The following is a 56,871-nucleotide window of genomic DNA, read 5'->3' on the forward strand; positions in this document are numbered from 1 at the left end:
CCACCCCCACCTGCACCGCCTCGTAGGTTCCTCTGCCGTTCGGAGCGTCCCCCGGCGTAGCCCGCCATGTGGGGGACGCTCCGACCACGCGCACGCCGCACGCGTTCGGGCTGCCCGCCCCAAAGCGGATGGAAGTGTTGTTGCCACCGCAGGAGCATTCGGTGGCGGGTGTGGCGGGCCTACCGGCGCGGAGCGGGGCTGGTGCTGCCGCGCAACGAGATGGGCGGGGTGAACAGCAGGTTCCGGGGCGGCGCGTCGGGTGTCGCGATCCGTTCGAGGAGCAGGTCGACGGCGTGTGTGCCCATCTCTGTCGGCACGTCGGCGGCGGTCAGCGGCGGGCGGAAGTCCTCGGCCCAGTGGCGGGCCAGTACGCCGGTGATGGAGAGGTCTCCGGGTACGGCGATGCGGGCTTGTTCGAGGGCGCGTTGGATGCCCGGCAGGGCCGCTTCGTTGATGGTGACGATCGCGGTGATGTCCGGGTGTTCGTCGCGGAGTTGTCGCAGGCACGCCTCGCCTGCCGTGGCGTCGTCGGCGCAACAGAGGTCGACTCCGGTCAGGCCGCGCTGAGCGATGGCTTCGGTGAAGCCGCCCAGCGCGCGCTGAGCCGGGCCGTAACCGGAGGCGACCAGTTCGGCGGAGCGGTTGATCAGGGCGATGCGGCGGTGACCGAGATCGGCCAGGTGGTGCACGCAGCGGGCGATCAGGGTGGCGTAGTCGACGTCCACCCAGCAGGTGCCGTCGGGGTTGGCGGTGTGGCCGATGGTGACGAATGGTACGCCGGTCTGCTGTAGTCGCGTGACACGTTCGTCTTCGAGGCGGATCTCCATGAGGATGACGCCGTCCACCCGGCGGCCGGAGACGATCCGTTCGAAGGACCGGTCGTGGTCGCCGCCGGAGGGAGACAGCAGTACGTCGAGGTCGGATCGGGCGGCTGCCTCGACCACGCTGGCCACGAAGCCGAGTTGCATGTCGGTCAGACGGAGGCTGGCTGGCGGTATGACCAGGCCGAGGGTGCGGGTACGGCCCTCCTTCAGGGCGCGGGCCGCGGCGTTGGGGCGGTAGTCCAGCTCGTCGATGACGGCCTGGATGCGCCGCCGGGTCTCCTCGGAGACCACCCGCTTGCCGCTGAGCGCGTACGAGACGGTGCTGCGGGACACCCCGGCCCGCCGGGCGATCTCCCCGATGTTCATGTCGCACTCCTCACCAATCGCTTCGCTGCCGTCGGTGCCGGTAGCAGCTTCGCGCAGGGTCCGGCGCGGCCCGTCCTCGGGTCGCTGTTCACAGCGAACCGATTCGACCAGGCTATCGCACGCGCCAACTGCCGTCAATCGGACAACCAGGGTTACGACGGGGTTTCAGTCGAGGGTACGGAAGGTGGAAACACCTCTTGACCCGGGTCCGGAGCAGGCCTATGTTCTGTCGAACCGATTCGGCGAACCGATTCGATGATCAACCATTCGACGGTAGGCCTGCTGCCCCTGTCCCGACGGCGCAGCCTCCCGACAACCACGACAAGGGGATAGATCGTGACATCGTCTGGTACGAGTCAGCGCGCCCTCGGGGTAGCGCTGGCAGCTCTGGTCGCGGTCGGCGGCGCCGCCGGGTGTTCGTCGTCGAGCGACGGCACGGCCGGCGCGGCCGGCGGGACGTACACCATCTGGGACCCGTACCCGCAGTTCGACGGCAGCTCGGACTGGGTCAAGCTGCTCACCAAGTGCGGCACCGACGCCGGGGTGACGGTGACCCGGACCGGCTACGACACCACCGACCTGACCAACAAGGCACTGCTCGCGGCACAGCAGGGCAACTCGCCCGACGTGCTCATCGTGGACAACCCGGTGGTGTCCACGCTCGCCGAGGCCGGGGTCCTGAGCGCGACCGAGGAGACCAAACTCGACACGTCCGCGATGGAGCCGAACCTGCTCGGCGCCGGCCAGATCGACGGCAAGACCTACGGCGTGCCGATCGGCGCCAACACGCTCGCCCTCTACTACAACAAGAAGGTGCTGGACGCCGCCGGTGTGGACCCGGCGTCGATCACGGACTGGGCCGCGCTGAACGCCGCCCTGACGAAGGTGGCCGCCGCCGGCAAGAAGGGGATCACCTTCTCCGCCATCGGCACCGAGGAGGGTAGCTTCCAGTTCCTGCCCTGGTTCTGGGGCTCCGGAGCGCAGCTGACCGCCCTGGACTCCCCCCAGGGTGTCGCGGCGGTGTCGCTGTGGACCGACTGGCTGAAGCAGGGACACGCCCCGAACTCGGTGATCAACAACACCCAGACGACGAGCTGGCAGGAGTTCGCCAGCGGTGACTACGCCTTCGCCGAGAACGGCACCTGGCAGCTCGCCAACGCGAAGAAGCTCGGCTTCGAGTACGGCATCATCGCCATCCCGGCCAGGGACGGCGGCACCGCGCCCGCGCCGACCGGCGGCGAGTTCGTCACCCTGCCGGTGCAGAAGAAGACCGACCGGTACGCCGCCTCGCAGAAGATCGTCAACTGCCTGACCAGCAACGACAACCTGCTGGCCACGGACACCACGCTGTCGTACATCGCGCCCACCGCGGTCGTGCAGACCACCCAGGTGGCCCAGAACCCGGAGTTGAAGGTGTGGGTCGACGCGGTCAAGGCAGCCAAGGGGCGCACCGGCGACAACCTCGGCACGAAGTACCCGAAGATCTCCGAGCAGCTGTGGAAGGCCGTGCAGGCGGCGCTGAGCGGGTCGAAGACCCCGCAGGCCGCGATGACCGAAGCGCAGTCGGCGGCGAAGTAGCGAACGCCACGATGAACACCGCGACACAGACGGCGCCCCGTGACAGGGGGGCATCCACGCCCACCCCGTCACGGGCCCGCCCGGGCCACCGACGCGCCGGAGGCGGCACGGGACGGTGGGCGGCCTGGGCCTTCCTGCTCCCGCTGGCGGCCTACCTGCTCGCCTTCTACGCGTACCCGCTCTACCGCAACCTGGACCTGAGCCTGCGCGACTACACGGTGCGCTCGTTCGTGCAGGGCGACGCGCCCTTCATCGGCCTGACGAACTTCCGCCAGGTGGTCGGCGACCCGACGTTCGTGCCGGCGTTGACGCACACGGTCGTGTTCACCGCCGCCTCGCTGGTGTGCCAGTTCGGCATCGGCATGGCGCTGGCGGTCTTCTTCCACCAGCACTTCCGCCTGTCCGCCACACTCCGGGCGCTCTTCCTCGTACCGTGGCTCCTGCCGTTGATCGTTTCGGCGTCCACCTGGTCCTGGATGCTCAACAGCGAGGCGGGCGTGGTGAACGCGCTCCTGCGGTCGTTGGGCTTCGGGTCGGTCAACTGGCTCACCTCGCCGGACTGGTCCCTCGTCTCCGTGATCATCGCCAACGTGTGGATCGGCATCCCGTTCAACCTGGTGCTGCTCTACAGCGGCCTACAGGGCATACCGCCACAGATCTACGAGGCCGCGGCGCTGGACGGGACCACCGGCTGGCAACGGTTCTGGCGCCTGACGTTCCCCCTGCTGCGCCCGGTGTCCGCGATCACCCTGCTGCTCGGCCTGGTGTACACGCTCAAGGTCTTCGACATCATCTGGATCATGACCAAGGGTGGCCCGGCCGACTCCTCCACCACCCTCGCCACCTGGTCGTACCAGCTCGGGTTCGGCAGCCTGCTGCCGCAGTTCGGACCGGGCGCCGCCGTGGGCAACCTGCTCATCGTGGCGGCGGTGGCGTTCGGGCTCGTCTACATCCGCGTACAGCGCCGGCAGGGAGGCACGGCATGAGGCGGACAACCCCCTGGTGGAAGACCGGACTCGGTCTGGTGCTGACCGCCCTGATGCTGTTCCCGGTCTACTGGATGGTCAACGTCTCGTTCACCCCGGACGAGGACATGCGCAAGAGCCCACCCGACTGGTTCCCGGTCCACGGCACGCTGGACGGATACCGCGCCGTCCTCGGCCAGCAGTTGCCCTACCTGGGAACCAGCCTGCTCGTCGGGCTCGGGACGGTCGCCCTCACGCTGGCCATCGCCGCCCCGGCCGGCTACTCCCTGGCCAAGCTGCGACCCGCCGGCGCCGGCGTGGTGAACTTCGTGCTCCTCGTCGCCCAGATGATCCCCGGGATCATCATGGCGATGGGCTTCTACGCCATCTACCTCAACCTGGGCATGCTCAACACCCTGCCCGGGCTGGTCGTCGCCGACGCGACCATCGCCGTGCCGTTCGGAGTGCTCATCTACCAGGCGTTCATGTCCGCGATCCCCGAGGAGATGACGCAGGCGGCCACGGTGGACGGCGCCGGGCCGCTGCGCTCGTTCTGGTCCATCATCCTGCCCGTCAGCCGCAACGCCAGCATCACCGTCGGGCTGTTCGCGTTCCTGTGGGCGTGGTCGGACTTCGTCTTCGCGTCCACGCTCAACGGCGGCGGTAGTCTCCGGCCGATCACCCTCGGCATCTATCAGTACATCGGCAACAACAACCAACAGTGGAACGCGATCATGGCGACCGCCGTCGTCGCGTCGGTCCCCGCGGCCGTGCTGCTGGTCGTCGCGCAGCGCTACATCGCCACCGGCGTCACCAGCGGCGCGGTGAAGGACTGAACCCACCGAAACCAGCGAAAGCGAGCATCACCATGCCCGTCGCCCCACCCGGTCCGCAGTTCTCGGTACGGGACATCCCGTTCAGCCACCGCGGATCCTGGTTCGACTTCTCCCCGGTCATCGCGGAGAAGACCTACGCGGACGACGTACACCTCGTGTCGCACCAGACCGGGCTGCACCCGGTGCTACGGCTCGTCCCGCACATCGGCGGCAACCGCGTGGAGGCCAGCCTCACGGCGGTGCCGTCCCGGCTGACGTGGACCCACGCCGCCGGCCGGATCGAGCTCGCCTACGAGTCCGCCGACACCGTACGGGTTCGCGGCGCCGGGCTGGGTCTGCGCGTCGTCGCCGCCGCGCCCGTGCTGACCCCGTTCTCCGGGGCGTACTTCCTGCGCGACCCGGTCGACGGCTCGTACCTGTTCACCCTCTACGAGACCGGCCGACGCTACCGGATCACGGTGCTCTCCGGTCCGGCCGTCACCGTCGACGGGGCGCAGGATCTCGGCACGGCCGATCGGGGAATCAGCCTCGCCGACAGCGGCGCGTGGGAGGTGGCGATCGAGGAGTACGACAACGCCCGGCCGCCGTACCGCGTGACGCTGGCCTTCGACCGGGTCGCCGAGGCGGCGGCCACCGATTTCGCCGAGTTCGTAGGGTCGGTGGCACCCTGGCGCACCGACCACACACCCGCCGCCGAGCTGGCCGCCTACGTGCTGTGGTCGGCCACCGTACGTCCCGCCGGGTTCGTCACCCGGTCGGCCGTGCTCATGTCCAAGCACTGGATGGACAAGGTGTGGAGCTGGGATCACTGCTTCAACGCGCTCGCCCTCGCGTCCGGGCTGCCTGACCTGGCATGGGACCAGTTCCACCTGCCGTTCGAGCACCAGGACACCTCCGGCGCCCTGCCCGATTCCGTCACGCACTCCGAGGTGCTCTACAACTTCGTCAAACCACCCATCCACGGTTGGGCTCTGCGCCGGCTCCGCCAGCGCATCCCCGTCCTGACCCACGACGAGCTGCTCGAGGCGTACCGGCGGCTGGAGTGCTGGACCCGCTTCTGGCTGACCGCCCGCCGGGTCCCCGGACAGGCGCTGGCGCACTACCAGCACGGCAACGACAGCGGCTGGGACAACGCCACGACGTTCGACCCGCAACGGGTGGTCGAGTCGGCCGATCTGGCCTCTTTCCTCGTACTCCAGATGCGTGAGCTGGCCGACCTGGCCCGCCACCTGGGATGCGCCGACCAGGCCTCCTCCTGGGCCAAGGAGGCCGACCAGATGCGGGCGGCGCTGCTGGAGCTGTGGACCGGGCAGGAGTTCGTCACCCGAGCCGCCGGCAGCCGGCGCGCCTGGACCAGCGCGAGCCTGCTGGACCTGATGCCCATCGTGCTCGCCGACGAACTACCCGACCCCATCCGGCAGGTCCTGGCAGACCGGATCAAGTCGCACCTGACTCCGCACGGCCTGGCCACCGAACTGCCAACCTCGCCCCACTACCAGGCCGACGGCTACTGGCGCGGCCCCATCTGGGCCCCCGCGACGGTCCTCATCGAGGACGGCCTGCGCCGCAGCGGCTTCACCGGGCTGGCCGACGAGGTCAGCAACCGGTTCCGGGCCCTGTGTGAACAGTCCGGCTTCGCCGAGAACTTCGACGCCCTCACCGGCGCCGGGCTGCGCGACCGCGCCTACACCTGGACGGCCAGCGGCTACCTCATCCTCGCCGCCGCCTACGAGCACCGGCGCCCAGGGGCAGGCGCCGGTGTCCAACCTCCTCGCCCAGAGGGAACAACGCCATGATCAGACGACTGGCGGCTGCGGCATCCGTCGTGGCGTCCGGTGCCCGCGACCTCGGTGGCTCGCCTGCCACGCCAACGGCTTCTGGCACCTGACCAATCCGGTCCCGCTCGGCGCCCGCCGGAAGACGGTCCGCTTCTCCGCCGAGAAACCGCCCGGCTTCGGGGGCGCCAGCTACGTCAGGGTCCGCCACACCGAGCCGCTGCGTTCGGGCGTCCCCAGGTGGTCTCACCACCTGGGGACGCCCTCGTCCGTACTCGGACCGAGGCCAACCAGCGCCCGCAGTGCCAAGACCTCTCGTCATAACCAGTGGTTATGCGCGCATGTCTTGGTCGGATGACCGACCGCACCGGCACGATGACCACACCCGACCCCGACCTGGAGGAGCTCCCTGTGTCCGAGCGCTCCGTCTCCCGCGCCCATCTGCTGCGAGCCACCGGCCTCGGCGTTGCCGGCGCCACCATCTCGGCCGCCACCGGCAGCGCCGCGACCGCGGCACCGAGCCGTGGTGAACATCCGAACGTCCGGCTCATCCGCGCGTACTACGAGGCGTACGGTGCCGGCGACCTCAGTGCGCTGCGCCGCTTCCTCGCCCCCGATGTCCGGTGGACGATTCCCGGCCACCACCCACTGGCCGGCGTCAAGGTCGGCGTCACGCAGGTGTTGGCCTTCTTCGCCCAGCTCGCCCGCGCCGGTTTCCGCGCCGACCCCATCTGCCTGGCCGCCGACGGAGACTGGGTGGTCGATCTGCACCGCGGCTGGAGCACCCAGCCGGCGGGCCTGGACATCACCTGGGCACTCGCCTTCCGCATCGCCACCGGCCGCATCGCCGAAGCGATCAACTGCCCCGGCGACCAGCACGCCGCCGACGCCTTCTTCTGGCGCGTGTATCCGCTCGCGCCGATCCCCGACCGCTTGGCGGACAGGTGAACCGTGGGCCCGGTCTCACGGCAGGTCATGTGACCCGGCTGTGATAGCCATGGGCCATGGACGCGCATCTGCGGGAGCTGCGCTACTTCGTGGCGGTCGCCGAGGAACTGCACTTCACCCGGGCCGCCGAGCGGCTGTTCGTCTCCCAGCCGGCCCTGTCCAAGCAGATCCGGGCCCTGGAGACAACACTCGGGTTCCGCCTGTTCCGTCGCGGGACTCGCGGCGTACGGCTGACACCGGCGGGCGAGGCGTTCCTACCGGCCGCCCGCGCGGCGATCGCCGCGTTCGCCCGCGGGTTCGAAGCCGCCCGGGCCCTGGCGGACCGACGCGTCTTCACGGTGGGCATGCAGACCGCAGTCGGACGCAACCTGCAACGGCCGGCCCTGCAACGGTTCCGCGAGCTGACCGAGAACTGGACAGTGTCGATGCGGCTGGTCGGCTGGCATGATCCCACCGCCGGGCTGGGCGACGGCAGCAGCGACGTCGCGTTCGTGTGGCTGCCGGTGCCGGGTGACGGACTGCGTACCCGGGTCCTGGCCCGCGAGCGCCGGTGGGTGGCCCTGCCCTCCGGCCACCGGCTGGCCGAGCATACCGAGGTCGCCTTCGCCGACCTGCTCGTCGAGCCCTTCATCGCGCTTCCGCACGCCGCCGGGCCGCTGCGCGACTTCTGGCTCGCGGCGGACGCCCGCGACGGCCGGAAGCCGGTGATCGGCAGTGAGGCCACCTCGCCCGACGAGGTGTTCGAGGCGGTCGCGTCCGGACTGGGCGTCGCGCTGCTCGCCGAGGGCAACGTCGGCCTCTACCGGCGGCCCGGCGTCGCCTGCCGGCCGGTGACCGGGCTGGCACCGGCCGAACTGGCCGTCGCCTGGCGAACCGACGACCACCGGGAGGTCCTCACCACCTTTCTCCACGGCCTGCTGACGCGACCGGCCGATGACGGAGACGGGCCGGACCCGAGCGCCGTCTGCCAGGACGACTCGGCCTCCGTCGTCGACCCGCCGCCCGACAGCGTGGACGGGCCGACTCGGCGTGCTCGGCACTGAGGTCCGGGCGCGACGACCTCAGATGAGTGGCGGACGAGTCGCGTGGTCGGGCGGCGCGGACCGGCTGGGCGTCGCGAGCTACCCCACGGGAAAGCAGACCTGAACACGCAGCACCGCACATGGGCCAGGCCCCGGTCGACAACGCCCTGGCCAGGATGGACTGTTGCTAAGCGCCCGCGGAGACGACGAACGACCCCGCGGACTATGGTGGACCGATGGCGTCGGTCAAGCAGTTCCAGGTCACCTTCGACTGCGCAGAACCTGAGCGCGTCGCTCGTTTCTGGTGCGAGGTGTTGGGGTACGTCGTACCGCCGCCACCGGAGGGGTTTGCTACCTGGGACGAGTTCGATCGCGCGCTGCCGCCCGAGCACCGGGGTTCAGCGTTCGCCTGCGTTGATCCCTCGGGTGTGGGTCCACGGCTGTTCTTCCAGCGCGTACCCGAAGGCAAGGTCGTCAAGAATCGGCTGCATCTTGACGTGCGGGTCGGCGCCGGGCTCGTGGGTGAGGAGCGGCTGGCCGTGCTTGAGGCCGAATGCGCACGACTGGTCGCGCTCGGCGCGGTACGCGTGCGGCTACTGCCTGCCGATGGCCACAACGAGTCGTGCCTGGTGATGCAGGACGTCGAGGGCAACGAGTTCTGTCTCGACTGAGTGGCCAGCTCGACCCTCACCCGGATCAACACCTTCGCGAGCCCGAGTCGCGGCCGACTATCCGCCCCCGCCCGGTCACCGACCCTCAGCGTGCCGAATACCTGACAAGTCTGATTGACGACAGTCGATGCCTCTTCACCCTGCGCACCACCTCTGACAGTGTGCAATCGCCAAGAACTGAGCGGACAGGGCGGGCCGAGGACGATGACGAAGCGTTGGTTGGTCACCGGGTGTTCGAGCGGACTCGGTCAGGCTCTCGCGGCCCGGCTCGCCGCCGAGGGCGAACAGGTGGTGGCGACAGCCCGGCGGCCGGAGACCCTGGACGGGTTGGTGGCGCGGCATCCAGACAACGTGGTGGCCGCCGCCCTCGACGTACGGGATCCGGAGCAGTGCGCGGCAGCCGTCGAGCGGGCGGTGGACGCCTTCGGCGGCGTCGACGTCCTGGTCAACAACGCGGCCTACGGACAGTTCGGCACCTTCGAGGAGGTCTCCGACGCGGAGCTCGCCGCGCAGTTCGACACCAATGTCTTCGGGCCGTGGCGGCTCACCCGCGCGGTGCTGCCGCTGTGGCGGGCGCAGCACTGCGGGCACGCCGTCTTCGTCAGCTCGGTCGCCGGCATGGTTCCCTTCCCGGGGCTCGCCGCGTACACCGCGAGCAAGTTCGCGGTGGAGGGGGCGGCCGAGTCGCTGGCCGCCGAGGCCGGGCACCTCGGGGTGAAGGTGACCATCTTGCAGCCGGGCGGCTTCGCCACCGGCTACAGCGCCAACATGGTGCTGCCGGAGCGCCGGATCGCGGACTACACGCCGGTCAGCGACGGCATGCTCGGCGCGGTGCGCGGCATGAACACCAAGGCGGAAATCAACTCCCCCGAACTCTTCGCCGACGTGGTCTGGCGGCTCGGTCAGATGGACCCGCCGCCGCTGCGGCTGCCGATCGGAGCTGACTCGGAGGCGTTCCTGAAACCCGTCTACGACGCCCGGCGCGGTGAGTTCGACCAGGTGATCAAGGCAGGTCATCACATCGTGGCGTAAGCAGGCGCGCAAAGGCTCTTCGCCCGCCCTTGACGCTCGCGGTGGTCTCGGTGAGCCGGTCGCGGTCGACCGCCCCGTCCAGGATGGCGTGGGACAGCCGTCGGCAGCGACGCGGTTCCTCGCGGCGGTGCAAGTCCCGGTAAATCCATCGACAGCGGGCACCGAAGCGGCTACCTTGCGGGCTTCACGTCTTCCTTGGAGGTGCGTTTCATGCCCGCGTCCGGTGCATCAGCTCGGTCCGACCACCTGACCACCCGCATCGAAGACGCGAGGAACACCAAAAGTGGATCTTCCACGTAGCTTTACGATCCGTGAACGAACCCACCGCATCCACAACCCGTTCACCGACGAGAAGTTCGCGACGTTGGCGGAGGCGATCCGCCTTCGTCCAGGTATGACGGTGCTTGACCTGGCCTGCGGCAGTGGGGAGATGCTGTGCCAATGGAGCCGTGACCGTGGCATCACCGGCACCGGTGTGGACATCAGCACCGTCTTCATCAGCAGGGCGAAGGCCCGCGCGACGGAGCTGGGTGTCGACGAACGAGTGACATTCCTGCACGGAGACGCCGCCGACCACGTTGCCTCAGCACCAGTCGATGTCGCCGCCTGTGTCGGCGCCACCTGGATAGGTGGCGGTGTACGGGGAACGATGGCCCTGCTCGAAAGCAGCCTGCGCCCAGGCGGGTTGTTGCTCATCGGCGAGCCCTTCTGGCGCGAGGACCCGCCCGACCAGGCGGCCGTCGAGGGCTCCGCCGCGTCGGCGAGGAGCGATTATCATGACCTGCCAGGACTCGTCGAGCTGTTCGCCGGGCTCGGCTGGGACCTGGTCGAGATGGTGCTGGCCGACGAGGACAGCTGGGATCGGTACGTCGCCGCGCAATGGTTGGCGGTCCGCACGTGGCTCGACGCCAACCCGGATGACGAATTGGCCGAACGGTTGCGAGCCGAGCTGAGCACCGCTCCGTCGAGGTACGTCCGCTACCAGCGGCGCTACCTCGGGTGGGGCGTCTTCGCCCTGATGCGGCGCTGATCGCCGAGTGTCAGATCGCAGAGCACGACCTGACGCCACCCGGTCTCGTCACGCAGGTGAACACGGCGTTGCGTGCCGGCGAGGACTACGACAGGATCACACCCTCACGGAAGGGATTCGCCCATGACAGTCTCTCCTGGGCATCGGCGGCGACGGGCGTCCATCCTCGCCGCCTCGACCGTTGCGGTGCTGGCCCTTGCGTCCGTCGGGCCGCTGGCGCCGTCCGCCGTGGCGGTGTCCACGTACGGGTCGGGGTCCGCAGCGGCGCCGGCATCCAGGTTGTCCGAGCTGCGCCTGGATGACCCGTCGATCAACTGGCGAGAGCTCGTGGTCGACGGCGGTGATGTCGAGCGCCGACCGGCCGGCGCGGCGTACAACGTTTTTGGCGGGTTTGGATCGGTTTCCTGCAACAACACGTCGAACCTGCTGCTGGACTACAAGGAGGAGAACCCGCGGGCCTACTGGAAGATCATGCGGATGCTCTTCGACCCGGTCGACGGCGCGGGGCTCACGCATATCAAGGTCGAGCTGGGCGCGGACAGCAACAGCTCGTCCGGAGCCGAGCCGGCGACGAAGCGCAGCGCCGCCGAGCCGGCGAACGTGCTGCGTGGCGCCGGGTTCCACTTCATCGCTGACGCGCTGAGGATCAACCCCGACATCGAGATCGAGGCGCTGCGGTGGGGTGAGCCTTCGTGGACCGGCAACGACTGGGTCAAGCGGTACCAGTGGTACAAGGAGACGATCGACGCCGCCCACGACACGTTCGGCGTCGAGTTCGACTGGATCAGCCCGGCGCAGAACGAGGTCCGCCAGGCCGCCTACCAGGTGTCCGAACTCAACTGGACGATCCAGTTCGCCAAGTGGCTCCAGCGTGACGCCGCCGCGCCGGACGCGCGCTACGACTACTCGCAGATCAAGATCGTCGCGCTCGACTCCTACCGGGACGGCAACAACGTCGCCGGGCGGATCCTCGCCAACCCGGAAGCACTGGCGAACATCGACGCCCTCGGCTTTCACTACGACATCGTGGGTGGCCCGAATGTCACCCGACTGAACAAGGAGTACGGCCTGCCGATCCTGTACTCCGAGGGTGTCGCCCCGATGATCGACCCGCAGTACCGCCTCGCCGCCGATCCGGCCAGGGGTGGCGTCGGGGGCACCGTGTCCGCCGCCGACATCGCCGACCGGTTCATCAACGCCTACCGGTGGAGCGGGGCCGGAAACGACCCGGCACACATGACGACGTTCCTCTTCCAGCCCGCCGTCAGCGCCATGTACGAAGGCACCCAGTACTCCCCCAAGCACCTCATCCGGGCCTCCGACCCGTGGTCGGGGTACTGGGAGGGTGACGTCGGACTCGTCACCGTGCGCCACTTCCACCAGTTCATCGACCGTGGCTGGGAGTACATCGAAGGCGCCACCGGTGGCGACGGCACCAAGGGCGACGGCGGCACCAACGTCGACACCTCCACCCGTACCGTCCTCACGGCGCGCACGCCTGCGGGCCGCGAGGGCTCTCCGCAGTGGACACAGGTACACGCCAACAACACCCGGACGGATCGATACTTCGAGGTCAAGGTGGCGGACCTCGGCAAGCGGGGCCGCCCGCTGTTCGCCTGGCAGACGCGCGGCCCGGACGCCGGCGAGCCGTACGACGCCAACTACTTCCAGAACATCGGCTACTACGCCCCCGTGCGCGGCGAGGTCATCGACGGCGTCGAGCACGACGTGTACCGCGTTCGGGTGCCGGCGTACTCGATCCTCACCCTGTCCACGCTGCCGCGTGGCGTCCACGGCACGACGACGGAGTACCGGCCGGGCGACTTCGCACCGCAGGCGCGCGACGAGATCCTGAAGCTGCCCTACCGCGACAACTTCGAGTACGACGACTACCCGACCACCATGGTCGGCGGCCGCCGGATGACCTACCTCGAGCGCCGCGCCGGCACCCCGCGGTACACGGCCGACCAGGACGGCGCGTTCGAGGTGGTCGCGACCGGCGACCGCCGGCATCGCCACGTGTTGCAGCAGCAGAACCACGCCGACAACCGGGGCTACCTGTGGAACGTGTGGGGCGACGGCCGGCAGAACGTGCCGTCGACGGCCGCGCCGTCGACCGTCCTCGGCGACCACCGGTGGGCCAACTACACGGCAACGGTTGATTTCCGGCTCGACCTCGTCGACCGGGACACGACGCTGGCGAACTTCGCCGGTCTGGGCGTGCGGCAGGTCTACGCCCGCGGCGGCGACCAGGCTACCTATGCCGTCCGTGTCCACGAGGACGGCCGCTGGGAGTTGCGCAAGCTCGACAGCGTCGTCGCGTCGGGCGTCGTGGCCGAGTTCGACGCCCGAGCGTGGCATACGCTTGCCGTCGAGGCTCGCGAGAACGTCATCACCGCGACACTCGATGGCGTCCGGCTCGCCTCGCACGTCGACACCTCCGTCAACCCGGTGCTGGCTGGCCGGGTGGCGCTGGTGAGCGGGTACTACAACACCCGGTACGACAACCTCGCGGTCACGCCGGTCAAGGGCCACGCCTGGAAGTCCGAGAAGGTCGATGACGCCGACGCCCGCATCGCCTACCCTGACGGATTCTCCTTCCAGCAGGCCGGGTTTGCGCACTTCAACCGCACCCAACATGTGCTGGTGGCCGGCCAGTCACTGGCGCTCGACTTCACCGGCACCGGGCTGAACCTGTTCGGGGCCACCGGCTCGGCGACGTTGGAGGTCCGCATCGACAACCAGGCGCCCCGCACTGAGCAGGTCGGGACCGTCGGCACGAGGCAGACCTCGTACTGGCTGCGCGGCCTGCCGCAACGCCACCACAGAGTCACGGTGCGCGTCGTCAGCGGTACGTTCACGCTTGACGGCATCGACGTCGTGGGGCGCGGAGCACGCGTGCGCTAGCCCGGAAAGTGTCGGAGATTGATACCAGGCGAGGCCTCCGGTAAATGGTTCAGCGAACCAGCAGAACCTGAAACCGGAGGCCTCGTGCCCGTCCCAGAGGCGGTTCGCGTCCTCCATGATCCAATGGCACCGGCCATGGTCATGTGCCACAGAGTGGCCTGTGTGCGCTCCACCGTCAGTCGACGATCGCCGAATCGAGGTGAACTCGCCCATCACCGGCAGGAGCCGTCGGGGCGGCAACCCGTCAGCCAGCGGGCTTCTGGTTCACCGCACCAGGCGGCGCCGGACCGTCGGCCACCGTGCTTGGGTTCTCCTGTTCCCGAACTCCCGTCTCCTGCGCCGGGCGGTGCGGGCGAGCCGGTCGCGGAGCCCCTCGGCATCGGGATGGCCGAGGTCGTCGAGGATGCGCAGCGCCCGCTGCCAGGTGCGCACGGCACCCGCCCGATCGCCCAACGAGCATCGGCTGTCACCGAGCCGGGTCAGGGTCTCCGCCTCGTCGTACCGCTCACCGATCTGCACGAACAGGTTCAGCGCCCGGTGGTAACAACGGACCGCCCGACGATGGCGGCCGAGACGGTCGTGGATGAAACCGAGGCTGTCCCAGGTGTTGGCCTCGCCGTGCCGGTCGTCGGTCCGGCGCAGCAGCACCAGCGCCTGCCGGCAGTGCTCGAGCGCCGGCCCGTACTGGCCGAGTTGGGCATACGCCCAGCCGACCCCGTTCTGCGCGCTGGCCTCTCCTGACAGGTGACCGGCGGCCCGATACAGATCCGCGGCCCGTTGCGCGTGGTACAGGACGTCGGTGTGTCTCCCGAGCCGATCCAGCATCGCGCCGAACGCCCGATGGGTTCGTGCCTGCCCGGTGTAGTCGTCAAGTTCGCCGAAGAGCCTCAGCGCCGCGCGGTAGTGCTCCTCCGCCGCCTCCGGCTCACCGACCCGGGCCAGCACGCGGGCGAGGTCGCGGTGGGCGCTCGCCTGCCCGGAAGGGTCGTTCGCCCGCTGCGCCGCGACCAGGGCGGTCTGCTGAGAGTGGACCAGGTCGCACCAGTGGCCCCGGCGTTGCAGGAAGTCCACCAGGGTACGGGCCAGCCGCCAGGCGTGCCCCTCGAACCCCGCGCGCTCCGCACGGGTGACCACCTCCAAGAGGACGCGGTGCTCGGTGGTGAACCAGGCCAGCGCGTCGCTGTGGTCGGAGATCCTCTCGGGTAGCACCCCGTGTTCGGCAGCGGCCAGCGGAATCGGATCCCAGCCGGGCTGCAACAGCAGTGCGGCGGCGTGCGCCGTGTGCAGGTAGTGGTCGAGGCCGCGCCGAATCGCCGTTCGCTGGGCCTCGGGTGAGTCGTTGCTCTCGGTCAGTTCGGCCGCGTACCCGCGCAGCAGGTCGTGCGCGCCGAACCTGCCTGGCGCGTGTTCGGTGACCAGGTGCGCGTTGGCCAGCTCAGCCAGCAGCCGGTGCACCTGATCGCGGGGCAGCCCGGCGAGGCTGGCGGCGGCGGGTATCCCGATGTCCGGCCCTGGATGGCAGCCGAGCAGCCGGAACAGGCGCGCGGCCGGCGGCGTGAGACTCTGGTACGACCAGGAGAAGACCGCCTGCACGTCGGTACCGGCGTCGCCGCTGTCGAACGTGCCCGGTAGGCGCTGCGTCTCCCGCAGTTCGGCGGCGAGGGTGGCGAGGGGAAACCCGGGATGAGCCATGCCTCGGGCGGCGACCACGGCCAACGCGAGCGGCAACCGGGCGCACCGCTCGATCATCTCGTCCACGGCCCACCGTTCGACGGTCAACCGGTCGGCTCCCAGACGTCGGGCCAGCAGCTGCCGCGCCTCCTCGACGCTGAGCAGGTCCACGGTGATCGGCCGGGCCCCCTCGGCGGCGACCAGGCCGGCGAGGCGGTTGCGGCTGGTCACCAGCGCCAGGCAGCCCGGGCTGCCGGGCAGCAGGTGGCGGACCTGGTCGGCGTCACGGGCGTTGTCCAGCACCACCAGCATCCGGCGGCCGGCGAGCAGGCTCCGGTACAGCCCCACCTGCGCGGGCAGGTGGGTGGGGATGCGTTCGGGTGGTACGTCGAGGGCCTCGAGGAACCCCCGTACCGCCTCGGCGGGCGTCATCATCGAACCGGTGGGGTCGAATCCCCGCAGGTTGACGTAGAGCTGGCCGTCCGGGTACCGCTCGGCCACCCGGTGCGCCCAGTACACCGCCAGGGTTGTCTTGCCGACCCCGGCGGTGCCCGACAACACGATGCTCGTCGGGGCTGGCCCACCCGGGCCGTTCGTACCGGCGAAGGGCAACCCGTTGTCGCCGCCGCACTCGGCGTCGAGCTGGGCGAGTTGCGCGGCGCGGCCGACGAAGCTCGCCAGGGCCGGCGGTAGCTGGTGCGGCACGGAGGCCCACGCCCGGACGGCACCTGCCGCCGGGGTGTTCGCCTGAGCCGGCGCCACCTCGGCTCCGCCGTGCCCGTCGGCCGGACCGGTGTGCCGTCGGCCCTCCTCGACCCGGTCACGCGCGGTGGCCAGCGCCCCCTGCTCGACCCCGGTGGCGCCGAGCAACCCGGTGAGGATGTCGAAGCGTTCGGTCGGGGGCAGGATGTTTCCCGCGAAGTACTCTCCGATGACACCCCGCGACCAGCCGGTCTTCGCCGCCAACTGCCGGTACGTCAACGGGGTGTCGCCCTGCTGCCGGGCGTGGCGGCGCCGTAGCTGGCGCAGCAGAACCGCCAGATCATGCACCGTCCGCACCTCGGCGGCCTCGCGGACCACCACGAGCGTGGAACGGGATGCCTCGGACGCCCAAGCCGGTCGGGTGTCGCGACGTACCCGTTGTTCGGACATGCGGCCTCCGCGTGCCGGCCGCCCGGCGGCTCGGGCGCTGACACCGGGGAGGGTAGTTCAAGCTCCCGGGCACGAACAGCACGCGACTGATATCCGTCAATCCACACCAGACTCTGGTAATCGCTTGCCCCGCTGAGAGGAGAAGGGGATCATGACTTCCCGCCGAGGCGATCCAGCGTCCTGGCAGCGCGATCGGGTAGCCACACCGCGACGCCGTCGCCGAGGGCGGATCGCCCCCGGCGGCGCCGTCGCCGCTTCCATGTCAGCCGACGTTACAGGTCAGCCCGTTGAGGCCGAAGCCACAGGGTGGCCGACGGTCGAGCCGAGTGTCGGCCGGCACGAGTACCAAGCTGCCCAGGCAGACCGCTGCCACGAGCAGCAGGCGGCTGATCACCGGGGATCGTCTCACGGGTCCCGCCTTCCGACGGGAGGCTCTACCCGGACGCGCCGGCGGCGATCACCCCACGTCCAGCGGCGTCCAGCCCGGTCCAGAATTCGCCGGATCCGGTCCGAACGGGTGCCACTGTCCATGGGCGGGCCTCAGCCCGTCCCATCGAGAAAGGAACACCTGATGATTCACCGGCACGTGACAATTCGCAGGCCCGCGGTGGTACGGCGCACCCGGAAGAAAGGCCCCACGCCAAAGACCCTCCGACCCGGGCGGCGCAGGATCGCGACCCTCGCCGCGCTGCTGGCCGCCACGCTGGTCGGCGCCGTGCTGACCGCTGCACCGGCACAGGCGGCCGTGCCCTCCGGCACCGATTGGTCGGGCTCGTGGAACCACTACGCCACCAACGCCTTGGAGGTCACCGGAACGCTGCCGGGGTAGAGCTGACCGGGATCGCCAGCGACACGCTCGGCACCCGGGCACTTCCCGGCTCGATCGTGGACACCGCCAACGACGACCGGTGTGCCCGGGTACTCGAGCTCACACCAGGCCTACGTCGCCGACAAGCAGGTTTGCGGCCGGAAACGGTACGGCCTTCATGGCAACCAACCTGACCGGAGGCCTGCTGGTGATCATCCAGCGGGTGACTCCCGGCACCACCACCGCCGACAAGGGCCACTACGGTGCCGGGGTGACGCTCACCGGTCAGGGTTCACACAGCCGGTCTGACCGGCGGACGTCAGTGAGCACACTGCGTGGCCGATCTCCGGAGCGCCGAGCCGCCGGGGTTCGGAGGCGCGCGTGGTCGTCACTGCTTTCGTGCCGGGGCGTCCGGCGAGTAGTTCCTGCTACTCGCCGGACGCCCCGGTCACGAACGGGCTCAGGGTTGGAAGGCCGCCGCGTTCTCGCGTACCCAGTCGGTGAACGTCCGCGCCGGGCGCCCGGTGACCTGTTCGACGGTCGGCAACACGGTGTAGCCGACCTCGGGCGGGTTGGTGCGCATGGTCAGGAAGAACTCGATGTCCTGGTCGGAGTGCCCTTCTCCGCGCCACCGGGCGACCGCCTCGTCGGTGGTCAGCTCGAGGTACCGGATCTCGCGGCCGAGCACCTGGCCGAGCCGCTCGACGCGCTCCGGCACGGTCAGCGCCTGCGGGCCGGTGAGCCAGTAGTCCTGCCCGGCGTGTCCGTCAGCGGTGAGCGCGACGGCCGCGACCGCGGCGATGTCGGCCTCGTGGATCAGCGCGCTCTTCGCGTCCGGGAACGCCTCGTGGACGGCCCCCTCGGCGCGGATGCTCCCGGCCCACTCCAGGGTGTTGGACATGAACTCGACAGGTGACAGGTGGGTCCACTCCATCCCGCTGGCCTCTACGGCCTCCTCCAGAGGGCCCTTGGTGGTGTCGCCGCGAAGGACCGTGACCTTGCGTACGCCCGCCTGCCGCGCCAGGTCGACGATTCGGTCAGCCTCCTTGAGCGGGGCGTAGTTGTCGCCGAACGTGATGAGGTGGGCCGCGGTGACGCCGGCGAACGCGTCCACCAGGCTGTCGGGGTCGGTGAGGTTGCCGGCGGTCACGTCGACACCGTCGGGCAGGTCGGCCTCCGTCGGGCGGCGGGTCAGGGCGCGGACGGGATGTCCGGCGGCCGCCAGCTGCGCGACGAGGTGGCGGCCCACGGTACCGGTAGCTCCGGTCACGAGAATCGTCATACCGACGACGCTAGGGGGATTCGCGGTCAGATCCTGTCCGCGATCCCTGACATGCTGGTCAGCGTGTTGGACGTGTCGGCGCGGCTGCTGCGACTGCTGGCCCTGCTGCAGTCCCGGCGAGACTGGTCGGGCGCCGCGCTGGCGGAGCGCCTCGGGGTGAGCCCTCGCACCGTGCGCCGTGACGTCGACAAACTGCGACTTCTCGGGTACCCGGTCGAGGCGATCGGCGGCGTCGGCGGCGGTTACCGGCTGGCGTCCGGCGCGGCGCTGCCGCCGCTGCTGCTCGATGACGACGAGGCGGTGGCCGTGGCGGTCAGTTTGAGGACGGCGGCGGCGCTGGCCGTCACGGGCATCGAGGAAACGTCGGTCCGCGCGCTGGCGAAAGTCGACCAGGTGCTGCCGGCACGCCTACGTCATCGGGTGAACGCCTTCGGCGCGGCGGTGGTGACACTGCCGGCCTACGGGCCGACAGTGGATCCCGCGACCCTCACCGCGGTGGCGGCGGCGGTACGCGATCGTGAACGGCTGCGCTTCGACTACGTCTCCCGGGACGGTTCGACGTCCCGGCGCGACGTCGAGCCGTACCGACTCATTCACAGCGGACGCCGCTGGTACCTCTACGGCTGGGACGTCGAGGCGGCGGACTGGCGGACGTTCCGCGCCGACCGACTGTCGCCGCGTACGCCGGCCGGGCCCCGGTTCCGGCCACGACCGCTGCCGGCCGACGACGTCGCCGCCCATGTCGCCCTCGGCATGACGTCACGGCAGTACCGGTACCAGGCGGTACTGACCATGTACGCGCCGGCGGGCGTGGTCGCCGGGGAAGTGCCGCCCACCCTCGGTGTGCTCGAGCCGATCGACGAGCACACCTGCACGTTGCGGATCGGGTCGGACAGCCTCGACCAGCTCGCGGTGTGGGTGGCCACGTTCGGCTTCGAGTTCGCTGTGCGTGAGCCGGCGGAGCTACGCGATCGCGTCGACACGCTCGCCGCGCGCCTCGGCCGGGCCGCCTCCCGGTGATCGAGACACTTCTCCAGCACATCGTGATCATTGAGTAGACCCCGGTCGGCGAGCAGGTGCCTGCCGGGCCACGGTGTCAGGACAGTTACACAGCGTCTATCGATGCGATCTGTGTCGATGTCAACACAGGAGCGAGGAAGATGTGGGAATAGTGGGGGCGCCACAGTCAACGGCCAGGCCACAGCAGATCGTGCCGCCCGCCTGGCCGCGCCGGACCAGCGTCCCCGGACCAGGCGGGCGTACCGGCACGGGCGTGCGCAGTGACCTACCGTGACATGGCAACCGGATGTCGCTGATCAGGTCGGCCGGCGGCACGCCCTCCAACCGGAAGCCGCTGCCCGGAGCGCGGCACATCAGCAACTGCGAGACACGGCAGGTCAGGGGCCGGTGGGCGTCCGTGCTGCCGATCGGGCTCGGGGTGGTGCCGGCGACGTGGTCAGTCTGCTGGTGCGGGGCTGGCGACACCGGTCCGGTACGCCACGACGACGGCTTGTACTCGGTCGCGCAGACCGAGTTTGGCGAGGATGCGGGCGACGTGCGACTTCACGGTGGCCTCGGACAGGTGCAGGCGGTCGGCGAGTTCGGCGTTGCTGAGCCCTTCGGCGAGCAGGCGCAGCACTTCGAGTTCGCGGGCGGTCAGTGTGCTCAGGTCGCGGTGGATCGCGGGTGTGTCGGTGTCGCGACGGGCGAACCGTTCGACGAGGCGGCGGGTGATGGCGGGTGCGAGCAGCGCGTCGCCGGCCCGGACCAGCCGTACCGCGGCGACCAGGTGCTCCGGGCTGACGTCCTTGAGCAGGAAGCCGCTGGCACCGGCGGACAACGCCGCGTACACGTAGTGGTCGAGGTCGAACGTCGTGAGCATGATCACGCGTGGTTGGTCAGCGGCGCCGCCGGCCAGGATGCGTCGGGTGGCCTCCAGGCCGTCGAGTTCCGGCATCCGGATGTCCATGAGCACCACGTCGGGGCGGGTGCGTCGGACCGCGTCGACCGCTTCGGCGCCGTCGGTCGCCTCCGCCACCACGTTGATGCCCTCGGCCATGAGGATCATCCGGAAGCCGGCTCGGACCAACGCCTGATCGTCAGCGATCACCACACGCGGCGGCTCGGTCACAGGGCCTCCCAGGGAATGTGCGCGCGGACACGATAGCCGCCTCTGGGCCGCGACCCGGCATGCAGGCTTCCACCGTAGACGGCGAGGCGTTCCCGTAGCCCGATCAGCCCGCGCCCGTTGCCGGTCGCGGCCGGCGCGCGCGGTGTGCCGCCGGTGTCGGCGACCTCAACATGAAGACAGTCGGTGCCGTACTCGACAACCACCGTCGCGGAGGCACCCCCCGCGTGCTTCACGGTGTTCGTCAACGCCTCCTGCACCACCCGGTAGGCCGCCAGCTCGACGCCGCCCGGCATCGCACGCGGTTGCCCCACCACGGTCAGCTCGACCGGCACGCCGCCGGCCCGCACCCCCGCGACCAGCGCGTCCAGCCGATCCAGTCCCGGTTGGGGCACGAGTTGGACCGGGTCGGCCGGATTGTCGGTGTTCATTGTGAGGAGCCCCATGACGTGGCGCAGCTCGGACATCGCGGCCCGACCGCCGGCCTCGACCGCGAGCAGCGCCTGGCGGGCCTGCTCCGGGTCGGCTGCCATGACCGTACGGGCCGCGCCGGCCTGGATGACCATCATGCTGACGTTGTGCGTGACGACATCGTGCAGTTCCCGCGCGATGCGGGCGCGTTCCTGCTCGGCCGCGCGGCGGGTCGCCTCGTCCCGTTCGCGTTCCAGCGCGGCCGTCCGCGCCCGTTCCTCGTCGGCCCGATGCCGCCACCGACGCAGCCCGTCGGTCGCGATGGCGATCGGGATCAGGACCAGGAACGCAACCGCATCGGTCGAGACCGTCGGCAGCAGCATCGACGACTGGACCTGGCTGTACAGCACCGCCGCCGCCAACTGACTGCCCAGTGCGGGCATCCGGTACGGGCTGTACACGGCCGCGCTGTACGCGGCGATCACACAGGTGTAGAACGACACCCGCATGATGGCGCGATCGTCCGTCACCATGGCCGCCACCACGGCCGTGCCCATCACGGCCCAGAGCATCGCCAGCGGAAACCGCCGGCGGGCCACCAGCGGGGCGACGATGAGCACCATCACCACCGCCCAGGCGACACCGTGGTGATCGAGCGGCCCAACCGGATCCGACGGTTCCAGGCGGACCGGCAGCCCCGGCGGTTCCGGCGGCTCCGGCAGGCTCGGGTCGGGCCGGGTCGGCTTGGGAAAGACGCCGTAACTGCCCTGGATCGCGATGACGCTGATACCCAGCGCGAGCAGCACGTCGAATACCTGGCTACGCCGCGACGGTCGGGGCAGCGGCCCGGACGGGCGCGGCAGTTGACGGCCCCAGGCCCACAGTTGGTCGGTGATCCCCACCGGGCCCATTCTCGCCGGCCCGCGGCGGGCGGCGGTATCGGTCCGGAGAACCAGCGGACTCCACCGCTCGCCTAGTCCTCAGGGATGAGACCGGGCGCCCTCATCCCCGCGCGCCAACAAGGATGCCTCCTCGGGCCGAAGCGCCTGACGCGGCCGCGCACCTAGCGTCGATCTTCGCAGGGAGACATCGAACCGAGGGAGACGACCATGGCCATGCCCGTGATCGAGTTGCGCGACGTCAGCCGCAGGTACGACGGAGGGCCGCCCGCGCTGTGCGACACGTCGCTGAGCATCTCGCCGGGCGAGGCGGTCGCGATCCTCGGGCCGTCCGGGAGCGGCAAGTCCACCTTGCTCAACCTGATCGCCGGACTGGACCGGCCGAGCAGCGGCACCGTGACCGTGGCCGGCGTACGCGTCGACAAGCTGACCGAAGCCGGCTCGGCCCGCTACCGCCGGGACAAGATCGGCATGGTGTTCCAGTTCTTCAACCTGCTCGACGACCTGACCGTCATCGACAACGTCGTCCTGCCCGCGCAGCTGTCCGGCATGGCGCGCGACGCCGCTCACCGCCGCGCCGCGGAGCTGCTCGGCGCGCTCGGCGTTGCCCGCCACGCCGCCGCGTACCCTGGCCGGCTCTCCGGCGGCGAGCGGCAACGCGTCGCGGTGGCCAGGGCGTTGATCAACCGCCCGACGCTGTTGCTGGCCGACGAACCAACCGGCGCGTTGGACACCGCCTCCGGCGACGACGTCAAACGGCTACTCAACGACCTGCACGCCGACGGTCAGACCATCGTCCTGGTCACCCACGACCTGGCCCTGGCGGAGTCCTGCGCGACCCGCGTGGTCCGGCTCGTGGACGGCCAGGTCGTCGCGGATGGCAGGACTGTCACGGCGGGACGGGCCCGATGAGCGCGACGGGCCGCGTCGTGCGCTCGGGCGTTGGCCGCCGCCGGGTGCAGACGATCGTGATCGGGCTGGCCACGATGATCGCGGTGACCGCGTCGGTGCTGGGCGGGTCGCTGGTCGTGGCCTCCAGCGGGCCGTTCGACCGGGCGTTCGCCCAGCAACACGGCGCGCACCTGACCGCGCAGTTCGACGCCGCCAAGACCACGCCCGCGCGGCTGTCGGCATCCACGAAAGCCGCCGGTGTCACCGGGGCGGCCGGTCCGTTCCCGACCGTGTCCGCCGCGCCACGCGACGCCGCCGACCGGGAACTGGCTCCGATGACGGTCGTCGGTCGAACCACCCCGGACGGTGGGGTCGACGACGTGCCCCTGAGCCAGGGACGCTGGGTGACCGGCCCCGGCCAGATCGTGCTCTCGGCGGACTACCCGGCCGGGCCGTCGCCGCTGGGCGTCATGCTGCGCTTCACCGGGTTGCCGGAAAGCCCGACGCTGACGGTGGTCGGCGTGGCCAGGTCGGTCAGCCGGACCGCCGACGCCTGGGTGTCGCCGTCGGACGTCGCCAGGCTGACCGCGCCCGGCGCGGCCGGCGGATACCAGATGCTCTACCGCTTCGCCGAGGCAGGCACCGCCGCTCAGCTCGCCCGCAACCGCGCCACGGTGACCGCGGTGGCTGGCACGGAGGCGCTGACCGGGTCACAGTCGTGGCTGATTGTCAAGGAGGCCAACGACCGCAACACGGCGCTGTTCCTGCCGTTCCTGGTCGCGTTCGGCGTCCTCGGCGTGGTCATGTCGGTACTCATCGTCGGCAACGTGATCGCCAGCGCGGTCGGCGCGGGTACGCGGCGGATCGGCATCCTCAAGGCCGTCGGCTTCACTCCCGCCCAGGTCGTACGGGCATACGTGGCGCAGGCGCTGATCCCGGCGGCGTTCGGCATCGCGGCCGGCGTCGTGGCCGGGAACCTTCTGGCCATCCCGGTGCTGGCCGACGCCGACCAACTCTACGGCACCACCACCGCTGGCATGGCCTGGTGGGTCGACGCGGTCGTGGTCGCCGTCGCGATCGCCCTGGTGGCGCTGACCGCGTGGGCGGCGGCGTGGCGGGCAGGCCGGCTCCGGACGGTCGACGCGCTCGCCGTCGGACGCACGCCCCGTCCCGGCCGTGGCCGGTGGACGGCCCGGCTCTCCGCCCGGCTCCCGCTGCCCCGGCCGTTGACGCTCGGGCTGGCCCACCCGTTCACCCGCCCCACCCGCGCGACCGCGATGCTCGCGGCGATCGTGTTCGGCGCCACCACGGTCACCTTCGCCGTCGGCGTGGCCGCCTCACTCAATCAGGTACAGGTCGCCAAGGACCACGCCGCCGCCGACGTGGTCGTCGACACCTTCACCCCGTCTCGCGGACCCGGGCCGGCCCCGGACGCGCCGAGGCCGCTCACCGCGGAGCAGACCGCCGCCATCACCGCGGCGATCAAGGCTCAACCCGGCACGGCCCGGCTCTACAGCGTCGCCACGACGGAGGTGGCCGTGGCCGGGACGGCAGGCGCCGCACGCCTGTACGCCTTCAACGGCGACGCCTCCTGGGGCGGTTATGAGATGGTCGCCGGCCGCTGGTTCACCCGACCGGGCGAGGCGGCGGTGCCGGGCACGTTCCTGACCGCGACCGGCACCCGGATCGGCGACACCGTCACGTTGACCGATCACGGCAAGGCGGTGGCGGTCCGGATCGTCGGCGAGGTCTTCCACCCCACCAACAACCTGCTGGTGTTCACCGACGCCGCGACATTCGCCGCGACGAAGCCGACCCTGGTCGCCGCGAGCTTTCACATCGGGCTCACCGACGGCACCGACGTGACCGGCTACGTCACCGGTTTGAACAGCGTGCTGGCGTCGTCCGGTTTCACCGCGCAGCCCGGGCAGTCCGGGGACAGCAGCGACACGATCGTGTTGCTCAACGCGCTGGCCGCCCTGCTCACGCTGATGCTGGTCGTCGTCGCCGGGATGGGCGTACTGAACATGGTTGTGCTCGACACCCGCGAACGCGTCCGCGACCTCGGCATCCACAAGGCACTGGGCATGACACCCCGGCAGACCATCACGATGGTCATCGCCTCGGTCATCGTCACCGGCCTGACCGGCGGCGCCATCGGCGCTTCCGCGGGCGTGGCCCTGCACCGGGTAGTCGTACCCGCGATGGGACACAACGCCGGCGTCACCCTGCCCGTCTCCGTCACCGACGTCTACCAGCCGGCAAACCTGGCGATCCTGGGCCTCGGCGGCCTGCTGATCGCCATCCTCGGCGCGCTGTTGCCAGCCGGCTGGGCCGCCCGTACCCGCACCGCTGTCGCGCTGCGTACCGAATGAGTCTCCTGGGAGGAAACCTCTGATGAAACGGCTGTTCGTCACCGCGACCGTGGTGGGTGTGACCGCGACCGTGGTGCCGCTGACGTCCGTGGCGGTCGCGACCACCGGGCCAACCCGGAGCGCGGGCACCCCGGCAGCGCTGTTCCTGCCGACACCAACCGGCGCCCAGGCGGTCGGCACCACGTCGCTGTACCTCGAAGACACCTCCCGCCCCGACCCGTGGGTGCCCGAGGCGAAAGCCAGAGAACTAGTGGTCTCGTTGTGGTACCCGGCCAAGTCCACGGGCAAGCAGCGAGCACGGTACATGACGCCGATCGAGTCGGAGCTCCTGCTGAAGGACGGCGGCATCACCACCGTGCCGTACGACACGTTGAGCACGACGAGAACCAACGCGTTCACCGACACCCAACCGGCCGGCCGGAGACATTCCCTGCCACTGGTGGTGCTCTCGCCCGGCTTCTCCAAACCCCGCACCACGCTCACCGCGCTGGCCGAGGATCTGGCCAGCCACGGCTACATCGTGGCCGGCGTCGAGCACACGTACGAGAGCGTCGCCACGAGCTTCCCCGACGGCCGGGTGACCACGTGTGTCGCCTGCGAGGTCCCCGACCGGACCGAAACGTTCTGGACGAAGGTGGACCAGGGCCGCGCGGCCGACGTCTCCTTCGTCCTCGACGAGCTGACCCGGCCGCACTCGAGGTGGAGGGGCTCCTCGCTGATCGATCCATCCCGGATCGCGATGGCCGGACACTCGGCCGGGGGCGCGAGCGCCCTGGCAGCGATGGCGGCAGACTCCCGGTTGCGCGCCGGAATCAACATCGACGGCCTCACCAACAACCCCATCCCGGACACGGTGCTGTCCCGGCCGTTCCTGTTCGTGGGCCGTCAGAACAACTTCACCCCGGGAATGCCATCGGCGGTGTCGTGGGAACGCGATTGGCAGCACCTGACCGGGTGGAAGCGCTGGCTCGTGGTGACCGGCGCGGTGCACGCGTCCTTCACGGACGTGGCCATCCTCGCCGAACAGATCGGCCTGGACACCGGAGCCGACGTACCCGCGATCCGCTCGACGGAAATCACCCGCGCCTACACCCGAGCGTTCTTCCACCGGCACCTGCGCGCCAAGCACCAACCGTTGCTGGACGGGCCGTCGACACGCTATCCCGAGGTGAGGTTCTGCGCCGTGGAGACACGCGCGTGCGCCTAGCGTGACCTCGAACCTCACGGGCGGGCACCGACCGCAGGATCGACAAGGCTGCCTGTGGTTGGTGCGCGTGACCTACCCTCCGGCCGACGAGCTTCCGGCCCCGGCAGGAGCCCCGGGCTCTGCCCGTCCGGCTCGGCTCCTCGCATGCCCCGCCCTCTCGTCAAGCCAACCTTGACGAGAGGGCGGCGGCGCGAGGACGAACTCGCGGGTGACCCACGGGGCGGCTCCGGCGGGAAAGTGTCCGGGGTGGGCGATAGCGTGACCACCATGAGGGTCCTCGACCGCCGTGCTCTCAACCGCGCCTTTCTGGCCCGCCAACTCCTGTTGCAGCGGCACGACATGCCGGTCGTCGACGCACTCGAGCACCTGGTGGGGTTGCAGGCGCAGGAGCCCCTGGAGCCGTACGTCGGGTTGTGGAGCCGGCTGGCCGGCTTCCAACCGTCGGCGCTGGCCGAGCTGCTGCTGAGCCGCCGGGCAGTCCGCACACTGCTGATGCGCCGCACCCTCCACCTGGTGACCGCACGTGACTGCCTCGCGCTGCGGCCCGTGCACCACGCCATGCTGGTCTCACGTATGTGGTCGACGCTGCGCCGGGTGTTGCCCGGCGTCGATCTCGACGAGCTGTCGAAACTGGGCCGGCCGCTGTTCGAGGAGCGGCCGCGCATGCTGGCCGAGGCGGCCCGCGCGATCGCCGACCGCTGGCCGGGAGTGGAGCCGCGCTCGCTGGGCGACGCGCTCAGCACGCTCGTGCCGCTCGTGCAGGTGCCACCCCGCGGTGTCTGGGGCGAGCGCGGCGCCGCGTACAACACCACGATCGAGGCGTGGCTGGGCCGCCCGCTGGAGCCGGAATCACCGGCCATCGTCGACAGGCTGGTCCTGCGCTACCTCGCCGCCTACGGCCCGGCGGCCAGCGCCGACGTCCGCGCCTGGTCGGGGCTGAGCGGGCTGCGGGAGTCCGTCCAACGGTTGCGACCACGGTTGCGGACGTTCCGCGACGAGCGCGGCCGCGAACTGCTCGACGTGCCTGACGGCGCGCTGCCCGACCCGGAGACCCCGGCGCCGCCGCGCTTTTTGCCAGCGTTCGACAACGCGGTGCTCGGCTACGACGACCGCAGCCGCGTCATCGACACCGAGCATCGCGGGCTGAGCGTAGCGGGTGCCCGTTTCCTGCTGGTCGACGGCCGGGTGGCAGGCACCTGGGCGGTCACCGTCGACGACGGCGCGGCGACGTTGCGGATCACACCGCTGCGCGCGCTCACGACGGGCGAGCGCGACGCTGTCGTCGCCGAGGGCGACAGCCTGCTGACCATGTTTCAGCCCGAGCCACGACGCGCCAACAGCGTCTCGATCGCGGACACCTGACGCAGGTGTGAACGCCGGCATCCCGGCGGTCCCTTCGAGCGCTACCGCCTCCAGAAGTCCGAGCTGACGCAGGTACCGCCGGCAGGTACCGCACCGACATGATCCGCGGCGACACCTCTGCGCCGGTCCTACCCGCCGCGCCGGGGCCGCTCGATCGCGTCGACAGTCGACAAGCACTACGTCTGCGCGGCACGGCCGGCATGGGGCCCTGGGTGAGCCCTACCGGCCGCTCAACAGGCGGTGTCCTGCTTCGGCAGTTGCCCGTGCACCAGATACGCGGTGACCTCACCGGTCAGGCAGGCGTTGGCCTGGCCGCTGAGCAGCGGCACGTGTGTTCGCCTGTCCACGGTGACCAGCCGGGAGCCGGCGATGGCCCGGGCGGTCGCGATCGAGTTGGCCAGCGGCACCGAGGCGTCGCGCAGTGCGGCGACGACGAGCGCCGCCGGCGCCCGGTTGGTGGCAAGGGGCGGGGTGTTGTCCCGGCTGACCGACCAGAAGGCGCACGGGTTGAGGTTGGCGATCGACGGGCCGAAAACCGGATAGCGGGTGCCGAGGCGGGCCAGGTCGCGGCGGTAGGTCGCCAGATCACGCGGCCACGCGTTGTCGCCGCAGCGGAAGGCCATGTTGACCGCGGTGTGGTTGTCCGCCGGCACGCCCGGGGTTCCGGGCAGGGCGGCGGGTCGCGGGTCGAGCGGGATCGGCGGCGGGATGCCGGCGAGGATGGCGGCCAGGTCGAGCGCGACCACCGGCCACAGGTGCTCGAAGAACGTCGCGATGACCGCCAGGGAGCCGAGTTCGCCGGCGGTCCAGGCGTGGTCTCCGGCCACGATCGGCTCGACCGCCGCCTCGGCGAAGGCCTGCCGGAGGGTTTCCGCCACCTCGGCCGGCGTGGCGCCGAGCCCGTACGCCGCGCTGTTCGTGGCGATGTACCCGGTGAAGGCCGCGTAGTTCTCCTCGAAGGCCGGGAGCCGGTCCAGCTCTGCGCGACGCCAGACGAGGTCGTAGTCGACCGGGCTGTCCAGCACGAACCGGTCCACCCGGTGCGGGAGGAGTGTGCCGTACGCGACGCCGAGCAACGCGGCGTACGAGCCGCCGAGGAAGGACAGCCTCCGCTCGCCGAGGCCTGCCCGGATGGCGTCCATGTCGCGGGCGGCCTGTGCGGTCGTGGCGAACGGCAGCGCCCAGCCGGCGTGCCGGGCGCAGGCGCGGGCGTACGCGCGGGCCTCGGCCGCGGTGTCCTTCAGGGACTGATAGGTCGCGGTGCGCACCCAGTAGCCGCCTGGCTCCTCCTCCGGCTGGCCACAGGTGATCGGAGTGCTGCGCTCGACGAATCGCATGTCGAACCCGACGATGTCGTACCGGGCGAGCACCGCGGGATCGAGGATGGCGGCGAGGCTCAGCGGCTCGGGGACGCCGGCGCCGCCCGGCCCGCCGCCCGTGGTGACCAGCACGCCGCGGCGAAGCGCCGGGTCGGTCGCGGGAAGCCGGGAGATCATGATGTCGATCGTCGGGCCGGCCGGCCGCGCATGGTCGAGCGGCACCTGGACGGTGGCGCACCGCAGGCGGGTGTCACCGACACCTGGGCAGGCCCGCCACGCTAGGGCCGCCCCGCTGGCCACCCCGGCCGGGGCGACGGCCACGGCAAGACAAGCGACAGTGACAGCCGCCACCGCGCGCATCCACGCCCCGATCATCCATCCACATGTGTCTACGCATCGCACAATAGGGCGCTCGTCCCGACGTATGCAACGTCGAGACGAGGAAGTGACGCGAGGATGGCGCGACTTCGGGGCGCAGGTCACCGACGCGCTCGGCCGACGGGCGGTGCTACGCGCAGTCGAGAACGGGATGAGCCTGGTACGGCCGGCGCGGCAGGGCACAGCGTTGGCCGTGGACCATCAGGGCCGGATCCTGGGCCAGATCGCGATCTGGTACCGGCTCGACCCGCCCCCACCGAACACACGCTCGCGGTGTCGGTGCCGGTCCGCGCAGGACGCCGTACGCGCTGTCCTTCGGCGACGTGCTGGGGTGGCTGTCCATCGCCGGGCTCCTCGGGGCGACGACGACCGTCGTCCTCCGCCGGCGGACAGCCAGGACCGTCGCCCCGGGCCCCGCCGGCCGGTGACGAGCCGACGCGCCCCCACGCCGCGACCGGCGCGGCGAGGCCCACCTGATCCGCGATCCTGTGTTTCCGGGCCCACCCGCTGCCCAGCGGGTGGGCTTCGGTCGCGTTGCGGCGGTACGGCACCGGCCGTTCCGCGCCGGCGACCGACGATCCTCGGTCGTCGGAACAGGGCCTGTCAGGGGGCGTGAATGACCCGAACGTCGAGCGCCCGGATCGTGGGGTCGTCCGGGCTCGTGTCGGTGACTATCCCGGCGACCTCGCCCAACGGCAGCACGGTGAACCGGGATGCCGCGCCGACCTTCTCGGAACTGGCCAGCACGTAGGTGTCGGCGGCCTGGTGCGCCAGGGCACGCTTCATCGCGGCCTCGTCGGCGTCGCCGGTGGTGAGTCCGGCTTCGGGGTGAACTCCGGTCACACCGAGTAGGAACAGGTCGGCGCGCAGGCCACGCGCGGCTTCGACGGCGGCGGCGCCACACGCCACCATCGAGTGTTTGAACAGCCGTCCGCCGATGAGGTAGACGTCCACGTCACGGTGATCGACCAGCGCGCTGGCCACGGTAGGGCTGTGCGTCACGACGGTGGCCCGCAAATCGACCGGCAGCGCGCGGACGACGGCCAACGCGGTGGTGCCACCGTCGATGATCGTGGTGCTGTCCGGTTCGACCAGTGTCGCCGCGACAGCCGCCACCCGCTGCTTGCCGGATACCGCGACCTTCTGACGTGCCGCGTAGTCGGCGATCGCGGGTGAGGCGGGCAGCGCACCGCCGTACACGCGCTGGCACAGGCCCGCGGCCGCCAGTTCGCGAAGGTCGCGGCGGATGCTGTCGTCGGATATGCCGAGTTCGGCGGCCAGGGTTTTGGCGACGATCCGGCCGTCCGTACGCAGGCGCTCCAACAGCAGGTCACGGCGTTGCGCGGCAAGCATGCACGTTCCTCCTTGTTCTTTCCCAGTATTGCACAGTATGGTTCGACGCATGTTGATTCTCATCGCGGGTCCCTACCGCTCGGGCACCGGTGACGACCCGGAACTGATGGCGCGCAACCTGGCCCGACTCGAGGAGGCGTCGTGGCCGATCTTCCGCAGCGGGCACGTCCCGATGATCGGGGAATGGGTCGCCCTGCCGGTGCTGCGCGGCGCGGGCGGCACCGGACCAACCGACCCGGTCGCCGAACAAATCATGTACCCCACCGCGGAGCGCCTGCTGAGGTACTGCGATGCGGTGCTGCGGTTGCCCGGCGAGTCCACCGGCGCTGACCAGGACGTCCGGATCGCCCAGGAACGCGGCCTGCCCGTCTACCGCCGAATCGAGGACATCCCCGGCTACCAGCCCGCCTGACACTCCACAACGTCACGTGGCTTCGACGTTCGGCGCACATGAGGACGGCCACCGCGTGGATCGATGGTTGTGAGGACAACCGAAGATCGTGCGGTGGCCGCGTGCCACGGCGTGATGCGGTCGGGTCGCGGGTGTCATCCCCTCACGACGGTCGAGGGCGCGCTTCGGACACCAGGTCCGAGGCGGGCTGGTCGTGGCGACCCGGAGCAGGGGCCGTGGGGGGCAGCACCTCTGCTCCGGGTCGGTCACGGAGACGGCGTGCGGTCAGTAAACCTCTACGCCGTACCAGGCGAGAGCGGGGTTCACCCGCTGGTGGTAGGAGACGCACCCGCTCGAACGAGACCCGGAGTGGATGCCGAGGGCCGCGGTGTTGCGCCACACCGGGCCGCCGCTGTCGCCGCTCTCCGAGCAGATGTCGGTGCGGAACAGCCCGTGAACGGCCCCGTCGGGATAGTTCACCGTCATGTCCAACTCGTGCACCGTTCCACACTGGACGCCAGTCTTGTAGCCGCCGCGACACACGGCCTCGCCCAGCTCGGGATCGCGGGAGTGGGTGATGTCCTGGGCGCCGCTGGCGATGTAGACGTTGCCGGGCTTGCTGACGCTGGCGTTGTTGTGCCTGATCAGCCCGTAGTCGGTGCCGGGGAAGCGTCCACCGGCGTCGTAGCCGAAGTACTCGTTGGCGCCGTTGTACCAGTCGGAGACGCCGGGGTCGTGTGTCGTGCAGTGCCCGGCGGTGAGCAGGAACTTCTGCGAGTTGTCGCTCTTCTTCTGGACGTTGAACCCGGCCGAGCACTGGTAGCCGTGCTCCGAGCGGATGTACTTGCCGCCGTTCACGGTGCCGTTGAGCACGAGCTCGCCGGGCACCCGGGTGAGCACCGCCGCGTCGCCGTACGGCGCGAGCACCGCCCGCATCTCGGCGAAGTCGGCGTCGGAGACCGTGCTGTCCGCCGTCACGTTGATCCGGTTGTCGTCGACCTCCGTGCCCCACGTGGTGCCGCGCGTGTCGATCCGGGCGTTCAGCGCGTCGGTCACCGCGGTCAACTCCTCGGTGCTGTACCGCACGCGCTTGGCCAGCCCGCCCGCTGCCGTGACTGCTCGCTCGCCCTCGGCGTCGGTGACGGTCACGACCATGCGCCCGGTCCGCTGGTCGAAGTAGGCGCCCGCGGTACGCTCCGGGCCTAGCTCGCCGGCGAGCCGCTCGGCCCGGACGCTGCCGATCCCGGCGCGCACCGGGATTCCGTGGAGCTCGGGCCCCACCTGACTGGTGCCGTCCGGCGCGGGTGCGGCGTGCGCGGCGGTCGGACCCACCATCACGGTGACGAGGGCGGTGGTGACCGCCGCGGCCAGCAGGGCGCGACGTGACGTCGGTCTACAGTGCGTCATCGATTGTTCAACCTCTCCAACGGGGCCGGTTGGTGGTAAGGCTGGCAGCCACCGATGAAATCGCGCTGATCGCGCGCTGACACGAGCCGCCACTGGTGGGTTCGGTCGGTGGCGAGCGCGTCGCCCGGCGGCGTACGGCGGAAGATCACGGATCGGCCGGCGGGTGCCCGGTCGTGCGGACCCGCCTCGCGGAGCACGGGCAGATGGTTGCCGACCGCCCCGAGCGCGATGCCCGGGGTGTGTGCCGTCTGGCTGGTGCTGGCCAGCTCGGCGAGCGCGATCAGTAACCGGTACGGGACTGGCCGAGCAGCTTGCCTGACCAACGCCTCCGGTGGCGTCCGGGGCTAACGGCGCCCACGCCGGCTAGCGTGGTTCCGTGACGGCGGCCAGCCGGGTACGGATCGCGGTCCTGGCCCGTTCGTAGCACTCGGCGGCGGAACGGATCGTGACCAGTTGGAGCTCTACCTTCGAGCCGAGGTAGCCGCACAGGCCGCTCTCGCTCACGCCGAGGTCGGCGGCCAGCCGGCCGATCGACAGGCGTTCCAACCCGTCCTGTGACGCGACGTGCGCGGCCTGCGATCATGGCTGACCGGGAGGCGCGACCGGCTTCGATGGCGGACGTCGAGGCGGTGGCCGAGTTGCGGGCGTGGTGCTGCGGGCGGATCTGGAGCGGCTCGGGCGCTACGACCAGCAGCGGGTGCGGCAGCGACTGCGGGACCGGTTCGCGCCGGAGCACACCTGGGTGATAGAGGCGGCCCGCGGGCTCGCCGGCTGCGTGTCGCTGCGGCCGGCCGAGGACGCCCCCCACTGGCCGGAGCACTTCCACCTCGCCCCGCGTCTGCAGGGCAGCGGCATCGGCACGGCGGTGCTGCGCGGGCTGCTGGAGCAGTGCGACCGCGATGGCACCCTGGTCCGGCTGAGCGTGCTGCGGGGCAGCCCGGCCCGGCGGTTGTACGAGCGCCACGGATTCACGCTCGACACCGAGGATCTGGTGGACGTGTTCATGGTGCGTGAGCCGGGATCGACCGTGCGCGACAACCCGATTCCGGGTCTCAATGCTCGATGAGGAACCGCAGCACGGGGCGGGCGGCGTCGACCGGGTCGGCACCGGGTGGCAGGCGCAGCGCGCCGGCTATCCAGAGGCTCGCGAAGCCGTGTGCGATCGACCAGGCGGCGAGTGTGGCGTGCTCGGGGACCGCCGTGGTGGGGATCAGGGCTTTGGCCCCCTTGCGGAGCACGTCGCCGGCGCGGGTCTCGGCCTGGCGGACGACCTCGTCGTCGGCGCGGTACAGGCTGGGCTGGAACATCACTGCGAAGTGGACCGGGTGACCGACGGCGAATTCCACATAGGCGAGGCCGGCGGCGAGGAAATCCGGCTCGGCGGCTTCGAGGGCGTCGGCCAGCAGCGTGAAGCCCTCGGCGGCGATGGCGGTCAGGACGCCCGCCTTGTCGCCGAAGTGGTGGGCCGGCGCCGCATGGGAGACCCCCGCGCGCCGGGCCAACTCACGCAGACTCCACCCGTCCAGACCGGACTCGCCAATCGCCGCGACGGCCGCCGCGAGGATCGTCCGGCGTAGGTCTCCGTGGTGGTATCCGGTCTTGCTCACGTTGGCACACGATCCTTCGCTTTGGTGGCATGCGCCACGACACCAACTTGCCATTGACAAGATGCTACGGCGTGGCTAGCGTCGACTATAACTTGACAGTAACTAGATTCGAGGTCGGACATGACACTCCTCGTCCTCCTTGCCGCGCTGGCGGTGCTGCGAGGGCTCGGCGCGCTGGGCGTACGGCGGTTCGCGACCTGGCCCACCACCGCGGGATACGCACTGGCGGCAATGCTGTTCATGACCGCGAGCGCGCACTTCGTCCCGGCCGGCGTCACCGTCATGCCGACCCATGACGACCTGGTTGCCATGGTGCCGCCCGTGGTGCCGTCTCCGTCCACGATGGTCTACCTCACCGGCGTACTGGAGATCCTCGGCGCCCTCGGGCTGATCATCGGCCGGACCCGCCGTGCCGCCGGCTACGGTCTGGCCCTGCTGTTCGTCGCCATGCTGCCGGCGAACATCCACGCCGCCACGGCCGAGATCCCGTTCGCGGGCGAACCAGCCTCGCCGCTCTGGCAGCGCATCCCAGAGCAGGCCCTCTACATCGCCGTGGCGCTCTGGGCCACCCGCGACGCCCAGCCGCCGCCTCGCCCGCGTGGGCTTGGGATGGCCGCCTCGGCCCGCGGATAGCCTGCGCCCGCCCACGTCATGGCCGTCGGCGGCCACCTCGTCGACGCCGTACCGGACGAGGTGCCCCGATGATCCACGGATGCTCGTGGCCGTACGACCCGGCTGACCCGCACCGCAGCGGCTTCGACCGCCAGGTCGCGCCGGAACAGCTCATCACGGCGTTGCCCGTCGACCGGCGGGAGGCGTTCGTCGCCACCCATCTGCTGGGGCTGGCCTACGCCGAGGTCTTCCTGCTCGCCGGGTACGCCATCGTGGTGGCCAGGTCTCGGGGCACCGGGCCCGGCTGGCCGGGCCGGCCTGGACGATGGCCGCTGGCCGCTGACGGCTGACGGAGAGGGCGCCGCACCCGGCCTGCGGCTGCTGCCGCCCTGGTCGTCGCACTGTCGCCGGGACACAGCCGCCTGACTTCGCCGGTGTGTGACGGGGGTAACCACACCGGCGGGAACCCCCGGCCTCACTGTCCCGACCAACGGTACGACACCGACTTCTTCGAGGGGATTCGTCATGCCCAGCACCAGAACTCGCCGGCTCGCTCGCCCGGCGGCCCTGCTCAGCGCCGCCGTCCTGGCCTTCGCCGCCGCTGGCTGCGGGGCGCCGGACGCCTCGACCGCCATCCCCACCACGTCGCCGACCATCTCGACGTCGGCCGGCACGGCGGTGGGGGTGATCGGCATCCGCGACCCGTGGGTGAAGGCCGCGGACAAGGGCATGACGGCCGCGTTCGGCACGCTGGTCAACGACGGGGACACCGATGTCACGCTGACCGGTGCCAGCACCGAGGTGTCGCCAATGGAGCTGCACGAGATGACCACGCAGGACGGGAAGATGGTCATGCAGGCCAAGCAGGGCGGCATTGTAATCAAGGCCAAGAGCGAGCACGTCCTGCAGCCCGGCGGTGACCACCTGATGCTGATGGATCTCAGGCAGCCGGTGACGGCCGGTGACGAGCTCACCTTCACCCTCACCTTCGCTGACGGGCGCACCCAGTCGTTCACCGCCGTGGCGAAGCCGTTCACCGGTGCCCAGGAGAGCTACGCCCCCGGGCACGGCATGCCGGGCATGTCCGCGAGCCCGAGCCCGGCGCCGTGACCGAAGCCATCCCCCGCCCGGTGAGCAGGCGCGGCCTTCTCACCGGCGGGGTCCTGGCCACCGGAGGCGCGCTGGCCGGGGCCGCCGCCGTCACCGCCGCCCGCGCCGACCGCCCGGCGGTACGCCCGCCCGAGGCGACCCTGGCGGCGGAAGTCGGCACGGCGGTCGAGCCGTTCTACGGGCCCCGCCAGGCCGGTGTCGCCACGGAGCCTCAGGCGCACGCGGCCTTTGTCGCCCTCACCCTCAAGCCGGGCACCGACCGGGCCGCGCTCGGGCGGATGCTGCGGCTGCTCACCGACGACGCCGCCCGCCTCACCCAGGGGCGCCCCGCCCTGGCCGACACCGAACCGGAACTCGGCCTCCTACCCGCCCGGCTCACCGTCACCTTCGGCTTCGGCCCCGGCCTCTACCGCGCCGCCGACCTCGACGACCGGCGACCGGCGTCAGTGGCGGACGTGCCGCCCTTCCGCATCGACCGGCTCCAGCCCCGCTGGTCCGGCGGGGACCTGCTGCTGCAGATCTGCGCCGACGACCCGCTCACCGTCGCCCACACCCAGCGCGTCCTGGTCAAGGACAGCCGCCCCTTCGCCACCGTGCGGTGGGTGCAGCAGGGCTTCCGGCGCGCCGCCGGCGCCGAACCGGGACGCACCCAGCGCAACCTGTTCGGCCAACTCGACGGCACCGCCAATCCGAAGCCGGGCGGCCCGCTGGAGACGGCGGTGTGGGTGCCGGACGGACCGGACTGGCTGCGCGACAGCACCACCCTCGTCGTCCGCCGCGTCTCGATGAACCTCGAGACCTGGGACCTGCTCGGACGCACCGACCGGGAACTGGCGGTGGGCCGCCGCCTCGACACCGGCGCCCCACTCACGGGCACCGACGAACACGACGAGCCCGACTTCGCCGCACTAGGCCCTGACGGACTCACCGTCATTCCGGACTTCTCGCACGTCACCCGCGCCCACGTCACCGACGACCGACTCAGACTCCTCCGCCGCCCCTACAACTACGACGGGATACCCACCGCCAACGGCACCGCCGACAGCGGGCTGATCTTCGCCTCCTACCAGGCGGACATCGCACAGCAGTTCCTGCCCATCCAGCGGCGCCTCGCCGAACGGGACCTGCTCAATGAATGGACCACCCCGATCGGCTCCGCCGTCTTCGCGATCCCGCCCGGCTGCCCGGCAGGCGGCTGGGTCGGCCAACAGCTTCTCGGTTGAAGCACAGGAGAGACATGCGTACCCATGCCCGCCAGAACCTCGCCGGCCTGCTCGCCGCCGCCTTGACCACGGTGGTGGTGCTGCTGCTCGTGCCCGCCTCCCCCGCCGCCGCGCACAACACGCTGAAGTCCGCCACCCCAGCCAAGGATGCCCGGCTGAGCGAGGCGCCGACACAGCTCACGCTGGAGTTCATGCAGAAGCTGAACCCGGCCTTCACCACCATCACGCTGTCCGACAGCGGCCAGCAGAAGGTGCCGACCAGCGAGCCCGCCGTCAACGGCGCCAAGGGCACCGTCACCTTCGACCAGGCCCTGGCCAACGGCACCTACACCGTCGCCTACCGGGTCGTCTCCGCCGACGGGCACCCGGTGCGGGGTTCGTACCGGTTCACCGTCGCCGACCCCACCGCCAGTCCTGTAGTCTCCGCGCCAGCCACCACAGCCGTGCCGTCCACCACGGCCGTGCCGTCCACCACGCCGACCAGCGCTACCGCGGCCAGCCCTGCCTCCGTGGCCGGCGAGCCCGGCGACGGGCCCGGTCCGCTGGTTCTGATCGGCGCGATCCTCCTGATAATGATCATCGCTGCCGCAGCTGTAGTCCTGATGCGCCGGCGGTCGATCCGGGCATCCTGACCGCCGCGGTCCGCGCAGCAGGCCGGACGGGCCGGGGCCCCAGCTGAGACTGCGGACGGCAACCGGCCGCCGGCCGCAGCGTCCTGATCGTCGCTGCGGCCGGCGCCTCGGCGGTGACCGTACTGTTCGGGAATGCGATCCACCGATCGCCCAACAGATCAACTGACCGTCAACGACGCTTGACCGATAGTTGGCGAGAGACCGAGGTGCGGTTCGTGAGTTCTTGCTACGCACGGACTTGCCGGCAGGTGACCGTCAACTGTCGCCGGCGCGTGGCGCGTACATGATGACGGCGACGCCGACCAGGCAGATCGCGGCACCGACGACGTCCCACCGGTCCGGGCGGAACTTGTCCACGACCACGCCCCAGGCCAGAGAGCCGGCGACGAAGACGCCGCCGTAGGCAGCCAGGATCCGCCCGAAGTTGGGGTCGGGTTGCAGACAGGCGACGAACCCGTACGCGCCGAGGGCGATGACACCCGCCGCGATCCACCACAGGCCACGGTGCTCGCGCCAGCCCTGCCAGATTAGCCATGCCCCGCCGATCTCGGCGAGCGCCGCCAGGACGAACAGCAGCAGGGAACGGGCGACAATCACGCCTGCACCGTAGCCGGGCGTGACGGCCGCCGGTGATCGCGGGGTGGCCACCCGGGGTGCCGCAGGCGCGACTGCCGCCGACATATCCGGTCCGGGGACGGCGGCGGGGCGCCCACCACCAGAAGGCATCGGTCGCGGCGAGTGCCACAGCGACGCCGACGCCCACTGCCCGCCGCGGCCACATCGACGGCGGCGCACAGCGTGTCCGCTACGACCTGCGAGTCGGCGATCTTCGCCGGCACCTCGACCAACTTGCCCGCGCCCGGGTCCGCAGCCCGGCCGTCCCGGCGCCCATGCCGGTGCCGGCCGGCCTCCAGCGGGTCGGGCAGTCGCCCTCTCACGACGGATCACGACAACGCCCCAGAGAGAGTTGCGGTCACTTCCTGACCGAAAGCCATGCGAAGATCCCGACATGGCCAACACCAGTTCCCGGACGCTCCGGCTGCTGTCGTTGCTGTAGACCCACCGCCAGTGGTCGGGCACCGATCTGGCCGGCCGCCTGGGGGTTTCCGAACGCACCCTGCGCCGCGATGTCGACCGGCTGCGGGAACTCGGCCACCCGGTCCACGCCTCCCCGAGGCACCGACGGCGGTTACCAGTTGGCGCCCGGCGCGGTCCTGCCGCCGCTGCTGCTCGACGACGAGGAACGCGTCGCTTTGGCGGTCGGCATGGGCGACGCCGCCCAGAGTGGAATCGCCGGGGTCGAGGACGCTGCGGTGCGCGCGCTGACCAGAGTGGTGCAGGTCCTACCGCCGCGTCTCCGCGCCCGGGTGAACGCGTTACGGGCGATGACCGTCTCGCCCACGGCCGCGGGGCCGGTCGTGCCCGCCGAAGTGCTCATGGTGATCGCCCATGCGTGCCGGGATGACGAACGGCTGCGATTCCTTCACACCGCACGCGGCGCCCCCGACATCGAACGAGAAGTCGAACCGCACCGCCTTGGGGCGCTCGGCGGGCGCGGGTACCTGGCCGCCTACGACCTGACCCGGCACTGGCGCAGCTTCCGCCTCGACCGACTGACCAATCCGCGCAGCGCCGGAACGAGGTTCCGTCCACGCCCCCTGCCCGCTGCGGACGCCGCCCAATTCGTGCGCACCCCCGCCGGCGCTTCCTCAGGACACGCCGTGCAGGCCCTGGTCCACGCATCCGCCGAACACGTCCGTCGGGTCGTCGGGCAATGGGGCACGACCGAGTCCATCGACATCCGACACTGCCGTCTCACCATGCTGTCCACCAGCCCGGACTGGCCCACCCAGGCACTGGGCAACATCGGCGCAGAGTTCGAGGTGCTCAGCCCGCCGGAATTCACCGACCACCTCCGGGACTGGGGAACCCGGTTCCTCCGAGCCGCACAAGGACCAGCGGCCCGGTCGGACTCCCACCGGACGCCGCACCAACCCGCGACACAGATCGGCTGCAGAAAGCGACAGGATCTTGAAAGGTACGACGCAAGTCGGACCGGAAGCCAGCCCTTCGCCCTCAGGCCATCGAGCCGTTCCGCAACAAGATCCCGCGGAGAACCTGACATCCGTTGGAGGCGACGCCGGGGGTGACGTGGAGAATAGCTGACCCGCACCGCGGGCCAGCTATGTCCAGTTCTGCCTGCGGTTCAGTGGCATTGGCGGTCGACGGACCGGCGGCTAAGTAGGCGCGCTCGCCGATCGAGTGAAGCAGGCGTCGACCACGCCACCGACGGCCGACCTAGTAGCAATACAGCGTGCTGGAACGGCTGAGGATATACCAGTCGGCCTGCCCGTGCCCGGTCCGGACGGTGTAGCACTTCTTCTTCGGCCACTTCCAGTGACACGCCACCCAGGTGCCGTTCCCCTTCTTTTTACCCTTGTTGTTCTGGCAGACGTACTGGTTGCCGCTACCCTTCCAGCTTCCGAGCTTGAAATAGCCGTCAGCCTTGTCGCTTCTCACATACATGGTCCTCCGGTCGAGCCGGATACACATCGTCGCACCGATTCCACCGGCCGAGTAACAGATGATGTTCTTGCTGTTCGACCCATCGAAGACCGTTTTGTGCGACACGGCCTTGCCGGTCTTCCAATACAGGTTTCCGGCAAACGCCGGGGATGCGAATCCGGTCGCCAGGCCGAGAGCCAGGACCAGCCCCATCACGACTGAGCGGAGTTTGAACACTAGGCTTCCCCTTTCGCTACTGTCCGATTGAGACAGAATCTTGTCAGCGCGAAGGGACCCCGGTCAATGAAGAGCCGATTGGCTTGAGGAAATCTTGCGCTTGCCCCGGATCCAGGTCGTATGACGAGGAATAAATGCGTAAGCGACAAGCCAGGCTCTACGCACAACCTCACACCGTCGCGGAAAGACCGGGATCACTTGCAGTGACCAAGGGAAGTCTGTCAGCTCGGCGTCTGCCCGTTGGGGACCGTGGATCTGGACGCAGCGGCGCCGAGCGGCCCGCGCCCGTGGGACTGCCGGAGCTCCGTCTCGTCCTCAACCACCTCGGCAAGCCCCGCATCCGCGCCGGTGCCGCCGGGCTGGCCGAGCGGTCCGGCCCGGCCCCGGCGGCACGCGCTGCGCCACCGAACGTCACGGCCAAGCTCTCCGGGCTGGTCATCCAGACGACCGAACCGGTCACGAGTCAGCGGTCTTCGCTCGTTCATCGCGGAGGCGGTGAAGCTGTTCGGCCCGCATCGGTTGATGTTCGCCTCGGACCGGCCGATGTGCCGGCTCACCGCCGGCGGGTTGGTCGGCGTCGGACGACAGCGGGCCGGCGACCGGCTGCCCCGCGAGCCCGGCACGTCGAGGCCCGCCACCGGGAATGGCCGCGAGGTGTCGTCGCTCCGGTCGTGCGCGGGGGTACGGGGCAGCCGTCCTCGGTCGCTAGTTGTTGGGGCCGTTGACGATCCAGGACAGGTTGAACCGCCGCCAGACGATCGCCCGGTGCGAGCGGGGATCGCTGCCGTACTCGTAGAAGTCGGTCTCCACGAGCGCCCCGATCTTGTAGTCGCCGGTCTTCGTCATGCTGGAGTAGCCGCCCTCGTTCCCGACACCGGAGATCGGCACGTCACTGAGTTCGCGGCCGTAGGTGAACGTTCCGGCGTCGGCGTCGTAGCTGATCCGGACGCGCATGGCGCGGCGGCTTTCGGTGGACGCCGAGTTGAGGAAGATGGTCCGGGCCGGCGCGTCGATGTTGTACGCCAGAACCGAGGCCTGGCACTCCGGGTCGGGCAGCCCTGTGTCGTTGGCGAACGAACCGAAGCTGGTCAGCGTGCCCCGGGCGACCCGCCGGTAGCTGCCGGAGTTGGGCCGGTCGTTGCGGTACAGGTTGTCGTCGGGGGTCTGCGCGATGGTGCCCTCGTTGTTCGTCTCGCTCAACCGCTGGTAACGCCACTGCCGCTGCCCGTCCGGACCAAGGACGCCGATGATGTTGCGGCCCCGGGCGGGCACCACCAGTTGGCCGGAGCGCATCTTGATCCCGTTGCCCGGGCCCACCGCGTCCCAGCCCCAGCCGCTCGGAGTGAGGTCGGCGGTCATCTTCACCGGACTCGTCCAGCTGGCGCCGTCGTCGGTGCTCTTGCTCAGGTAGAGATGCCGCCGACCGGCCTCGGTGGAGTCGATCGGCTTGGTGCGCGAACCGTCCGGCAGCAGGTCGTTCCCGGACGGACTGCGGTCGCCGGCGTTCCAGGACATGAAGAGATAGACGGTGTCGCCGTCGACCACCGGCGTGGGGTTGCCCCAGGTGCCGGACCCCGACCCGACCACCTCCCTGAGCGGCTCCCAGTCACCGGCCGCAGCGCCGTGGCTCGTGGCGGTCTTGGTCCGCTTGTACACGAGGTTGATGTCGCCGAAGTCGGCGTTGTTGTACCGGCGCCCCTCGGCGAAGGCCAACAGACGCCCGGTGCTGGTCTTCACCACCGCCGGAATGCGGAAGGAGTGGAACCCGACGCCGCTCGCCAGCCGGTCCGGGCCGGACATGTTCTCGCTGCGGAACAACGCGAATCCGACGTGGTACTGGGCGGCGGAACCGGCGGGATCCTCGACGGCGGCCGACGCGGTGCCGTGCGGTGCCACGACCGAGGCCGCGACTGTGGTGAGGCAGGCCAACCCCAGGGCTACGACGCGTTTGACCATCAACAGGTTCTCCTCACGGTCCGACATGTGTCGGACAAGGACCGTAGCCAGTCGATATGAATCATGATCGAACAACCGGACAAGGCGGGGTGGCCTCCCGCTCGGGCAGGATCCCGCTCACGCGAGATCCGCAGCACGAAGGGAGAAGCCGAGTAAGGCGGTCACGCCGCAAGGGGCAAGGCCTCATTCCAGACTCTGTGCGGTGTGGAGGGCTTTTTGTGGGGCGCGTTGGTAACGGTCGGCGAGCCTGTGCAGGTGTTCGGCGAGTTCCGGCGCTTCGTTGGCGTTGAAGTGAAAGTCGGCGTCGAGCATGCCGAGGTACGTGGCGAGCATGTGCGGCGTGTCGGAGCCGGCTACGACGACGCAGGTGTGTTCGTCGACCGGTTCGACCTGTACGGCCGGAGGTAGTCGCGCGGCGATCGTCTCGGCCGGCGCCCGCACGGTCACCCGGGCGCGGTACCGCCACGTTGCGGCGCCAAGGCCACGAGCGACGTAGCCGGTGAGGTCCCCGCCGGGTGGCTGCCGTGGGGTGAACCGCGGGCCGGTGGGCACGTGGGGAGTGAGCCGGTCGGCCCGGAAGGTGCGCCAGCCGGCTCGGTCGAGGTCCCAGGCGACCAGGTACCAGCGCCGGCCGGTGTGGACCAGCCGGTGTGGTTCGGTGACCCGGATGCTGGTCCCGCCGTCGTGGGACTGGTAGTCGAAGCGGAGCCGTTGGTGGTCTCGGCACGCGGCGGCGACGGCGGTGAGGGTGTCCGCCGCGACGGTGGGACCGGAGCCGGGCATCGGCACGGTAACGGCGGCCAGGGTGTTGATCCGGTGTCGCAGCCGCGCCGGGAGCACCTGTTCGAGTTTGGTGAGGGCGCGTACCGACGTTTCCTCGATCCCGGTGATGGTGCCGCCGGCCGCGGTGCGCAGGCCCGCCGCGACGGCGACCGCTTCGTCATCGTCGAGCAGCAGCGGCGGGAGGTTGGCACCGGCGCCGAGCCGGTACCCGCCGGCTACGCCGGGGGTCGCGGCCACGGGATAGCCGAGGCTGCGGAGCCGTTCGACGTCGTTGCGGATGGTGCGGGTGGTCACCCCGAGTCGCTCGGCCAGTTGGGGACCGGTCCAGTCGCGCGGGCTCTGAAGCAGGGACAGCAGGCGCAGCAACCGCGCTGAGGTGTCGAGCACGTTCTGAAGTCTGCCATCAAACGCGGAACGAATCTTTCCGCAACTGATTCTACGGTTTCCAGGTATGACACACGACCACCCGATCCGCCGTTTCCGCATCGACATCCCGCAGGCCGCGCTGGACGACCTGCGCAACCGGCTGGACCACGCTCGCTGGCCCAACGAGTTGCCCGGTACCGGGTGGAGCCGCGGCGTGCCGGTGGACTACCTCAAGGACCTGGCCGGGTACTGGGCGGGTGGTTACGACTGGCGGGCACAGGAGGCCCGCCTCAACGAGATCCCGCAGTACACCACCGAGATCGACGGGCAGAACATCCACTTCCTGCATGTCCGCTCGCCGGAGCCGGACGCCCTGCCGCTGTTGATCACCCACGGCTGGCCCAGCTCGATCGTCGAGTTCCAGCAGGTGGTCGATCCGCTGACCGATCCCCGCCGGCACGGCGGCGACCCGACGGACGCGTTTCACCTCGTCGTGCCGTCACTGCCGGGCTTCGGGTTCTCCACCCCACTGCGGGAAGCCGGCTGGGGCGACCTGTTCCGGGTGGCGGCGGCCTTCGCACAGCTGATGAGCCGGCTTGGCTACGACCGGTACGCCGCACACGGTGGCGACGTCGGGGCCGGCGTGACCGGGATGCTGCCGATGGTGGCGCCCGGGAACATCGTCGGCACCCACATCAACGGGCCGGGGCCGTTCCCCCTCGGCGCTCCCGTGGATCTGGCCGGACTGCCCGAACTCGACCGCCAGCGCGGGGAGCGGTTCAACCAGTTCCAGCGGGACGGGATCGGCTACCTGCACATGCAGGCCACCCGGCCGCAGACCCTCGCGTACTCCCTCACCGACTCCCCGATCGGCCAGCTCGCCTGGATCGTCGAGAAGTACCAGGCCTGGACCGATCCCGCCGCGAAACTGCCCGAGGACGCCGTCGACCGCGACCAACTGCTGACCAACGTCAGCGTCTACTGGCACACCCGCAGCGGCGCCTCCTCGGCGAACTTCACCTACGAGAGCATGCAGGCGTTCCGGGCCTATGCCGAACAGGCCGGCGCCGCCGGATCGGGTGCGGTCGCGCGCGGCGGTCCGCCGATGGGTGTGGCGGTTTTCGCCGCGGACCACAGCATCCGCAGCCTGCTCGATCCCACCGGCGCGATCGAGCACTGGTCGGAGTTCGACCGGGGTGGCCACTTCCCGGCGATGGAGACCCCCGACCTGCTCGTCGGTGACCTCCGTACCTTCCTCCGCCCGCTGCGCTGACCCGCCACAAGCCCCGGCGCGGCCGCCCTTCCGGCCGGCCGCCCGCTCCCCACCCGGACGCACCTCCCGGTAGGACGACCGACCCGATGGCTGACCCGCCCACCACTGCTGTGGCTCACGCACCCTCAACCGGCCCCGTCGGCGGCGCGCGGGACGCCCTCGGCCCACCTGCGCGCACAGAGAGGTTGCCGATCCGCCCCTGCGACAAGGGCCCGCCGATCAGTCGCGGCTGGCCCAGGCCAGCGCACCAGCGCCACCGCCAACACCGCCGCCCACCGCTCGTGGGCCGCCCGCCACAGGTCGGACTCCGGCGAGACGAACAGCGCGACCCGCTCCGGCAGCGCGCCCGCCGCCAGTACCAGCACCGTCGGCGCGGCGACCACGACGGCCGTTGGATCGGCGGCTCGGTCGACCGGTGGGTGAAGGAACCGACACCGCGGCGGGAAGGGCCGGTCATGTCAGGAATCGGTGCAGGGCTGCGACAAGGGCCGCGGGATTCTCCTCGGCCATGTGGTGCCCGGACTCGATGGGAGCACCGCGCAGGTCGTCCACCCAGGGCTGCCAGACGGCGAGTGGGTCGCCGTACAGGCCTTCCATGTCGTCCCGGGTCGACCACAGAAACAGGGCCGGACAGCGCACTCTACGGCCGGCGTACCGGTCGGTCTCCTCGTGCTCACGGTCGATTCCCAGGCCCGCCCGGTAATCCTCCAGCATCGCCCTCACGGTGGCCGGGTCGTGGATGGCCTCGCGGAACTCCTGGTAGTTCTCGGCGCCCATGGTCTCCGGCCCCGCAGCGCTGTACCAGGCGTCCGGATCCGCCATGATCGCCCGCTCCGGCTTGTCCGGCTGCGCGGAGAAGAACCAGTGGTACCAGGCGTGCGCGAACCTGGCGTCGCACCGGGCCAGGGCCTCGCTGATCGGGACGCCGTCCATCACCACCAATCGGCTCACCACGTCCGGATGGTCTAGCGCCATGCGCAACGCCACATAGCAGCCACGGTCGTGCCCCACGGCTGAGAAACGCCGATGCCCCAGTGCGCTCATCAGGCGCACCAGGTTCCGTGCCACCGTCCGCTTGGACTGTTGCGCATGGTCCGGGCGGATCTCGGCCTTGCCCGAGCGTCCGTAGCCTCGCATGTCGGGGCACACAACTCTGTGGCCGAGTTCCACCAGTCGCGGAGCGACCCGGTGCCAGGTCGAACTGGTACGCGGATGACCATGGACGAGCAGCACCGGGGGGCCGTCGCCCGCATGCCGGACCCGGAGCTCCACCTCGCCGACGTCGATCCGCTCGTCCCTGAATTCTTCGAACACGGAACGGACGTACCCCGGGAACACGAGGACGATCCCGCTCATCGCCCCAGATCGGACACCACACCGTCCCGGCAAGCGATCGGCTGATGTTCGTCCGGAAACCAGTAGGCCGTCGTCCTCGCGTCCATGGGCAGCCCGTGGTCACCTGTGACGCGACGGCGGGCATGCCGAGACGTGGGACAGACAGAAGGAGCAGGGCGGCAAGGCCGGACGGCACCCCTTTCCGCGACCGTGGTCCGGCCAGGTCTGCCCACGACCGGGAGCAGACCGATGCCGCTGCGGACTCTCTCGGCCGGCATGCAACGGGCACGCGGGGTCCTTACGTATGAGAGGTGTCCAAGTGGCAAGCGGGGACGAGGAGAGGTGGGGTGGCCTATGAGACGGCCTTCCGAGCAGGACCGCGAGTTCACCGAGTTCGTGACAGCCCGGCGTGCTGGCCTGGTACGCGTGGCAACGCTGTTGGTCTCCGGCGACCTGGCCAAGGCCGAGGATGTGGTGCAGACGGCATTGACCCGCCTGTATCTGGCTTGGCCGAGGGTGCGGCCGGAGACCGTGGACGCGTACGCGCGCCGGTGCATCGTGAATGCGGCGACGGACGAGCGCCGCAGCCTGTTCCGTCGGCGTGAGCAGGTACGGGCACAGTTGCCCGACGTCGTCGCCGTCGAGGCTACGGACGGTGATGAGACGAGGGTCCTGGCCCTGCTGGCCACACTGCCGGCCGGCATGCGGGCGGCGGTGGTGCTGCGGTACGTCGAAGGACTCAGCGTCGCCGAGACCGCCGATGCGATGCGGTGCAGCGAGGGCAACGTCAAGAGCCAGAGCGCGCGAGGGCTGGAACGGCTACGGGCGCTCTTCCCCGCACGTGTGCACGACTTCGCCTGAATCAAACCCTGATCCGACTCAGTGGAGGAGTACTGACATGCCAGACGTGCTGGACGTCCTGCGGACCCTGCCGCATGCCGTCACGCCCGACCAGACCAGCCCGGACGTCGTCACCGCCGACGTGGCCCGGGGACACCATGCCCTGGCCAGTCGCCGCCGGCGGCGGCTGGCGTTCTCCGGCGCGGCCGTCGCCCTCGCCGCCACTGTGGCGATGGGTGCCGGCCAGCTCGGCAGGCCTGACAGCGCCACGACCACGGTCGCGGAGGGGCCCGCCACGACGACGAACACGTCGCGCCTGCAGCTCGTCGCCTACACCGGCACCCAGCCGGTCGGTTTCGAGGTGGGCACCGTGCCGGAGGGCTGGCACGTGATCTCATCGGACAAGAGCATGTTCATCGTGACGCCGCCTGGCGGGGACACCGCGCCGCCCGCTCCCGGGGGCGCTGTCAGCCTGCAGGGTCGAATCTCGGTGTCCCTTCAGAGCCTGTCCCGGCTCCCCGACAGGTCACCCGTGACGAAGGTCGACATCAATGGCAGGGCGGGTGAGCTTGGCTTCCCCCAGGAGGCGGAGGGCAAGCTGTCGGACACCCGGTGGCTGATCTTCCCGGACGCCTCGGGTCGGAAGGTCCTGGTGCAGGTTCCGGGTGAGCTGGGCCTCAGCGACGACCAGATCGTGCGCTTCGCCAGGGGCATCACCGTCACCGATCAGGCGGAGTCCGTGGGCGGCTGATCCACCAACCCCCCGGGAGTGGCCGCACCGACGTCTCCTGCGTCCGTGCGGCCACGCACCGTCCACGTCCTGCGCCAGCGAGCCAACAAGCCCGTCGCCGGGCGGCCGGGAGATGTTCTCCTGGTCAGGTGGTGATGCGGGCAAGGGCTCCGGTTTCCAACGCGGTCCATAGTGCGTTGTCGGGGCCGAGGGTGATGCCGTGCGGTTCCGAGCCTGGCGTGGGCAGGTCGTGTACGGCGATGTCGCCGTCGGCGGTGATGGAGCCGACGCGGTTGCCACCCCATTCGGTGAACCACATGACGCCGTCGCGGCCCGGGGTGATGGCGTGCGGCCGGCCGGCGCGATCGGGCAGGGCAAACTCGGTGATATCGCCGTCCGGCGTGATCCGGCCGATCTGCCCGGCGGCGATCTCGACGAACCAGACGGCGCCGTCGTGTCCCGTGGCGACCCCGACCGGCGCGGCGGCCTCGGCCGGTAGTGGGTAGGCGGTGATCGTGCCGTCCATGCCGATCCGGCCGATCGCGTTGGCCTGGTTCATGCTGAACCACATCCCGCCATCCACGCCGGCGGTGATGGCGGACGGGAAGGCGCCGGTGGTCGGGAGCGGGAACTCGGCGACCTGACCATCGGTGGTGATGCGGCCGATCCGGTCGGCGGCGGTCTCGGTGAACCACAGCGCGCCGTCCGGACCGGTGGCGATGCCGAACGGCCCGCACTGCGCAGTGGGCAGCGAGAACTCGGTGACCTGCCCGTCGGTGGTCATCCGGCCGATGCGGTGCGCCTGGTACTCGGTGAACCACAACGCGCCGTCCGGACCGGGCGTGATGATCGTCGGCCGGCACTCCGGATCGAGCTGGTAGCTGCCGGGTGCACCGCCTGGCACCAGCCGGCCGATCTGCCCACTGCGCACCAACGTGTACCACAGTGCGCCGTCCGGGCCCGTGGTGATCGCGTAGGGCCCGCCGTCAGCCACCGCGTACTGCGCGATCGATACCTGGGTCATGAGTGCTCCAGTCCGTGAACGATGACGGGGTGGCGGTGCCGGGACGGAGGCATGCCGTCGCGCGGCCGGTCTCACCGAGGGTGAACGGCCTGTCGGCCGCGAAGTTCCCGGGTGCGGGAAGTTCGCGGCCAACAGTGTCTCCTAGCGGGTGGCGACCCGGTAGTCGTAATTGATGTGGTTGAGGAAGAAGTCCCGGACGTCCTCGGCGAGCAGCTCCGGCACCTCCATCGCGGCGAAGTGGCCGCCGCGTTCGAACTCCGACCAGTGCCTGATGTCGTACAGCCGCTCGGCCAGCGGTCGCACCGACTGCGTGATGTCGTGTGCGAACACCGCGACGCCAACAGGTACCGGACACGGCTCGGTCCGCCGCGGAGTATCGCGGTGCAGCCGCGCCGAGGAGGCCGCGGTGGCGGTCAGCCAGTACAGCGAGATGTTGGTGAGCATCCGCTCGTCGCTGATCTGTGCGCGAGGGTCGGTCCACTGTGCGAAGCGCTCGGCGATCCAGGCCAGTTGGCCGACCGGCGAGTCGGTCAGCGCGTAGCCGATGGTCTGCGGGGTGCTCGCCTGCAAAGCCTGGTACGGCGGACGATTCGCCATCAACTGCCGGACCTTGCGCAGTCGCGCCTCATCCGTTTCGGACAGCTCGATGTCGGCGTCCGGGACCGGCCTGGTCGGCAGGTAGTTGACGTGCACCCCGACGACCTGCTCGGGCGCCACCGCGCCAAGCGCCAGGGAGATGCCCGAACCGAAGTCGCCGCCCTGCGCGCCATAGCGCTCGTACCCGAGACGGCGCATGAGCTCAGCCCAGGCCCGCGCGATTCGGACGACATCCCAGCCGCGCTCGTGGGTCGGCCCGGAGAGGCCGTAACCCGGGATGGACGGGATCACCAGGTGGAAGTCGCGCGACAGCGGCGCGATCACGTCGAGGAACTCCAGGAACGAACCGGGCCAGCCGTGGGTGAGGATCAGCGCGAGCGCGTCCGGTTTCGAGGACCGGACGTGGACGAAGTGGGTGTTCTGGCCGTCGATCTCGGTGGTGAAGTGCGGAAGCGCGTTGAGCCTGGCCTCGTGCTCGCGCCAGTCGTAGCCGGTGCGCCAGTACTCGGCCAGTTCCCTGAGTCGCGCCAGCGGGAAGCCGTAGTCCCACCCGGCGTCGGTGACCTCGTTGGGCCAACGGGTGCGGAAGAGCCGGTCGGTCAGGTCGTCGAGATCGGCCTGGGGGATGTCGATGCGGAACGGCTTGATCATCGTTCTGACTCCAGCGGGTTCACTCGGGATCTCAACGTTAGTGCTCCTAACGTTTGACGTTCGAACGATACCAAAATCGTTGGTGCGTCCAACGGTTGGTTAGACTTGTCACATGCAGGACCCATCCGAGGAGGCACCCGCCAGGTGGGAGAGCCTGCCCAGCTGGCTGCTCACCCAGACCGCCAGCCACGCGCACCGCCTGGTGACCGAGGGGTTCTCGTCCGTCGGCGCTCGCGGCTACCACTACCGCCTGCTGGCGACGCTGGAAAGGTTCGGGCCAGCCAGCCAGGCCGCACTGGGCCGCCGCAGCGGCATCCACCTCAGCGACATGGTCGCGACAATCAACGAGCTCGCCGATCGCGACCTGGTCGAGCGCGCCCCGGATCCCGCCGATCGGCGGCGCAACATCATCTCGCTGACCGCCGCGGGCAAGCGGCAGCTGCGGCGATTGGAGAAGCGGCTGGCCGAGTGCCAGGACGCACTGCTGGCTCCGCTGTCACCCGGGGAGCGACAGCGGTTGACCGAGCTGCTGTCCAGACTGCTGGACCACCACAACCGGCGAACCGGCACCCCCGAAGAGCCGTGGCGCGGTCCTGGGTCGGCCCGCGCGCCCTCGCGCTGACCCGTACCGGCGGCCATGCCAGCCACGTCTTCGTGCCAGCAGCTGCGCTGGTGGCGGTGCCCGACGGCGTCGACACGACCGCGGCGGCCTGCCTGCCTGCCTGCCGCTCAACTACCTCACCGCCGATGAGATGCTGCGCCACGTCGCCGGGGTGCGGCCCGGCGAGCGGGTACTGGCGCACGGAGCCGCAGGCGCCGTGGGCACTGCCCTGCTGGACGTCGGTCGCCCGCTCGGCATCAAGACGTACGGTGCCGCAGGGTCCGCCGACCGGCGGCTCATCGAGTCGTTTGGCGCGTCGTACGTAGACCGCTCTGGGTGGGACGGGGTGCGTGCCGACGTCGTGCTCTGCCCGATCGCCGGCAGCCACCTGCCTGCGGCGGTCGTTCCGGGCACTGCCGCCCGGCGGGCGGCTCGTGGCCTACGGCTTCCTCGCCGACGATGCGTCGCCGCTGGGCGGGGCCATCCGGTTGCGGCTGTGGGATGCGCTACCCAACGGCCGGCGCGGCGTTCTATCGGCTCAGCGTCGCCGCCCGGAGGAATCCGCACCGCCTCAAGACCGCCACCACGGCGCTCGTCGCGGCGCTGGCCGCTGGCCGGCTGCACCCCGTGATCGCCGCGTGCGTGCCACTGGAAGCGGGCCGCCGACGCCCACCGCCCTGCTCGCGGCCGGCACCCTGCGCGGCAAGGTACTGCCAGTGCCGCATCAGGCGATGTTCACCCGGCCTTGACCGTGTGCTCGTGGACACCCAGAAGTGCCGGTAGGCAGACAGATGTACGGACAGCGAGTGCCGACATGCGGACAGGGAAAGTGCCGGTCGCGGCTCGAGTCGGGTGGATGAGTCATGGCGGACGGTTGGCATGTCGTGGAGCGATCGCGCGTTCCGGGCCTGGCTTTGGGGGGACACCCATTGCAACCTTTAGGTTGCTATCATGATGGCAACTCAAGGGTTGCGAAGGAGCGTGGGTGTGGTTCCGGACAGCATCGAACGCGAGACGGTGCTGTGGCACCCCGCCGAGCGGGTGTGGGCCGCGCTGACCACCGCTGAAGGGCTGTCGCAATGGTTCGGCTCGGTGGCTGAGATCGATCTACGGCCCGGCGGGCGAGCGTGTTTCCGCTGGGATGACCTCGACGAAGAATCCGTCGCCACGATCACGATCGTCGATCCACCACACCGTTTTGCGTTCAGGTGGCCAATCGAGGGCTGGCCGGGGAACGACGCGCCCCTGACGCTGGTGACCTTCACCCTGGAGCCCGTAGCGGATGGGACCCGGTTGCGTCTGGTGGAGAGCGGGTTCACCCAGGCTGCCGACCACGTCGCCCGGTCCGCCCACCAGGCCAACGGCCAGGGATGGGCCGAAGAACTTGGCGACCTGGAGACCTACCTCGATGCGGCCGCCTGATTCACAGGAGCAGGCCGTCGCGGTGTTCGCGGCGCTCACCGATCCGACCCGGCGGGCGTTGCTGGACGAGCTCGCCCGCGCCGGACCCGCAACCGTCACCGATCTGGCGCGGCGGCTGCCGATCAGCCGACAGGCAGTGGCCAAGCACCTCGGGCAGCTCGCCGAAGCGGGCCTGATCAGCTCCGGTGAACCGGCCGGCCGCCGCCACCCCTACCGGTTGGAACCAGCGCCCATCCGCGCGGCCCAGATATGGCTGGCCACGCTCGCCAACAGATGGGATGACCGGCTGACCGCGTTGGAACGCGCACTGGACGCCACCGCCACCCCGACACCCGACAAGGAGCCACCTAACAATGAACCAGCCTGAGTTCACCGCCGGCCTGAACATCGCCATGAAGATCCCCAAGGCGCAGTACGAGGCCACCGTGGCCTTCTACCGCGACACCCTGGGCTTCGACGTCAAAGCGGAGGACGTTTCCTACGCCCCGACCGTCTCAAGAACTCATTCGGTGCGGTTCGGTCCTAACACGCTGTGGCTGGACTGCGTCGACAACTACAGCCAGCCCGACCTGTGGTTGCAGCTCCACACCGATGACCTGGACGCGGCGAATCCTGCTCGCAGAATCCGGCTGAGCTGCCCAGCCCATTGCGTGTCCTTCCGGACCGGCACATTCACTGTCCGCCAACCAGCACTTCCAAGACCGACCACCAGCCGCTTACAGACGTCCGCCACCAATCGTGTGACACGCCCGCCCGGGCGGGTTCGCCTCAGGCTGCGGGCATGCCTGAACGAGTGCGGGCCCGTGAGATCGATGACGACGAGGGACAGCGGCTGCTGCGGATCATCCGCCGCGGCAGGGGCTCGGTGGTGACCTGGCGGCGGGCTCAGATGGTGCTGCTGTCCGCGCAGGGCATGGACCCGGCGCGGATCGCCGAGGTGACGTTCACCAGCCCGGACCGGGTCCGAGACGTGATCCAACTTCCACGCCGACGGGTTCGACGCGCTGTATCCCAAGTACGCAGGTGGCCGCCCCAAGAGCGGGTTGGGACATGGGCTGCGGCCAGCAACGTCGAGACCGCCTACACCCCGACCAACTCCTCCTGGCTGCACCGGATGGAGGCCCAGTTCACCGCCCTGCGCTACCTCACCCTCGACGGGACCGACCACGCCAGCCACCAAGAACAGGCCAGCATGATCCGCCGCTACATCATCTGGCGGAACCGCCACGCCGACGACCGGCGCCTACGCGCCATCGTCGACAAGGCAAACGTTGCCTGATACGGCACTGGTCCCCTGACGGCCCACAATGCCACCTGCCCGCGGCCAGGACCTCCTGCTGTCCGGCCTCGCCGGTCGTTGCCCGACCGGCTCGCCCACGGCTAGTAAACGGCAAGCCGGTCACCTCCACCATGCCCCGTCGCCATCATGGTCAGGCCTACACCGGAGGCGGCCTCGACTCCCACTTCTGTCACGTCGTCCTGAGGCCGGCTGACCTCGTCCGGATCTGACCGACCGGCAACGACGGAACAACGGCAGCGTGCGCGCCAGACGGCGCGCACGCTGCTGGTCAATGCGCCCGGGCCGGGCCCCTCATCAGCCTCCCCGGGGTGCGGCTACCGGTTGATGCCGAGCGTGGCGATCAGGTCCTCGTGAAACTCGAACCACACCCGGTGGCATGAGTCGACCTCCATGCCGGTGATCCACGCCGGGTCGTCGCCGACCCGGGCGAGCGCGCTGGTGAACCTGTCGTGGTAGCCCGCGAATCGGGCCAGGTGGGCGGCCAGGGACCGTTCGAGGTCGCGCAGCTCGCTGGCGAGGTCGGCGAGCTGACGAAACACGGCCTCGGCGTTGCCGGACCCCAACTGCCACGCGGTGAAGGCCTGGGACGCTCGGGCGTTGGGCGGCAGGAACCGTTCGTGGACGGCGGCGACGGTCCCGTGGGCGCCGGCACGGTCGAGCTCGTCGCGAAGCTGGGCCTCGTTGTGCCTGCGCCCCGCCTCGGTGAGCGACCATCCGGCCACGTCGGCGAAGGAGGACTTGCTGACCCAGCCGCGCGCCTGGGCGTCGAGGAGGTCCTCACGGGTCCGGTCGCTGTCGAGAGCGAACCGGGCGGCGACGGCGGCGGTGTCGGCGAACCCTTTGAGCCGTACCGCGTGCAGCACCAGCAGGTCGGTGGGTGACGGGCGGGCCATCAGCGACGCCGTCCGGTGACGGTGCCGAGGGTGCCGTCGACGGTGACGGGTGTGCCGTCGGTCAGGCTGGTCATCGCCTCGTCGGCGCCGACGACGGCGGGGATTCCGAACTCCCGCGCGACGATGGCCGCGTGGCTGAGGACGCCCCCGGTCTCGGTGACGACGGCGGCGGCGAGGCGGAACAACGGCGTCCAGGCCGGATCGGTGGTTCGGCACACCAGGATGTCGCCGCGCCGGACGCGGGCGAAGTCGTCGACCGAGCACACGAGGCGCGCCGGTCCCCGCGCTCGGCCGGGACTGCTGGGCACACCGGTGACCAGCGGGAGTGCCGGATCCGGGCCGCCCACGGGCGCCGGGGCGCCGACGGCGGTGATCGGGCGTGACTGCAGCAGCCAGATCCGCTCGTCGTGAACCGCCCACTCGACGTCCTGCGCGCGGCCGAACAGGTCCTCGCAATGCCGGCCGAGCGTGACGAGTCCGGTCACCTCGTCTGGCGTCACGCAGCCGCGTACCCGGTCCGGTTCGGGAACGGGCGAACGCACCAGCCCACGCTCGCGCAGGTCGAGCCGGGTCTGTTTGGACCCGACGGTGATCCGGACGATGTCGGCCGGTGGGGTCACGACGACCTCGTCGGGAACGACCACGCCGGAGACGACGGACTCCCCCAAGCCCCAGGACGCGTTGATCACCACAGCGTCAGCACCGGTGCGGGGGTCCCTGGTGAACAGCACGCCCGCGTGGTCGGCCTCGACAAGCTCCTGCACGAGCACCGGCGCGGTGGGCCCGTCATCACCGTCATGGTCGAGGGCGAGGTGTGCCCGGTAGCCACGCGCCCGGTCGGTGCCCGGCGATACGGCGCAGCGCCGCAGCGCGGCCAGGACCTCGTCGAGTCCCCGGGCGCCGAGGACGGTCTCCAACTGCCCGGCGAAAGACGCCGCCGCGCAGTCCTCCGCCAGCCCCGACGACCTGACCGCAACCGCCCGGCCGCGCAGCCGGCGCAAGTGTTCCTCGACCACCCGGGGGGTGACGGCGGGGTCGGTCACGACGAACCCGTCCGGGACGGGAAGTCCGGCACGCAGCAGGACGGCGAGTCCGTGGGCCTTGCGGCCACAGTCGGGGCCAGCGTCGACGAGCGGGACGATGCTCACGAACCGGCGTCCCCATCGAGGCGGGCAAGCACGCGCTCGTACCGCTGCTGCGCCGCCTGGGCGGTCCGCAGGTTCAGCGGCTGAGCGATCTGGGACCAGGTCAACCCCTCGGCACGGGCAACGAACAGCAGTCCAGCCTCGAGCTGGTCCACCTCAGCGCGGGCAGCGGCCAACAGCGCGATCGCGGCCCGCAGGTCGTCGGGCAACTCCAGCGCGTCGCGGTCGGTGTTGGCTCGCCACAACGCCTGACGGATCAGGGTGACCGCGTCGTGCGGCTGGCCGTCGGCCAGCCAGGGCAACCGCGGCAGATCATTGCCGCCGCGGGCGGTCAGCCGGTCCCGCGCCCATCGCTCGATGGCCCCCGAGGCCTGGTCGTCCGATCCTTCACGCATGCTCCCAGCGTGTTCTTCAACAATCTGTTTGTCAACGCGCTGTTGAAATGCGCGACGCGTGGCCCAAGTTGCCGGCGCTGCTCGCGTGGCTGGCCCGCAACCCTCACGTCAGTCGGGTCGCCTGGGTCGATGACGACCTCGGCGGCGACGCCTGCCCGGACCGCGCCCGGCGCTGCACCGAGGAGCTGAGCCGGCGCGGCGTCGACGTGCTGCTGGTCGCCCCCGCCGCCGCGCACGGGATCGGCCCGCACCACGTCACGCGCCTCGAACGCTGGATCGGTCCGCAAGGCGCGCGCCAGCGGTGGTGGAGGAGTGCGTTTCGAGGGCCCCTGAGATGGGCGCCGGCAGACGCGTCCAGGGCACAACCGGAGGGCATGACTCCTGCATCGGGTCGCAGTTCGTCGGGCATGCGGTAGCTTCTACCCCGTTGATTACCGATTGGCGCATCGAAGAGGGCCGAGTCCCTATGGTCTCCGCGGGATGGTACGCGCGAGAGGTGACAAAGCCGTTGCCCTACATAGGAGGCACATCGTGAGTTCCTACACCATCACCATCGCCGCGGACGATCCCGGCCAGGCGACCACCACCGTGAGGGTCCAGTGGAACGGCGCGACCGCGCGCATCACCGAACTACTGGTGCGCGCCG

At 70.5% G+C, this 56,871-nt stretch carries 54 protein-coding genes (1 of these 54 only partly in view); 33 read left to right on the forward strand and 21 right to left on the reverse strand.

The genetic code is table 11. The features are described from left to right. Positions 1–179: 179 nt before the first annotated feature. On the reverse strand, positions 180–1,190 hold the full coding sequence (locus tag E1165_RS07595) for a LacI family DNA-binding transcriptional regulator (RefSeq protein WP_132389113.1): 1,011 nt from the start codon (positions 1,188–1,190) through the stop codon (positions 180–182). 336 nt (positions 1,191–1,526) lie between these two features. Between E1165_RS07595 and E1165_RS07600 the strand changes: the two genes are divergently transcribed. The 10 genes from E1165_RS07600 (at position 1,527) to E1165_RS07645 (ending at position 13,954) form a co-directional block, all read left to right on the forward strand. Continuing rightward, positions 1,527–2,768, forward strand: a complete 1,242-nt coding sequence (locus E1165_RS07600) for an extracellular solute-binding protein (RefSeq protein ID WP_132389115.1) — start codon at positions 1,527–1,529, stop codon at positions 2,766–2,768. 11 nt (positions 2,769–2,779) lie between these two features. Then, on the forward strand, positions 2,780–3,754 hold the full coding sequence (locus E1165_RS07605; protein WP_132389117.1) for a carbohydrate ABC transporter permease: 975 nt from the start codon (positions 2,780–2,782) through the stop codon (positions 3,752–3,754). Next, positions 3,751–4,569, forward strand: a complete 819-nt coding sequence (locus E1165_RS07610; protein WP_132389119.1) for a carbohydrate ABC transporter permease — start codon at positions 3,751–3,753, stop codon at positions 4,567–4,569. The genes E1165_RS07605 and E1165_RS07610 overlap by 4 nt, the downstream gene beginning before the upstream one ends. Before the next feature lie 32 nt (positions 4,570–4,601). Beyond that, positions 4,602–6,365 (forward strand): amylo-alpha-1,6-glucosidase, encoded by a 1,764-nt coding sequence (locus E1165_RS07615; protein WP_132389121.1) that lies wholly within the window; start codon positions 4,602–4,604, stop codon positions 6,363–6,365. Between the two features lie 333 nt (positions 6,366–6,698). Next, the gene (locus E1165_RS07620) at positions 6,699–7,292 is read left to right on the forward strand and encodes a nuclear transport factor 2 family protein (RefSeq protein ID WP_207916711.1); all 594 of its coding nucleotides are present in this window, start codon (positions 6,699–6,701) and stop codon (positions 7,290–7,292) included. Between the two features lie 56 nt (positions 7,293–7,348). After that, a complete protein-coding gene (locus E1165_RS07625; RefSeq protein ID WP_132389123.1) occupies positions 7,349–8,335 on the forward strand; it encodes a LysR family transcriptional regulator in 987 nt (328 codons plus the stop codon). A 215-nt stretch (positions 8,336–8,550) separates the two neighbouring features. Continuing rightward, complete coding sequence (locus E1165_RS07630) at positions 8,551–8,985, forward strand: VOC family protein (protein WP_132389125.1); 435 nt, start codon at positions 8,551–8,553, stop codon at positions 8,983–8,985. Between the two features lie 204 nt (positions 8,986–9,189). Beyond that, positions 9,190–10,017, forward strand: a complete 828-nt coding sequence (locus E1165_RS07635; RefSeq protein WP_132389127.1) for an SDR family oxidoreductase — start codon at positions 9,190–9,192, stop codon at positions 10,015–10,017. Positions 10,018–10,300: 283 nt separating this feature from the next. After that, positions 10,301–11,047, forward strand: a complete 747-nt coding sequence (locus tag E1165_RS07640) for a cyclopropane-fatty-acyl-phospholipid synthase family protein (RefSeq protein WP_132389129.1) — start codon at positions 10,301–10,303, stop codon at positions 11,045–11,047. 279 nt (positions 11,048–11,326) lie between these two features. Beyond that, positions 11,327–13,954 (forward strand): hypothetical protein, encoded by a 2,628-nt coding sequence (locus E1165_RS07645; protein ID WP_207916714.1) that lies wholly within the window; start codon positions 11,327–11,329, stop codon positions 13,952–13,954. 264 nt (positions 13,955–14,218) lie between these two features. Here the strand turns inward: E1165_RS07645 and E1165_RS07650 are convergent, their stop codons facing one another. Then, positions 14,219–16,777 carry a tetratricopeptide repeat protein gene (locus E1165_RS07650; protein WP_132389133.1) on the reverse strand — a complete coding sequence of 853 codons (2,559 nt, stop codon included), beginning with the start codon at positions 16,775–16,777 and terminating at the stop codon, positions 14,219–14,221. A gap of 571 nt (positions 16,778–17,348) precedes the next feature. Here E1165_RS07650 and E1165_RS07655 point away from each other — a divergent pair. Next, positions 17,349–17,606: a hypothetical protein gene (locus E1165_RS07655; RefSeq protein ID WP_132389135.1), complete on the forward strand. Its 258-nt coding sequence runs from the start codon at positions 17,349–17,351 to the stop codon at positions 17,604–17,606. Between the two features lie 439 nt (positions 17,607–18,045). Here E1165_RS07655 and E1165_RS07660 read toward each other — a convergent pair whose 3' ends face one another. Next, positions 18,046–18,867, reverse strand: a complete 822-nt coding sequence (locus tag E1165_RS07660) for an NAD(P)H-binding protein (protein WP_132389137.1) — start codon at positions 18,865–18,867, stop codon at positions 18,046–18,048. A 63-nt stretch (positions 18,868–18,930) separates the two neighbouring features. Between E1165_RS07660 and E1165_RS07665 the strand changes: the two genes are divergently transcribed. Continuing rightward, entirely contained in the window at positions 18,931–19,887 is a 957-nt protein-coding gene (locus E1165_RS07665) for a YafY family protein (protein ID WP_132389139.1), read from the forward strand. 436 nt (positions 19,888–20,323) lie between these two features. Here the strand turns inward: E1165_RS07665 and E1165_RS07670 are convergent, their stop codons facing one another. Then, positions 20,324–20,998 carry a response regulator transcription factor gene (locus E1165_RS07670; RefSeq protein WP_132389141.1) on the reverse strand — a complete coding sequence of 225 codons (675 nt, stop codon included), beginning with the start codon at positions 20,996–20,998 and terminating at the stop codon, positions 20,324–20,326. Next, positions 20,995–22,317 carry a sensor histidine kinase gene (locus E1165_RS07675; RefSeq protein ID WP_132389143.1) on the reverse strand — a complete coding sequence of 441 codons (1,323 nt, stop codon included), beginning with the start codon at positions 22,315–22,317 and terminating at the stop codon, positions 20,995–20,997. The genes E1165_RS07670 and E1165_RS07675 overlap by 4 nt, the downstream gene beginning before the upstream one ends. A gap of 198 nt (positions 22,318–22,515) precedes the next feature. Between E1165_RS07675 and E1165_RS07680 the strand changes: the two genes are divergently transcribed. The 4 genes from E1165_RS07680 (at position 22,516) to E1165_RS07695 (ending at position 28,140) form a co-directional block, all read left to right on the forward strand. Further along, a complete protein-coding gene (locus tag E1165_RS07680) occupies positions 22,516–23,217 on the forward strand; it encodes an ABC transporter ATP-binding protein (RefSeq protein ID WP_132389145.1) in 702 nt (233 codons plus the stop codon). After that, positions 23,214–25,571, forward strand: coding sequence for an FtsX-like permease family protein (locus tag E1165_RS07685; RefSeq protein ID WP_132389147.1), 2,358 nt, complete (start codon positions 23,214–23,216; stop codon positions 25,569–25,571). Before E1165_RS07680 ends, E1165_RS07685 begins: the two co-directional genes overlap by 4 nt. Positions 25,572–25,593: 22 nt before the next feature. Then, the gene (locus E1165_RS07690) at positions 25,594–26,778 is read left to right on the forward strand and encodes an alpha/beta hydrolase (RefSeq protein WP_132389149.1); all 1,185 of its coding nucleotides are present in this window, start codon (positions 25,594–25,596) and stop codon (positions 26,776–26,778) included. Positions 26,779–27,045: 267 nt separating this feature from the next. Next, positions 27,046–28,140 carry a winged helix DNA-binding domain-containing protein gene (locus E1165_RS07695; protein WP_132389151.1) on the forward strand — a complete coding sequence of 365 codons (1,095 nt, stop codon included), beginning with the start codon at positions 27,046–27,048 and terminating at the stop codon, positions 28,138–28,140. Between the two features lie 230 nt (positions 28,141–28,370). Here the strand turns inward: E1165_RS07695 and E1165_RS07700 are convergent, their stop codons facing one another. Beyond that, entirely contained in the window at positions 28,371–29,834 is a 1,464-nt protein-coding gene (locus tag E1165_RS07700) for an alpha/beta fold hydrolase (protein WP_132389153.1), read from the reverse strand. A gap of 606 nt (positions 29,835–30,440) precedes the next feature. After that, on the reverse strand, positions 30,441–31,190 hold the full coding sequence (locus E1165_RS07705; protein ID WP_132389155.1) for a DeoR/GlpR family DNA-binding transcription regulator: 750 nt from the start codon (positions 31,188–31,190) through the stop codon (positions 30,441–30,443). Positions 31,191–31,239: 49 nt separating this feature from the next. On the opposite strand from E1165_RS07705, the gene E1165_RS07710 reads away from it, so the two are divergent. Then, positions 31,240–31,602: a DUF4406 domain-containing protein gene (locus tag E1165_RS07710; RefSeq protein WP_207916717.1), complete on the forward strand. Its 363-nt coding sequence runs from the start codon at positions 31,240–31,242 to the stop codon at positions 31,600–31,602. Positions 31,603–31,866: 264 nt separating this feature from the next. Here the strand turns inward: E1165_RS07710 and E1165_RS07715 are convergent, their stop codons facing one another. Both E1165_RS07715 and E1165_RS07720 read right to left on the reverse strand, forming a co-directional pair. Next, positions 31,867–32,988 (reverse strand): S1 family peptidase, encoded by a 1,122-nt coding sequence (locus E1165_RS07715; RefSeq protein WP_132389157.1) that lies wholly within the window; start codon positions 32,986–32,988, stop codon positions 31,867–31,869. 363 nt (positions 32,989–33,351) lie between these two features. Next, positions 33,352–33,534: a hypothetical protein gene (locus E1165_RS07720; RefSeq protein ID WP_132389159.1), complete on the reverse strand. Its 183-nt coding sequence runs from the start codon at positions 33,532–33,534 to the stop codon at positions 33,352–33,354. A 100-nt stretch (positions 33,535–33,634) separates the two neighbouring features. Between E1165_RS07720 and E1165_RS07725 the strand changes: the two genes are divergently transcribed. Continuing rightward, complete coding sequence (locus E1165_RS07725; protein WP_207916720.1) at positions 33,635–34,054, forward strand: GNAT family N-acetyltransferase; 420 nt, start codon at positions 33,635–33,637, stop codon at positions 34,052–34,054. Here the strand turns inward: E1165_RS07725 and E1165_RS07730 are convergent. Beyond that, a complete protein-coding gene (locus E1165_RS07730; RefSeq protein WP_132389161.1) occupies positions 34,041–34,595 on the reverse strand; it encodes a TetR/AcrR family transcriptional regulator in 555 nt (184 codons plus the stop codon). The genes E1165_RS07725 and E1165_RS07730 overlap by 14 nt on opposite strands. A gap of 120 nt (positions 34,596–34,715) precedes the next feature. Here E1165_RS07730 and E1165_RS07735 point away from each other — a divergent pair, with 120 nt between their 5' ends. The 5 genes from E1165_RS07735 to E1165_RS07755 all read left to right on the forward strand — a co-directional run bounded on the left by E1165_RS07735 (position 34,716) and on the right by E1165_RS07755 (position 38,172). After that, on the forward strand, positions 34,716–35,228 hold the full coding sequence (locus E1165_RS07735; RefSeq protein WP_132389163.1) for a DoxX family membrane protein: 513 nt from the start codon (positions 34,716–34,718) through the stop codon (positions 35,226–35,228). A 68-nt stretch (positions 35,229–35,296) separates the two neighbouring features. Continuing rightward, on the forward strand, positions 35,297–35,557 hold the full coding sequence (locus tag E1165_RS30670) for a hypothetical protein (protein WP_371687313.1): 261 nt from the start codon (positions 35,297–35,299) through the stop codon (positions 35,555–35,557). 175 nt (positions 35,558–35,732) lie between these two features. Further along, positions 35,733–36,317 carry a copper chaperone PCu(A)C gene (locus tag E1165_RS07745; protein ID WP_132389165.1) on the forward strand — a complete coding sequence of 195 codons (585 nt, stop codon included), beginning with the start codon at positions 35,733–35,735 and terminating at the stop codon, positions 36,315–36,317. A gap of 20 nt (positions 36,318–36,337) precedes the next feature. After that, on the forward strand, positions 36,338–37,540 hold the full coding sequence (locus E1165_RS07750) for a Dyp-type peroxidase (protein WP_165945165.1): 1,203 nt from the start codon (positions 36,338–36,340) through the stop codon (positions 37,538–37,540). 14 nt (positions 37,541–37,554) lie between these two features. Beyond that, complete coding sequence (locus tag E1165_RS07755) at positions 37,555–38,172, forward strand: copper resistance protein CopC (RefSeq protein WP_132389169.1); 618 nt, start codon at positions 37,555–37,557, stop codon at positions 38,170–38,172. A gap of 255 nt (positions 38,173–38,427) precedes the next feature. Here the strand turns inward: E1165_RS07755 and E1165_RS07760 are convergent, their stop codons facing one another. Next, a complete protein-coding gene (locus tag E1165_RS07760) occupies positions 38,428–38,769 on the reverse strand; it encodes a YnfA family protein (protein WP_132389171.1) in 342 nt (113 codons plus the stop codon). Between the two features lie 530 nt (positions 38,770–39,299). Here E1165_RS07760 and E1165_RS07765 point away from each other — a divergent pair. Continuing rightward, positions 39,300–40,322, forward strand: coding sequence for a YafY family protein (locus E1165_RS07765; RefSeq protein WP_243704638.1), 1,023 nt, complete (start codon positions 39,300–39,302; stop codon positions 40,320–40,322). Positions 40,323–40,470: 148 nt separating this feature from the next. Here the strand turns inward: E1165_RS07765 and E1165_RS07770 are convergent, their stop codons facing one another. The 3 genes from E1165_RS07770 to E1165_RS07780 form a co-directional block, all read right to left on the reverse strand. Next, positions 40,471–40,893, reverse strand: coding sequence for a hypothetical protein (locus E1165_RS07770; RefSeq protein WP_132389173.1), 423 nt, complete (start codon positions 40,891–40,893; stop codon positions 40,471–40,473). Positions 40,894–41,619: 726 nt separating this feature from the next. After that, positions 41,620–42,897 carry an exo-alpha-sialidase gene (locus tag E1165_RS07775; RefSeq protein ID WP_132389175.1) on the reverse strand — a complete coding sequence of 426 codons (1,278 nt, stop codon included), beginning with the start codon at positions 42,895–42,897 and terminating at the stop codon, positions 41,620–41,622. A 156-nt stretch (positions 42,898–43,053) separates the two neighbouring features. Further along, positions 43,054–44,040 (reverse strand): YafY family protein, encoded by a 987-nt coding sequence (locus E1165_RS07780; RefSeq protein WP_132389177.1) that lies wholly within the window; start codon positions 44,038–44,040, stop codon positions 43,054–43,056. A gap of 64 nt (positions 44,041–44,104) precedes the next feature. Here E1165_RS07780 and E1165_RS07785 point away from each other — a divergent pair, with 64 nt between their 5' ends. Then, positions 44,105–45,292 (forward strand): epoxide hydrolase family protein, encoded by a 1,188-nt coding sequence (locus tag E1165_RS07785; RefSeq protein ID WP_132389179.1) that lies wholly within the window; start codon positions 44,105–44,107, stop codon positions 45,290–45,292. 125 nt (positions 45,293–45,417) lie between these two features. Here the strand turns inward: E1165_RS07785 and E1165_RS07790 are convergent, their stop codons facing one another. Together E1165_RS07790 and E1165_RS07795 are read right to left on the reverse strand one after the other, a co-directional pair. Continuing rightward, complete coding sequence (locus tag E1165_RS07790; protein ID WP_132389181.1) at positions 45,418–45,675, reverse strand: hypothetical protein; 258 nt, start codon at positions 45,673–45,675, stop codon at positions 45,418–45,420. 70 nt (positions 45,676–45,745) lie between these two features. Then, positions 45,746–46,648, reverse strand: a complete 903-nt coding sequence (locus E1165_RS07795; RefSeq protein WP_207916726.1) for an alpha/beta fold hydrolase — start codon at positions 46,646–46,648, stop codon at positions 45,746–45,748. Between the two features lie 333 nt (positions 46,649–46,981). Here E1165_RS07795 and E1165_RS07800 point away from each other — a divergent pair, with 333 nt between their 5' ends. Together E1165_RS07800 and E1165_RS07805 are read left to right on the forward strand one after the other, a co-directional pair. Next, positions 46,982–47,488, forward strand: coding sequence for a sigma-70 family RNA polymerase sigma factor (locus tag E1165_RS07800; RefSeq protein ID WP_132389183.1), 507 nt, complete (start codon positions 46,982–46,984; stop codon positions 47,486–47,488). A 37-nt stretch (positions 47,489–47,525) separates the two neighbouring features. Further along, complete coding sequence (locus E1165_RS07805) at positions 47,526–48,218, forward strand: hypothetical protein (protein WP_132389185.1); 693 nt, start codon at positions 47,526–47,528, stop codon at positions 48,216–48,218. Positions 48,219–48,342: 124 nt separating this feature from the next. Here E1165_RS07805 and E1165_RS07810 read toward each other — a convergent pair whose 3' ends face one another. Continuing rightward, on the reverse strand, positions 48,343–49,221 hold the full coding sequence (locus E1165_RS07810; RefSeq protein WP_132389187.1) for a virginiamycin B lyase: 879 nt from the start codon (positions 49,219–49,221) through the stop codon (positions 48,343–48,345). A gap of 141 nt (positions 49,222–49,362) precedes the next feature. Beyond that, positions 49,363–50,469, reverse strand: a complete 1,107-nt coding sequence (locus E1165_RS07815; RefSeq protein WP_132389189.1) for an epoxide hydrolase family protein — start codon at positions 50,467–50,469, stop codon at positions 49,363–49,365. A gap of 112 nt (positions 50,470–50,581) precedes the next feature. Between E1165_RS07815 and E1165_RS07820 the strand changes: the two genes are divergently transcribed. The 4 genes from E1165_RS07820 to E1165_RS07840 all read left to right on the forward strand — a co-directional run bounded on the left by E1165_RS07820 (position 50,582) and on the right by E1165_RS07840 (position 53,771). Beyond that, on the forward strand, positions 50,582–51,091 hold the full coding sequence (locus E1165_RS07820; RefSeq protein ID WP_132389191.1) for a MarR family winged helix-turn-helix transcriptional regulator: 510 nt from the start codon (positions 50,582–50,584) through the stop codon (positions 51,089–51,091). Positions 51,092–52,057: 966 nt separating this feature from the next. After that, complete coding sequence (locus E1165_RS07825; protein WP_243704639.1) at positions 52,058–52,492, forward strand: SRPBCC domain-containing protein; 435 nt, start codon at positions 52,058–52,060, stop codon at positions 52,490–52,492. After that, complete coding sequence (locus E1165_RS07830; protein WP_132389193.1) at positions 52,479–52,859, forward strand: helix-turn-helix transcriptional regulator; 381 nt, start codon at positions 52,479–52,481, stop codon at positions 52,857–52,859. Before E1165_RS07825 ends, E1165_RS07830 begins: the two co-directional genes overlap by 14 nt. A gap of 414 nt (positions 52,860–53,273) precedes the next feature. After that, positions 53,274–53,771, forward strand: coding sequence for a hypothetical protein (locus E1165_RS07840; protein WP_243704640.1), 498 nt, complete (start codon positions 53,274–53,276; stop codon positions 53,769–53,771). A 335-nt stretch (positions 53,772–54,106) separates the two neighbouring features. Here the strand turns inward: E1165_RS07840 and E1165_RS07845 are convergent, their stop codons facing one another. The 3 genes from E1165_RS07845 to E1165_RS07855 are packed head-to-tail and all read right to left on the reverse strand — an operon-like array spanning position 54,107 to position 56,225. Further along, positions 54,107–54,685, reverse strand: a complete 579-nt coding sequence (locus E1165_RS07845) for a hypothetical protein (RefSeq protein WP_132389195.1) — start codon at positions 54,683–54,685, stop codon at positions 54,107–54,109. After that, complete coding sequence (locus tag E1165_RS07850) at positions 54,685–55,833, reverse strand: PEP/pyruvate-binding domain-containing protein (RefSeq protein WP_132389197.1); 1,149 nt, start codon at positions 55,831–55,833, stop codon at positions 54,685–54,687. The genes E1165_RS07845 and E1165_RS07850 overlap by 1 nt, the downstream gene beginning before the upstream one ends. Further along, positions 55,830–56,225, reverse strand: coding sequence for a hypothetical protein (locus tag E1165_RS07855; RefSeq protein WP_132389199.1), 396 nt, complete (start codon positions 56,223–56,225; stop codon positions 55,830–55,832). The genes E1165_RS07850 and E1165_RS07855 overlap by 4 nt, the downstream gene beginning before the upstream one ends. A gap of 47 nt (positions 56,226–56,272) precedes the next feature. Between E1165_RS07855 and E1165_RS07860 the strand changes: the two genes are divergently transcribed. Next, on the forward strand, positions 56,273–56,641 hold the full coding sequence (locus tag E1165_RS07860; protein WP_132389201.1) for a hypothetical protein: 369 nt from the start codon (positions 56,273–56,275) through the stop codon (positions 56,639–56,641). 115 nt (positions 56,642–56,756) lie between these two features. Then, on the forward strand, positions 56,757–56,871 hold the 5' portion of the coding sequence (locus E1165_RS07865; RefSeq protein WP_132389203.1) for a hypothetical protein. Its footprint extends 566 nt past the window's final position; 115 of the gene's 681 nt are visible here — the first part of the coding sequence; it begins with the start codon at positions 56,757–56,759; its stop codon lies beyond the right edge, outside the window.

Origin of the sequence: Micromonospora sp. KC723 (genome assembly GCF_004348595.1) — a bacterium.
In the GTDB taxonomy this organism is placed as follows: Bacteria; Actinomycetota; Actinomycetes; order Mycobacteriales; family Micromonosporaceae; genus Micromonospora.

Excerpts from the sequence above, each read along its gene's own strand:
- E1165_RS07595 (WP_132389113.1), bottom strand. The coding sequence starts at position 1,190 with ATGAACATCGGGGAGATCGCCCGGCGGGCCGGGGTGTCCCGCAGCACC.
- E1165_RS07605 (WP_132389117.1), top strand. The coding sequence starts at position 2,780 with ATGAACACCGCGACACAGACGGCGCCCCGTGACAGGGGGGCATCCACG.
- E1165_RS07610 (WP_132389119.1), top strand. The coding sequence starts at position 3,751 with ATGAGGCGGACAACCCCCTGGTGGAAGACCGGACTCGGTCTGGTGCTG.
- E1165_RS07615 (WP_132389121.1), top strand. The coding sequence starts at position 4,602 with ATGCCCGTCGCCCCACCCGGTCCGCAGTTCTCGGTACGGGACATCCCG.
- E1165_RS07620 (WP_207916711.1), top strand. The coding sequence starts at position 6,699 with ATGACCGACCGCACCGGCACGATGACCACACCCGACCCCGACCTGGAG.
- E1165_RS07625 (WP_132389123.1), top strand. The coding sequence starts at position 7,349 with ATGGACGCGCATCTGCGGGAGCTGCGCTACTTCGTGGCGGTCGCCGAG.
- E1165_RS07630 (WP_132389125.1), top strand. The coding sequence starts at position 8,551 with ATGGCGTCGGTCAAGCAGTTCCAGGTCACCTTCGACTGCGCAGAACCT.
- E1165_RS07635 (WP_132389127.1), top strand. The coding sequence starts at position 9,190 with ATGACGAAGCGTTGGTTGGTCACCGGGTGTTCGAGCGGACTCGGTCAG.
- E1165_RS07650 (WP_132389133.1), bottom strand. The coding sequence starts at position 16,777 with ATGTCCGAACAACGGGTACGTCGCGACACCCGACCGGCTTGGGCGTCC.
- E1165_RS07655 (WP_132389135.1), top strand. The coding sequence starts at position 17,349 with ATGATTCACCGGCACGTGACAATTCGCAGGCCCGCGGTGGTACGGCGC.
- E1165_RS07660 (WP_132389137.1), bottom strand. The coding sequence starts at position 18,867 with ATGACGATTCTCGTGACCGGAGCTACCGGTACCGTGGGCCGCCACCTC.
- E1165_RS07675 (WP_132389143.1), bottom strand. The coding sequence starts at position 22,317 with ATGGGCCCGGTGGGGATCACCGACCAACTGTGGGCCTGGGGCCGTCAA.
- E1165_RS07680 (WP_132389145.1), top strand. The coding sequence starts at position 22,516 with ATGGCCATGCCCGTGATCGAGTTGCGCGACGTCAGCCGCAGGTACGAC.
- E1165_RS07685 (WP_132389147.1), top strand. The coding sequence starts at position 23,214 with ATGAGCGCGACGGGCCGCGTCGTGCGCTCGGGCGTTGGCCGCCGCCGG.
- E1165_RS07690 (WP_132389149.1), top strand. The coding sequence starts at position 25,594 with ATGAAACGGCTGTTCGTCACCGCGACCGTGGTGGGTGTGACCGCGACC.
- E1165_RS07695 (WP_132389151.1), top strand. The coding sequence starts at position 27,046 with ATGAGGGTCCTCGACCGCCGTGCTCTCAACCGCGCCTTTCTGGCCCGC.
- E1165_RS07700 (WP_132389153.1), bottom strand. The coding sequence starts at position 29,834 with ATGATCGGGGCGTGGATGCGCGCGGTGGCGGCTGTCACTGTCGCTTGT.
- E1165_RS07705 (WP_132389155.1), bottom strand. The coding sequence starts at position 31,190 with ATGCTTGCCGCGCAACGCCGTGACCTGCTGTTGGAGCGCCTGCGTACG.
- E1165_RS07710 (WP_207916717.1), top strand. The coding sequence starts at position 31,240 with ATGTTGATTCTCATCGCGGGTCCCTACCGCTCGGGCACCGGTGACGAC.
- E1165_RS07715 (WP_132389157.1), bottom strand. The coding sequence starts at position 32,988 with ATGACGCACTGTAGACCGACGTCACGTCGCGCCCTGCTGGCCGCGGCG.
- E1165_RS07735 (WP_132389163.1), top strand. The coding sequence starts at position 34,716 with ATGACACTCCTCGTCCTCCTTGCCGCGCTGGCGGTGCTGCGAGGGCTC.
- E1165_RS30670 (WP_371687313.1), top strand. The coding sequence starts at position 35,297 with ATGATCCACGGATGCTCGTGGCCGTACGACCCGGCTGACCCGCACCGC.
- E1165_RS07745 (WP_132389165.1), top strand. The coding sequence starts at position 35,733 with ATGCCCAGCACCAGAACTCGCCGGCTCGCTCGCCCGGCGGCCCTGCTC.
- E1165_RS07755 (WP_132389169.1), top strand. The coding sequence starts at position 37,555 with ATGCGTACCCATGCCCGCCAGAACCTCGCCGGCCTGCTCGCCGCCGCC.
- E1165_RS07765 (WP_243704638.1), top strand. The coding sequence starts at position 39,300 with ATGTCGACCGGCTGCGGGAACTCGGCCACCCGGTCCACGCCTCCCCGA.
- E1165_RS07775 (WP_132389175.1), bottom strand. The coding sequence starts at position 42,897 with ATGTCGGACCGTGAGGAGAACCTGTTGATGGTCAAACGCGTCGTAGCC.
- E1165_RS07785 (WP_132389179.1), top strand. The coding sequence starts at position 44,105 with ATGACACACGACCACCCGATCCGCCGTTTCCGCATCGACATCCCGCAG.
- E1165_RS07795 (WP_207916726.1), bottom strand. The coding sequence starts at position 46,648 with ATGAGCGGGATCGTCCTCGTGTTCCCGGGGTACGTCCGTTCCGTGTTC.
- E1165_RS07800 (WP_132389183.1), top strand. The coding sequence starts at position 46,982 with ATGAGACGGCCTTCCGAGCAGGACCGCGAGTTCACCGAGTTCGTGACA.
- E1165_RS07805 (WP_132389185.1), top strand. The coding sequence starts at position 47,526 with ATGCCAGACGTGCTGGACGTCCTGCGGACCCTGCCGCATGCCGTCACG.
- E1165_RS07810 (WP_132389187.1), bottom strand. The coding sequence starts at position 49,221 with ATGACCCAGGTATCGATCGCGCAGTACGCGGTGGCTGACGGCGGGCCC.
- E1165_RS07815 (WP_132389189.1), bottom strand. The coding sequence starts at position 50,469 with ATGATCAAGCCGTTCCGCATCGACATCCCCCAGGCCGATCTCGACGAC.
- E1165_RS07820 (WP_132389191.1), top strand. The coding sequence starts at position 50,582 with ATGCAGGACCCATCCGAGGAGGCACCCGCCAGGTGGGAGAGCCTGCCC.
- E1165_RS07830 (WP_132389193.1), top strand. The coding sequence starts at position 52,479 with ATGCGGCCGCCTGATTCACAGGAGCAGGCCGTCGCGGTGTTCGCGGCG.
- E1165_RS07840 (WP_243704640.1), top strand. The coding sequence starts at position 53,274 with ATGCCTGAACGAGTGCGGGCCCGTGAGATCGATGACGACGAGGGACAG.
- E1165_RS07845 (WP_132389195.1), bottom strand. The coding sequence starts at position 54,685 with ATGGCCCGCCCGTCACCCACCGACCTGCTGGTGCTGCACGCGGTACGG.
- E1165_RS07855 (WP_132389199.1), bottom strand. The coding sequence starts at position 56,225 with ATGCGTGAAGGATCGGACGACCAGGCCTCGGGGGCCATCGAGCGATGG.
- E1165_RS07860 (WP_132389201.1), top strand. The coding sequence starts at position 56,273 with ATGCGCGACGCGTGGCCCAAGTTGCCGGCGCTGCTCGCGTGGCTGGCC.